This is a genomic window from Achromobacter sp. B7, from assembly GCF_003600685.1.
Taxonomy (GTDB): domain Bacteria; phylum Pseudomonadota; class Gammaproteobacteria; order Burkholderiales; family Burkholderiaceae_B; genus Achromobacter; species Achromobacter spanius_B.
This window is the reverse complement of the sequence record NZ_CP032084.1, coordinates 5358397-5415091: the sequence shown is the minus strand read 5'-3', so window position 1 is coordinate 5415091 and position 56695 is coordinate 5358397. Positions and strand designations below refer to the sequence as shown.

The window sequence follows — 56695 nt, the reverse complement described above, 5'->3', positions numbered from 1 at the left end:
TGGTCCACGGCGTCCAGCACAGCGTCCTGGGACAGCAGCGCCTCGGCCGGCACGATGGCCGATTCGATGCTCAGGTGGCAGGCGGGCGTGCCGTCCGCGCGCGCATGGGGGCGCACGGTAACGCCGGGCGTGCCGGCGGCCAGGTAGAACAGCAGGGTGCCTGGTTCGCTATCGGCCGTTACCAGCCAGCCGTCCACGGCGGCGTCGGCAATGACATGGCGCTTTTCGCCGTTCAAGACATAGGCGCCTTCGCGCGGTGTGGCGCTGACGCCGAACACGCCCGCGGCCTCGCCGGCTTCCAGCTGCCCTTCGGTTTCTTGCCAGGCCAGCGCCATCATCCGCGTCCCATCGCACGCCGCTTGTAGCAGGGTGTCGCGCAAGGGGGAGTCGGGCAGGGGCGTGATTGTCGTGAGCAAGGTTGCGCCCAATACGCCCGCGCCCACCAGCGGCTCGGGCAATTGCGCGCGTCCGGCTTCTTCGATGACGGCGGCCATCGCGTGCCAGCCCAGGCCCAGCCCGCCCATGGCTTCCGGCACGCTCATGCCGAGCCAGCCGGCGTCGGAGATCTGGCGCCAATAGGCGCGATCGGCGCCGCTTGCCGAGCGCTTGCGCTGGCGCTGGTCGCGGCGCGACAGAAGATCACGCGCGCTGTCGCGTATTTCTTCGATCAAGGCAGGGTCCACGCTGCTCATACGATGCCCTCGGCGTGCAGGCGCGCGATCTCGTCGTCGGACAGCCCCAGTTCGGCGCGCAGCACGTCGGCGGTGTGTTCGCCCAGCAGGGGCGGCGGCAGGCCCGGCGCTATCGGCGTCTTGGAAAAATGGATGGGGTTGTTGATGACGGGCATGTCGCCCAGTTCAGGATGCGCGAGGCGGCCCAGCACCTGGCGGTGCCGTACCTGCGGGTCTTCAAACACCTGGTCCATCGTGTAGATCGGGCCGCAGGGCACGTTGGCCGCAGCCAGCGCGTCGTTCCATTCGCCGGCGGTGCGCGCCTGCATGGCCGGCTCGATCAGGCGCGACAACTCGGCTTGCGCGGCGGCGCGTTTGGGGTTGCTGGTAAAACGCGCGTCGTCGGCCAGCGCGGGCAGCCCGATCACCGCGCAGAAGGCGCGAAACTGCGTGTCGTTGCCCACCGCCACCATCAGGTGCCCATCGCGGCAGGCAAACGCGCGAAACGGCGCGGTGATCTGCGAGGCCGACCCCATGCGCGCCGGCACTTGGCCGCTTGCCAGATAGTTCATGCCGATGTGCGACATGGCGGCAATCTGCGCGTCCAGCAAGGCCAGGTCGATATGCTGGCCTGCGCCGGAGATCTGGTCCCGATGGTGCAGCGCCGCCAGTATGGCCGCCACCGCGTAAAAGCCCGCCGTGATGTCCGACACGGAATACCCCGCCTTGACCGGCCCCGCGCCGGGTTCGCCATCGGGCACCCCGGTCACGCTCATCAGCCCGCTCATGGATTGAAAGATCGGGTCGTAGCCGGGCAGATGGCTGTACGGGCCGGACTGCCCGAAGCCGGTGATCGAGCAAATCACCAGCCGGGGGTTGACCTTGGACAGCGCGTCGTGATCCAGCCCGTAGCGGCGCAGGTCGCCCGCCTTGAAGTTCTCGATGACGATGTCGGCGCGCTCGGCAAGCCGGCGAACCAGCGCCTGGCCGTCGGGCTTGGAGATATCGATGGTCAGCGATTTCTTGCCCCGGTTCATCGCCACAAACGACGAGGTCTGCCGACTGGGTTCGCCATGGCGATCCGGCATCGGATAGCCCTGGTGCCGGACGTCGTCGCCCCGGCCCGGGCGTTCGACCTTGATGACCTCGGCGCCAAAGTCGGCCAGCATCTGCGCGGCCCACGGCCCGGAGAACACGCGGCTTAAATCCAGGACTTTGACGCCCTCTAATGCTCGGCTCATCGGTCTTCCCCCTTATCTGCCCTGGAACACAGGTGCCCGCTTTTCCAGAAAGGCGCGGCGCGCTTCCTGGGCGTCTTCGGTCTTGCCGATAGCGGCGGTCATGTCCTGTTCGTAGCGGTAGCCGTCGCGCAGGCTCATGTCTTCGATGGCGTTCAGCGTCTGCTTGGCCAGCACGGTGGCCAAGGGGCTCTTGGACGCCAGCTCGCGCGCCAATTCCAGGGCGCGATCCATCAAGGCGTCGGCGGGCACGGAGGCTTCGACGATGCCCAGGCGATAGAGCTCGTCGCCGTCCACGCGCAAGCCCGTCAGCATCATGCGGCGCAAGCGGGAATGGCCGAACAGCCGCATGCCATGGCGTCCACCGCCCAGCAGGCCGACGTTGATTTCAGGCAGGCCGACCACGGCCGTCGATGCCGCCAGCAAGATGTCGCACGAGGCCACGATGGCCAGCCCCGCGCCCAGCGCAGCGCCGTTGATGGCGCCGATGACGGGCTTGGCGCATTCGCGAATGGCATGAAAGCACTCGCGGGTGCGGCGCGAGTGCTGCGGCAGGTCGCCGGGACCCTTGATGGTGGCGGCGCGGTTCTTCAAGTCCGCGCCCGCGCAAAACGTCTTGCCCTGGCCGGACAACACCACGGCGCGCACCTCGGGCGTTTCCGAGATGCGGTCCAGCACCCAGGACAGCTCGTTCATCATGTCGGTGCTAAGCGCATTCACCGGCGGGTTGGCCAGCAGGATGACGGCCACGCCGTCTTCAAGTGTGACGTGCAGCGCGGTGTAGGGGCCGGTCAAGTTGTCGGGCATGGTCATGTCCGTGTCTCCGTCTTGTTCAAATGATCTTGCGCTGGCGCAGGTCGGCAATCTGCTGCGCGCTCATGCCCAGTTCTTCAAGCACTTCGGCGGTGTGTTGCCCCAGCAGGGGCGGTGCGCGGTCGGCGCGCAGGTCCGCCGTGGCGAAGCGCAAGGGGTTCATCACTTGCGGCACGCTCTTGGCGGTGGGATGCGGCAGGCGGCGCAACATGGCGCGGTGCGCCACCTGCGGGTCGTCGAACACTTCAGGCACGGTGTTGATCGACCCGGCCGGCACGCCGGCGCTTTTTAGCGCTGCCAGCCAGTGCGCGCGCGGCTGCGTAAGAAAGATGGCGTCCAGGATCGGGTCCAGCGTGTCCTGATTCGTCACGCGCTGGCTGTTGGTGATGTAGCGGGGGTCTTGCGCCAGCTCGGGCTTGCCCAGCAGGCGGCACAACGCGGCAAATTGCGCGTCGTTGCCCACGACAATGACGATGTCGCCATCGGCGCAGACAAAGGTGCGTTGCGGTTGGATGTTCGGATGCGCGGTGCCGGTGCGGCGCGGCACGCGGTTGCCCAGCAGGAAGTTCATGGCCTGGTTGGCCAACAGGCCGACCTGCACGTCCAGCATGGCGACGTCGATGTACTCGCCCTGGCCCGTCTGCGAGCGCCGCAGCAGCGCGGCCACGATGCCCAGCGCGGCGTAGACGCCGGTGGTCAGGTCCACGATGGGCACGCCCACCTTTTGCGGGCCGCCGCCGGGCTTGTCGTCGCGTTCGCCCGTGACGCTCATCAGCCCGCCCATGGCCTGGATCAGGAAGTCGTACGCGGGCTCGGCGGCGCGCGGGCCGGTCTGCCCGAAGCCGGTGACCGAGCAATACACCAGGCGCGGATTGATCTTGGCCAGCGAGTCATAGTCCAGACCCATGCGCGCCAGGGTGCCGACCTTGTAGTTTTCCAGCACCACGTCCGCGTCGCGGCACAGGTCCTTGACCAGCGCCTGCCCTTCAGGCGTCTGCAAGTCCAGCGTGATGGACCGCTTGCCCCGGTTGGTGGCGATGAAGTAGGCGCCGTCGGTGGTGTCCTGGCCGTGCTCGTCTTTCAGGAAAGGCGGGCCCCAGGACCGGGTGTCGTCGCCCAGGCCCGGCCGCTCGACCTTGATGACGTCCGCGCCCAGATCGGCCAGGATCTGGCTGGCCCAGGGGCCGGCCAGAATGCGGCTCAGGTCCAGCACTTTCACGTTTGATAACAGCGGCTGCAAAGCCTTCTCCTTGACTCCTGTGATGTGCAGGTAGTCTAGGATTTCCGGCTTGCGGCGGGATGCACCCGAGGCACAAAGCTGTTATGCGTTTGGCGCACCGACCCGCGTGCAATGGCAATGACGCGGCAACAACGCGGGCAAGGAAAAGCCGGGGGCTTGTCAGCGGCCCGTGTCGGGGTAATTCGGGCCGGCGTCGTTAAAGCCGCCGCTGCTGTAGGGATTGACGGCGCCGGGATGCGGCGGGCCGCCGGGGCTGTTGGTGCAAGCGCTTACCAAGACAGAGATGGCAAGCGTGGTCAGCAAGGCAATCAACGTCGATTTCATGGTGGTCTCCTGCGGCTGCCCCGGGGCAAGGCGAGAAGAAATTATAGGGCGGCGACCGGTTGCCGGTGGGTGCGTTTGGTCCGAGGCGCGTCGCAACGTTGGCGATACGCCATGACCGCGTCGGAATCCGCCGGCTGGAAATAGGGGTGCGGGTACTGCGCCTGGCGCATGGCGTCGTGCAGGCGCCGGCCCCAGACGCATTGCGCCTGCGCCTCGTCCCACAGGCGCACCGCCTGCTCAGGGCGGTCGTGTTGCCATAGCGCCAGGCCATAGTCGGCCACCAGCTCTTCATTGCGGGACAGCTCCCGATACGCCACATGCAGCAGGCGCAGCCCTTCTTCGCTGTGGCCTTGCAGGCTCAGGATCCAGCCCAGGGTGCCTTGGTTGAACGCGTTCGGCCCCATCTCGCGGATCGATTGCCGCGCCTGGGCTTCGGCTTGGGGCAGGTAGTCCGGAAAGTCCGCCAGAAAATAAGCGATGTTGTTGGCCCAGTCCGTGTCGCTGGCGCGCCCTGCGCGGGCGAGCTTGGCTTGACGCTGTTGCAGCGTTTGGGCATCGGCCAGCGCCAGGTCGGGCATGCCCAGCAGCCGCTCTACGTCCAGCCGGTCGCTTAGCAAATCGGTGTCGACGGGTTTCAGGGATTGCGGAAACCGCCATTCGCGTGCCCGCATCAGCCAGTGGCGGGCATCGTCCTGCCGACCGACCATCAACAGCAATTGCGCCAGGTTCAACTGTTGTTGCGGCGTGGCGGCGCAGTGCATCGCGCCGATCAGGGCATGTGCGCCGTCAACGTCGCCCTGGCTGAACTTGCGGTTGATGGCGTCCAGTTCGTCGAAGCAGGCGTGGTTGTCGGTGACGGGCGACTCGATGGACAAGGATATGGGCACGGCCGGCGTGTCGTGGCTGAAGTAGGCCGTGGCGCCTTGGCGCGTGGTGTAGCCCAGGTCTACCCATTGCTCGCCCCAGCGCTGGCGCATGGTCAGGATGTAGGGCCACGCGGGTACCGGTTCTTTGGTGCTGCTGCTGGAATGCAGCTGGAAGAAGTGGCCCCACGCGCCGTCGCCGACGCGTCGGATCAGCGTGAAGTCGTCGGGGTCGTGCGGCTTGTCGGTCCAGACCCAGGCGGTACGGCCCTGGTCGTCGGTGACGCCGTGCAGGATGCCGTCCTGGCTGGGCGTGTCTTCAATGAACTCCTTCTTGCCCGTCAGGAACAGGCGATACGGCGTGTGCGGCGCGAGCGCACTGGTGTGGTCGCTGAGCAGTGTCAGGGTCAGGGTCTGGCCATGGGTGCCTCGGCCGTACTGGGGCATGCCGGGCGGAGGCTCGGTAAGGGCGGCAGCGGAAGGCGCGGCGGGTGTGGCAGCTTGAGAATCGCCGGGCAGCACAGGGGGCAGCACGGCGGGCGTCACGGCGGGCGCCATAGGGGGCGCCATAGGGGGCGGCATATCGCCCACCGTCGCGGGTTCGGCGTGAGCGCCCGGCAAGGCCAGCAGGCCGGCGGCGGTCAGGATCAGCGAGGTCAGGCGGTGCAGGGTGAACTGGGGCATGGAGGTGGCGGGCACGAGGGCGGCCCGCCCGTCATTGAGGCGGGCCAGATTGTGTCACGAACGCGCGGCCTGTTGCTTGTCGGTCCCGATTGCTGGCGACCGTTTTTGATCGCCACCGATAGCAGCCGATCGGTTCCACCTGCGTCCTATCGCGCTGACGGCTTCTACCGCTGTAGTCGTGCGGTGATGAAGGCGTTGATTGCGCGGGTGGCCTCGTTGTCGGCACCGACGTCGGCGTTGACCTGCGCGTGGTTGCGGGCAACGCCGAACAGCGCGGCTTGGCCGCCTTGTGCCGTCAACAGGTCGGCGTAGCGCTGCGCCCGTCGGCACGGGTCGGGCCGCAATGTGGAACAGACGAACAGCGCGGGCGGCTGTGGCCCGGTCAGTTGCGCGGCGGGCGAGGCCTGCGCCCATTCGGCGGGGTCCGCGCCGAAGGCCTCGTCGTAAAACGGGGCGTGCGGGCGCGGCATGACGTCCAGCAGATCGAAGCCCGCCCCGTCCAGGATGATGCTGGCCCGCCACAAGGGGGCGCCCGTGCGCTGGCGCATCGCGGCGTCGGCGGCCAGCAAGGTCAACAGGTGGCCGCCTGAGGAATGGCCCATGACGAACAGGTTGTCCGGGTCGGCGTGCCAGCGGGCGGCCTGCTGGCCGATCCACGCGATGGCCCGCCCCAGGTCTTCGGCTTGCGCGGCCGGGCGGGCTTGCGGCATCAGCCGCGTGTTGACCGAGACCACGGCGTAGCCCCGGGGCAGCCAGTAGGCCAGCTTGTCCTGCACGACGTCGGGCGTGGCCTTGTCGCCGCCTTTCCATGAGCCGCCGTGCACCACGACCAGCACGGGGGCGGGTCGGCCGTGCTGTGTCGATGCATCGGGCAGATAGACATCGGCGATCTGGGCGGGGTCGGGGCCGTAGCGCTGATCGGCCAGCACGGCTGCCGGAAACGTCGAGGCGGTGGCTATCGGGGCGGCGTACGAAACGGTCATGCCCGGCCAGGGCAGGGCGGTGGCCAGCAACAAGGTCAACAGCAAGCGGGGCGCGCGCATGGATGGGACGTGGCGAAGGCGGAACGCCGATCAATGTAGCGCAGTTGCAGATGTCGCCGCCGACCGTCCCATCGCGCAGCCGACCCGACCGACGCGACCGACCCGCCACGCCACGTCCTCATCCCAGCGCCGCCGCATCCGCCACCACCTGTGGCATGCTTCGCCCGTTCGCCGTTTTCCCACCGATCCCACCCCAGCCTTCATGCTCAAACTTCTACCCCGACTCTGCGATTACCTGCTGTTGGCCGGCGCCGCCGCGCTCTTTGGCGCTTGCCTGACGTCGCTGTTGACCACGGGCGCCTACGGCTGGGCGGTGCCCGACGCGCCTTACCTCTACGGACCTCGCGATTTCTACGCCGACGCCGTGCTGGCGGGGCTGGCCGGGCTGCTGCTGTTGACCCTTGCCGAGCGCCTGGCCGGTGCCCGCCTGACCGTGGCGGGCCGCGCGGTCGCGACGCTTTCGGCGACGTTTGCGGCGGCGCTGCTGGCGCTTTACCTGGCGCCGCCCGCGCCGATCGTGTTCGGCAACACCTGGGCGTGGGGCGAGGCCACGCGTGAACTGTTTCTGGCGCAATGGCCCTTGGTGCTGCCCATTGCCCTGGCGACGACGGCGGTGCGTTGGGCCTTGCTGCGCGTGTCCAGGCTCGGGGCGCGCTAGCCGCAGGCCCCGCCCCGGCAGGCAGATGCGCCCGCCCCGCCCACCCCGCCCGCCGGTAATTTTCAGGCGGATTTCCACCCGTATGCGCTAGGATTGTCGGCGCAATTCCCCAACCCGATGTCCGCCTCCTCTGGAGAAACCCCGCATGACCTCCCTAGACTCGTTCGCCATCACCAAGAAGTGGCCCGCCCAGCATCCCGACCGCATCCAGCTGTATTCGCTGCCCACGCCCAACGGCGTGAAGGTGTCGATCCTGCTGGAAGAAATCGGCCTGCCCTACGAGCCCCATCGGGTGGCTTTCGACAAGCAAGACCAGTTTTCTCCGGAATTCCTGTCCCTTAGCCCCAACAACAAGATCCCGGCCATCCTTGATCCCAACGGCCCGGGCGGCAAGCCGCTGGCGCTGTTCGAGTCGGGCGCCATCCTGATCTACCTGGCCAGCAAGACCGGCCAGTTCATCCCGACGGACACGGCCGAACGCTACGAGACGCTGCAATGGCTGATGTTCCAGATGGGCGGCATCGGCCCCATGTTCGGCCAGCTGGGGTTCTTTCATAAATTCGCTGGCAAGGACTACGAAGACAAGCGCCCGCGCGACCGCTACGTGGCCGAGGCCAAGCGCCTTCTGGGCGTGCTGGACCAGCGCCTGGAAGGCCGCGACTGGGTCATGGGCGATGAATACACCATTGCCGACATCGCCATCTTCCCGTGGGTACGCAACCTGGTCGGCTTCTACGAAGCGGGCGAGCTGGTCGGCTTCCCGCAGTTTGCGAACGTGGCCCGCGTGCTGGAAACGTTTGTCGCGCGCCCTGCCGTGGTGCGGGGCCTGACCATTCCGAGCTAGGCATGGAACTGCGCCAGCTGCGTTACTTCGTGCGCGTGGTCGAGGCCGGCAGCATCGGCCGCGCGGCGATGTCCATCGGCATGGTCACGTCGGCCCTCAGTCAGCAGATCAGCCGGTTGGAGGGCGAACTGTCGACGCGGCTGTTGCAGCGCAGCGCCAGCGGCGTGGTGCCGACCGATGCCGGGCTGGCGTTTTTTCGGCAGGCGCAGCTGGCCTTGCGCCACGCGGATGACGCCGTGCAGGCCGCGCAACAGGCGCGGCTGGCCGGCCACGTCAGCGTGGGCCTGTCATCAACCACCGCCGCCATTTTGGGCGCGCCGTTCCTGCAAGCCATGAACGAACGCTACCCGGACATCCGGCTGCATCTGGTCGAGGCGCTGTCGGGCCACCTGGCCGACATGCTTAACGGCCGGTTGCTGGACCTGGCCATCGTGTTCCAGGCCGAATCCGCGCGCCGTTGGAGCATCATGCCGCTGCTGGACGAGCCGCTGTTCCTGTGCGCGCGTCGCGACATGCCCGGGGTGCCGGGCGGCGACACGACGCGGCTGGCCGACATTGCGCATCTGCCCTTGGTGCTGCCCAGCGGCCGCCATGGCTTGCGCGCGCTGGTCAACAACGCCTTCCTGCAACTGGGCCAGACGCCGCGCGTGGTGGCCGAGGTGGATGGCTTGTCGCTGTTGATGGACGTGGTGCAGCTGGGCAGCGCCGCCACCATCCAGCCCAGCTCCGCCACGGCGCGTATTGCGCCCGGGCAGTTGCACATGGCCCGCATCGACGACGCCCACTTGTTCCGCCCCAATCTGCTGGTCAGCCTGTCCGACGACGAACTGTCGCCCGCCGCGCTGGCCGCGCGCCTGGTGCTGGCCGACGTCTCGCGCACGCTGGCGCAACAGGGTAAATGGGCCGTCGTGGCCCTTCACGATTCGTGAAGACCCGTTGACGCCCGCCTGATATCGCGGACGCCGCCCCGTCAGTACAGTCAGCCCATTGAATTGGGGGCGATGGCATGGTGGACGTCTTGGTGGTGGGAGGGGGCAACGCGGCGCTGTGCGCGGCCCTGATGGCGCGCGAGGCCGGCGCCAGTGTGTTGCTGCTGGAAGCCGCGCCGCGCGAATGGCGCGGCGGCAATTCGCAGCACACGCGCAATCTGCGCTGCATGCACGATGCGCCGCAAGACGTGTTGATCGACGCCTATCCCGAAGAGGAATACTGGCAAGACCTGCTGAAAGTCACAGGCGGACAGACCAACGAACCTCTGGCGCGCCTGGTCATCCGCGAATCGTCCACGTGCCGCGACTGGATGCGCCGCCATGGCGTGAACTTCCAGCCGCCGCTGTCGGGCGCGCTGCATGTGGCGCGCACCAACGCCTTTTTCATGGGTGGCGGCAAAGCGCTGGTGAACGCGTATTACCGCAGTGCCGAAGCGCTGGGCGTGCAGATCCGCTACAACGCGCCGGTCGATGCGCTGGAGCTGGAAGACGGTCGTTTCAAGGCCGCCCGCATCGGCGACGAACGCATCGAGGCGCGCGCCTGTGTGCTGGCGGCGGGTGGCTTCGAGTCCAACCGCGAATGGCTGCGCGAGGCCTGGGGCCAGAACGAACGCGGCGAATGGCCGGCCGACAATTTCCTGATCCGTGGCACGCGCTTCAACATGGGCGTGCTGCTGAAATTCATGCTGGACGCGGGGGCGGACGGCATCGGCGACCCCTCGCAATCGCACTGCGTGGCAATCGACGCGCGCGCGCCGCTGTACGACGGCGGCATCTGTACGCGCATCGACTGCGTGTCGCTGGGCGTGGTGGTCAACCGCGACGCCGTGCGCTTTTACGACGAAGGCGAAGACTTCTGGCCCAAGCGCTATGCCATCTGGGGCCGGCTGACCGCCATGCAGCCCGGGCAGATCGCCTATTCCATCATCGACGCCAAGGCCATCGGCCGCTTCATGCCGCCCGTGTTTCCGGGCGTGAAGGCGGACACGCTGCCCGAACTGGCCGACAAGCTGGGGCTGGACCCGGCCACCTTTGCACAGACCTTGCGCGACTACAACGCCGCGTGCCGTGTCGGTACCTTTGACCACACCGCGCTGGACGACTGCCACACAGAAGGCATCGCGCCCGCCAAGACGCATTGGGCACGGCCCATCGACACCGCGCCGTTCTACGGCTACGCGCTGCGCCCCGGCATCACCTTTACCTATCTGGGCTTGAAGGTGGACGACACCGCCGCCGTGCGCTTTAACGACGTGCCCAGCGACAACCTGTTCGTGGCCGGCGAGATGATGGCCGGCAACGTGCTGGGCAAGGGCTATACGGCCGGCGTGGGCATGTCCATCGGCACGGCGTTCGGCCGCATTGCCGGCACCCGGGCCGCCGCCGCCGCGCGCGCCCAGACCCTTGCAAAGAGCACGACATGAAGCAGCTTGAAGCCCTGGCCCGCGAGGCCCAGTCGTTTTCCACCCCGCATGCTTCGACGCCCGGCAGCCCCGCCGTGGCCGAGCAACCCGCGATGCCCGCCGCCATGGTCGAACACCCCGTCCAGTGGCGCGGCAAGAACGCCAAGCCGCAAGCGGACGCATTGACCGAAGACGAAACCGAAGTGGCGCGCGTTATGCAGATCTGCAACGCCTGCCGCTATTGCGAAGGCTTTTGCGCGGTGTTTCCCGCCATGACGCGCCGCCTGGAATTCGGCAAGGCCGACCTGAACTACCTGGCCAACCTGTGCCACAACTGCGGCGCCTGTCTGCACGCGTGCCAGTACGCGCCGCCACATGAATTTGCGGTGAACGTGCCTCAGGCCATGGCCAAGGTGCGGGTGCAGACCTACACCGATTACGCCTGGCCGGCCGCGCTGGGCTCGCTGTACAAGCGCAACGGCCTGGCCTTGTCGCTGGCCACCGCCGCGGGTCTGGCGCTGTTCCTGGTGCTGGCCGTGTTGATGGCGGGCGGCTTGTTTCATGAACCCATGGCCGGCAATTTCTACGCCGTGTTCCCGCACAACACGCTGGCGCTGATGTTCGGCGTGGTGTTTGGTTTTTCGATGTTGGCCTTGGGCGTGGGCGTCACGCGCTTCTGGCGCAACGTCAGCCCGGGGGCGGCATCCGGCGCGGCGGTGGCCGAGGCTGCGCACGACGCGCTGCGCCTGCGCTATCTGGACGGCGGCCACGGCAAGGGCTGCAACAACGCCGACGATGCGTTCACCTTGTGGCGCCGGCGTTTTCATCACTTCACCTTTTACGGCTTCATGCTGTGTTTTGCCGCCACCTGCGTGGCCACGCTGTACCACTATCTGCTGAATCAGCAGGCGCCGTATCCGTTGCTGAGCGCGCCGGTGTTGCTGGGCACGGCCGGGGGCATCGGCTTGCTGATCGGGCCGGCCGGTTTGCTGTGGTTGAACATCAAGCGCCATCCGCAACAGGGCGACGCGGCACAGAAGCCGATGGATCGCGGCTTCATCGTGCTGCTGTTCCTGACCAGCGCCACGGGGCTGGCCTTGCTTGCCGGGCGCGATGGCGGCGCGATGGCGCTGTTGTTGGCCATACACCTGGGCGTGGTGATGGCCCTGTTCCTGACGCTGCCCTACGGCAAGTTCGCGCACGGTATCTACCGTTCGGCGGCGCTGCTGAAGTGGTCTATCGAAAAGCGCCAGCCGAACAAGCTGCAACTGGGCTCCGATTGATCTGACCCGACCCCACCCGCGCCACGCGGGCATGACGGCGCCCCGGCGAGGGCGCCGCATCCAATGACAAACGAGGAGACTTCAATGATCCAAACCCGACTGCTGGCGCGCGTTGCGCTGGCCGCCTGTTTGCTGCCGGCGTTGCCGGTGGCGCACGCGCAATCTTTCCCGACCAAGCCCATCACGCTGGTGGTGCCGCATTCCGCCGGGGGCACGTCCGACATCCTGGCGCGCACGGTTGCGGCGCAAGCGGCCAAGACGCTGGGCCAGACCATCGTCATCGACAACAAGGGCGGCGCCAACGGCACCATCGCGGCCAAGCAGGTGGCCTCTTCCGCGCCGGACGGCTACACGCTGCTGCTGGCTACCGCCAGCACGCATGGCATCAACCCGTCGTTGTACTCGCGCATTTCGTATGACGCGGTGAAGGACTTCACGCCCGTCACGCTGTTGGCCACGGTGCCCAACGTGCTGGTCATCGGGCCCAACGTCAAGGCGGCCAGCGTGCAGGAATTGATCGCCTACCTGCGCGGGCAGGGCGACAAGACAAACATGGGATCGGCGGGCGCCGGCACGCCTGGCCATCTGGCAGGCGAGATGTTCAAGAGCGCGGCCAAGCTGCAATTCACGCACGTGCCGTACAAGGGCGGCAGCCCGGCCATCACGGATTTGATCGGCGGTCAGATCGACTTTATGTTCACCACCATTCCGGGCGTGTTGCCGCACGTGAAGGCAGGCACGCTGCGCGCGCTGGCGGTGACCTCGCCCGAGCGTTCGCCGGCCATGCCCGACGTGCCGACGATGGCCGAGTCCGGCCTGCCCGGCTTCCAGGCGGTGTCGTGGCACGGCGTGGTTGCGCCGGCCGGCACGCCGCCCGAGGTGGTCAACAAGCTGAATGCGGCGTTAAGCGGTGCGCTGGCCGCGCCCGCGGTCAAGCAGCGCCTGATGGAAGAAGGCGCGGCCGCGTCCACCCTGAACACCGCCGCGTTCGGCACGTTCATCCAGAGCGAGATCGCGGCCTGGGCGAAAGCGGTGAAGGATTCGGGCGCGACGGCGAACTGACGCACAGGGGGGGATAGCGGCCGCCGGGCCGCCGATCGCACCCGCGCATCACAGCCTTGCCGTCCCGGCGCGCCGTACACCGGGGCTTGCGGGCCCCGGCCAACATGCTAGGATCGCCGCCATGTTGACGACCCTGTTGCTTGCCCTGCTGGCCGCCGCGCCCGCCGCCCCTGCCGCCGACCCCGTTTCGTCCTATCCCCTGCAATGCCTGTACGCCGCCAAGCACGAGGGCGGCTCGCTGGAATCCGAAGACCATTGCGCGCGCGTTGACGGCGACACGCTGACCTTCGCTGCCCAGGCGCTGGGGCGCATGGATTTCAACGCAGACGGCTTGTCGCCGGCATACACGCACGGGTCATGGCGATGGGTACGGCCCGACGGCAAGTCCGTGGCCGTGGTCACGTACGACAATTTCGCCGACGACTTTGAAGACGGGCTGACGCGCGGGCCGTGGTCAGGCGGCATGGCGTATTACGACGCCCAGCTCAATCGCGTCATCACGACGCCTTACGATTGGGTCGACCGTTTTGAAGGCGGGCTGGCCGTGGTGTGCCAGGGCTGCCGCAAGGTGCCTGCCGCCGGGGGCGAGCACTACTACATGGCGGGCGGCCAATGGGGCGCTATCGACCGCCAAGGCCGGGTGGTGATGCCTTTGCGTCACGAAGCAGCCAGCCTGATGCAGGACGTGGAAGCCGCGCGCGCGGGCGCCGACACGCGGCGCTGAGCGCCTGCCGGTCGTTCTCAACCGGCACGCCGTATTACCCTCCAGCCATCAGCTTGCCCAACGTCACCATGCCTTGTTCCATGTCGACGCTCCAGGGGTGCCCGTGGTTAAGACGCATGAAATTTCCGAACGCGCCCGATGACGAAAACAACGGCCCTGGTGCAATGCTGATGCCGTGATCCAATGCCGCCCGATGCACCTTCAGCGTGTCGATATGCTCGGGCAGCTCCACCCACACGAAGTAGCCGCCGGCCGGGCGCGTGGCGCGCGTGCCTTTGGGAAAGTAGCGCGCCACGGCCTGCAATAGTTCGCCCTGCTGCAATGCCAGCGCCTGCCGGAACTGGCGCAGGTGGCGGTCGTAGCCGCCTTTTTCCAGATAGGCGGCGATGGCGGCCTGGGTGGGCGCGGCGGTGGCCAGGCTGGTGGTCAGCTTGTTGCGCATGATCTGCCGGGTGTAGCGTCCCCCCGCCACCCAGCCCACGCGATAACCCGGCGCCAGCGTCTTCGAGAACGACGAGCAATGCATCACGATGCCTTCCTTGTCGAACGCCTTGGCCGGGCGCGGCCGGTGTTCGCCAAAGTACAGCTCGCCGTAAACGTCGTCTTCAATCAGCGCCACGCCGTGGCGCGTCAGCAGCTTGACCAGCGCTTCTTTCTTGCTGTCGGGCATCAGGCTGCCCAGCGGGTTCTGAAACGTGGTCATCAGCCAGCAGGCGCGCGGACGGTGCTGCACGATGGCGCGTTCCAGCGCTTGCAGGTCGATGCCTTCACGCGGATGCGTGGCCACTTCGATGGCGTGCAACTGGTTGCGCTCCAACGATTGCAGCGCGGCATAGAAGGTGGGGGATTCGACGATGACCGCATCGCCCGGCTGGGTCACCGCCGCCAGGCTGAGGTTCAGCGCGTCCAGCGCGCCGTTGGTGATGATGATGTCGTCCACCGGCACCGACAGGCCATCGGCCAGATAGCGCAATGCAATGGCGCGGCGCAGCGCCGCGTCGCCCGGGCTGAGGTCGTCAATGGAACCCCACGGATCCAGCCGCTGCGCCGCCGACGCCATGAACTTGCCCAGCCGCGCGTAGGGCAGCAGCGACGGGCTGGGAAAGGCCGAGCCAAACGGCACCATGTCGCGGCGCAGCGTGGCGTTAAGCACTTGCAGCACGTTGTCGCTGACGTCCACCGGGTGACGCCCGGCGGTGGCGCTGGACAGGGCGTCGGGTTCCGGTAGCGCGGCGTGCGGGGCGCGCAGCACGTAGTAGCCGGACCGATCGCGCGCGCGGATCAGGCCGCGCGCTTCCAGCAGGTAATAGGCCTTGAACACCGTTGACGGGCTGACGCCCCGGCTGGTGCTGGTCTGCCGCACCGAGGGCAGGCGGTCGCCGACTTGCAGCAAGCCGGAACTGATGGAGGCGGTGATGTCTTCGGTCAACCGTTCATAGCGCTTCATGGCGGTGTCGTTTCAAAAAGGGGAAAAAGAGGGCGGTTGCGGTACACGGGTGTGACGGTGCGCCGTCATGTCGACATGCCGATGGCGCGCATCAGAAGCCGCAGCGCGTAGGCCGCCACGCCCAAGGTGGCGACGCTGGCGGCCCACAGCAGCGCCAGCCACAGCAGGCGGCGCGGCCAGGCAGATGTTGTCCAGACACGCATCAATGGAACTCCTCGCCGGTGCGGACCTTGCCGCGAAACACGTAGTACGACCACGCCGTGTAGGCCAGGATAATCGGAATGATCAGCAACGCGCCGACCAGCGCGAAGCCCTGGCTTTGCGGCGGCGCGGAGGCCGTCCAGATGGAGACGTCAGGCGGAATGATGGCGGGCCAGATGCTGATGCCCAGGCCCGTGTAGGCCAGAAACACCAGCGCCAGCGACAGCATGAACGGCCCGGCGGCGGGCGTGGCGCGCACGCGCCGGATCAGCTCGAAGCCGGCGGCGGCCACCAGCACCGGCACCGGGAAAAACCAGAACATATTGGGCAGGCTGAACCAGCGCTGCGCAATCTGCGGCTGCGCCAGCGGCGTCCACACGCTAAGCACCGCGATCACGGCCAGCAGCGTCAACGTCAGCGGCCGGGCGATATCGCACATGTGGCGATGCAGCCGACCTTCGGTTTTCATGATCAGCCAGGTGCAGCCCAGCAAGGCATAGCCCACCACCAGCCCCACGCCGGTGAACAGCGAGAACGGGCTGACCCAGTCCCACGCGCCGCCGTGAAAGGCGCGCCCCACCACCGGAATCCCTTCGATGTAGGCGCCCAGCGTCACGCCCTGGAAGAACGTGGCGGTGACCGAGCCAAAGACAAAGGCCAGGTCCCAATAAGGGCGATGATGTTCGTCGGCCTTGAATCGGAATTCGAACGCCACGCCGCGAAACACCAGGCCCAGCAGCATGAACACCAGCGGCAGGTGCAGCGCGCTGAGGATCACCGCATACGCCAACGGAAACGCCGCCATCAGCCCCGCCCCGCCCAGCACCAGCCAGGTCTCGTTGCCGTCCCAGACGGGGGCCACGGTGTTGACCATGACGTCGCGTTCATCGCGGATGCGGATCAGCGGAAACAGAATGCCGATGCCCAGGTCGAAGCCGTCCATCACCACGTACATCATCACGCCGAACAAAATGATGACGGCCCATATCAATGCAAGGTCGATGCCCATGGCGTCAGACTCCGGAACGGTTGTGCGGCGCGGGTTCCACCCCCGCCAGCGTGGACGCGGCGGACAGCGGGCGTGACGGCTGGCGCGCTTCACCCGGGCCACCCGACAGCGGCGCGTGGCCGGGCGCGGGGCTGGGGCCCATGCGGATCAGGCGCAGCATGTACGACACGCCCGCGCCGAACACCAGCAGGTAGACCGCCACGAACAGGCCCAGCGTCAACGTCAGTTCGCCAACGCCATGCGGCGTGGCCGCGTCGGCCGTACGCATCACGCCGTAGACGATCCAGGGTTGACGGCCGATCTCGGTGACGTACCAGCCGGCCAGCATGGCGACAATGCCGGACGGCCCCATCCACAGCGCAAAGCGTTGCAGCGCGCGCGACTCGTACAGCCGCCCGCGCCAGCGCGTCCACAGCGCCCAGCCGGCCAGCAGAATCATCAGCATGCCCAGCCCGGCCATGATGCGAAACGACCAGAACACCACGGTGGCATTGGGGCGGTCTTCGGGCGGATAGGACTTCAGCCCCGGGAACTGGCCGTCCCAGCTATGCGTCAGGATCAGGCTGCCCAAGCGCGGCACGTTAAGCGCAAAGCGCGTTTCTTCGCGCGCCATGTCGGGAATGCCGAACAGCGTCAGCGGCACGCCCGCGCCCGGTTCGTTGTCCCAATGGCCTTCAATGGCGGCGATCTTCGCGGGTTGGTGCTTCAGGGTATTGAGGCCATGAAAGTCGCCCACCACCGCTTGCAGCGGCGCCACCAGCAGCAGCATGCCCATGGCCATGGCGAACATCTTCTTCACGGCGGGGCTGCGGTCGCCGCGCAGCAAGTGCCACGCGCCGGACGCGCCCACCATCAACGCGGTCGCCAGGAAGGCGGCGATGCCCATGTGCGCCAGGCGATACGGAAACGAGGGGTTGAAGATCACGGCCAGCCAGTCGGTGGGCACGACGCGCCCGTCCAGGATCTCGTAGCCGGCCGGCGTTTGCATCCAGCTGTTTGACGCCAGGATCCACGTGGCCGACACCAGCGTGCCCAGCGCCACCATGATGGTCGAGAAAAAGTGCAGGCCCGGGCCGACGCGCGTCCAGCCGAACAGCATCACGCCCAGGAAGCCGGCTTCCAGGAAAAAGGCGGTCAGCACTTCGTACGCAGCAGCGGCCCCGTCACGCTGCCTGCGAAGTCCGAGAAAAAACTCCAGTTGGTGCCGAACTGGTACGCCATCACCAGGCCGGACACCACGCCCATGCCGAAGTTGACGGCAAAGATCTTGGTCCAGAAGTGATACAGGTCGCGATAGACGGTTTTGCCCGTGCGCAGCCAGAAGCCTTCCAGCACCGCCAGGTAGCTGGCCAGGCCGATCGTGATGGCGGGAAAAACGATGTGAAATGAAATGGTGAACCCAAACTGTATTCGGGCAAGCAATAGCGCGTCGCCATGCATAGCGGTCTTCCTGATAAACGGGTGTCCTACCTGTCGAACGGTAGATCCGCAGCGCGATGCAGTACAGATTCAGAAATTGAATAAAAAAGCGGATCAGATTGGGCGGACGGACGCGTAAAGCCAGGCGGGATGCCGGGTCTGGCGCTGTATCCGGATCAGGCCCGCGTCATGATGGTGTCCCTGAAAAACGGCGCAGACACTCGCCATGCCCTGCGTGGACGGCGGCGGTTCCCGATCCCGGTTCGTTCGGCTACGATGGGAGCCCGCCGTTGGATCCACTTTCATCGACGTTTGCCGCAGGCCGCCGTCCTTCGCCCCATAGATACCCGAGAGTCATGAGCATCACCAAAACGAAGGGCACGTCCAGTAAAGCCCAGGCCTTGCCGCACCGCATCCGCGACCAGTTGCGCTATGAGATCCTGACGGGCGCCTTGCCCGCGGGCACGCCGCTAAAGCAGGATGCGCTGGCCACGCGCTTTCAGGCCAGCCGCATTCCGGTGCGCGAAGCGTTGCGCCAGCTGGAAACCGAAGGGCTGGTGGCGTATCACCTGAACCGGGGCGCGGTCGTCATCCGCATGGACGTGGACCAGATCTGTGAGCTGCTGGACATCCGCATCGCGCTGGAAGGCTACGCGGTGCGCGCGGCCGTGCCCAACATGGCGCGGGCTGACCTGGACACCTTGGAAGCCATCCTGAAGGCCTACGACGAGGCCGATTCGGTGTCGGAGTGGGCCGAGCTGAACCGCCGTTTTCACCTGGCGCTTTGCGCGCCGGCAAACAACACGCGGCTGCGTCGGCTGATCGAGGAATACGGCCTGAACACGGACCGCTACACGCACGAGATGATGTCGCAGGCGACCGGCAAGGAAGGGCCGCAGGCGGATCACTACCGCATCCTGGAAGCCTGTCGTGCGCAGGACGGCGCGTTGGCCGCGCGCCTGGTGGAAGCGCACATCATCGAAACCAAGAAAAACCTGGTCGCCATGCACCGCATGCGGGAAGACGGCTGAACGGGCCTACGCCGCGCGGCCGCCCAGGTACAGTTCGCGCACCTTTGCGTCGTTCATCAACGCCTCGGCCTGCCCGGTGATGGCCACCGTGCCCATCGATAGCACGTACGCGCGGTCGGAAATGCGCAGCGCTTCCATGGCGTTTTGCTCCACCATCAGTATCGTCACGCCTTCCTTGGCGCGGATGCGCTGGATGGCTTCGAACACTTCGCCCAGCGTCTTGGGTGACAGCCCGGCCGATGGCTCGTCCAGCAGCAACAGGCCCGGCGAAGGCATCAGCGCGCGCGCCAGCGCCAGGATTTGCCGTTCGCCGCCCGATAACGACGCGGCGGGCGCATCCAGCTTGCGTTGCAGCACGGGGTAGTGTTCGCACAAGGTGCGCACGCGCGCCAGGCACTGCGCCTTGTCCAGCGCATTGCCGCCCACCAGCAGGTTTTCGCGCACCGACAACGCCGTGAACACGTTCTCGGTTTGCGGTACGAAGCCCAGGCCGTGACGCAGAATTTTCTCGTGCACGGGAAAGCGCGAGATGTCTTTGCCTTTCAGCACGACCTGGCCTTCGCGCGGCTTGAGGTAGCCGGCGATGGTTTTCAGCAAGGTCGATTTGCCGCAACCGTTGGGTCCCAGCAGCGTCACGATTTCAGATTGGCCTGCATGCAGCGACAAGCCGCGCAGAATGTCCACGTCGCGGGTGTAGCCGGCAACAACGTTTTGCACGTCGATCATTTTTTCGCTCATCAGGCAGCTCCCATGCGCAGTACCGGCGTGGCGGTGGCGCCGCCGGCGGGCTTGGCCGCCGCGCCGCCCAGATACGCCTGCAACACCCGTTCATTGGACGCCAGTTCATCCGGCCGGCAATCGGCCACGATGTGGCCACGGTCCAGCACGATGCAGCGATGGCAGACTTCGCGGATGAAATGCATGTCGTGCTCAACAATCACAATCGTCATACCTCCATCATTCAGGCGCTGCAACGCACGGACAATGTCGCTGCGCAGGTTTGGGTGCACGCCGGCCGTGGGCTCGTCCAGCATCAGCATGCGCGGCTGCGCCATCAGCGCGCAGACGATGCCCAGCAATTTCTTTTGCCCGCCCGAGATCGCCGCTGCCGACAAATCGCGCACCGGCGTCAGCAGCAATTGGTCCATCAACGCGCCGGCACGCGCCCGCGCGCGTGTCTCGGCCAGCCCCGCCGCGCGCGAGCCGAACAGGTTTTCCCACACGCCGTGATGCTCGGTCGACGCCGCCATGGCGACCTCGGCCACGGACATCTTGCGTGGCATCGACGGCAGCTGGAAAGTGCGGGCGATGCCGGCCTGCACAATGCGGTGCGCGTTCAAGGAGTCGATGCGCCGGCCTTCGAACCGCACGGTGCCGGCGTCGATGGATTCAAAGCCGGTGATGGTGTTCAGCAAGGTGCTTTTGCCCGATCCGTTCGGGCCGAGCAGCCCGACGATTTCGCCTGGTCGGATCGAAAAGCCGACCTTCTCGAGCACGCGGTTGCCGCCAAACGCCTTGGCCACCGAATCGACTTGCAATGCATAAGGGGTGGTCATGGCATCTTCCTCATCTTTTCCGGCAGCAGCCCTTCGCTGCGCCACAACAGGCATCCCAACAGAATGAAGCCGATCAAGCCCAACCGCAGCGCGCCGGCCACGTCGGAGCCGAAGCCGAACGCGTCCTTGGCGAAGGGCACCAGCGTGTAGGCGGTCTGCACCAGCACCACGCCCAGCAGTACGCCCGATACGTTGCCGATGCCGCCGATCATCAGCATGGTCCACAACAGGAATGTCTCGGAGGCAAGCAGATAATCGGGGCCGACAAAGCTCATGTAGTGCGCGTACAGCGAGCCCGCCAGCGCGGTCACTGCCGCGCCGGCCATTACCGCCCGCGATTTCAGCCGCATCAGGTCATAGCCCATGCAGGCCGCCAGCTTGGGTTCTTCGCGCATCACGCGCAGCGCGCGCCCGAAGCGGCTGTAGGCCAGACGGCGCAACAGCACGGCGGCGGCGGCCGTCAACACCAGCACCAGGCCCAGGAATGCCAGCGCGCCGCTCTTGCCGTCCAGGCCGCCGAACAACGCGGGGATGCCGCTGATGCCTTGCGCGCCATTGGTCAGCCACAGTTCGTTGGTGGCGACGGTGCGGATGATCTCGGCGATGGCCAGGGTGGCTATGCCCCAATAATCGGCGGCCAGCTGCTTGCCCAAGCGTGCAACGCACCAGCCCAGCGCCATGGCCACCGCAACGCCGGCAGCGGCGCCCAGGCCCGGGTGCCAGCCGATATGCACGGCGATGCCGGTGCCGTATGCGCCGATGCCCGCGAACGCGATGTGGCCAAAATTCAGCAAGCCCGCCAAGCCGGCTTGCAGGTTCAGGCCCAGCGCCATCAAGGCAAAGATCGCGCCGAAGGTCAGCGATGAAATCAGGAAATCAAACACGGCGCACCTCGCGATCGAACAGGCCGTAGGGCTTGAACAGCAGCGCCAGCAACAGGATCAGGAACGATGCCGCGCTGATGTACGCCACCGGCAGGAAGGCCACCGGCTTGTTGTAGAGCCAGCCGAAGTTCAGGTTAGTCACCAGCGTTTCGGTGAAGGCGATCAGGAATGCGCCAGCGACCGCGCCCAGTGGGTTGCCCAGGCCGCCCAGGATGGCGGCGGCGAACACCGGCAACAACAGATCCGAACCCAGGTTGATGTGCGCGCCCGTGGACAGGGCCAGCAGCCCACCACCCAGACCTGCCAGCGCGCCGCTGGCGAACGCCACCTGGCAGGTAATGCGCGAGGCGTTCAACCCGCTGGCGTCGGCCAGGGCAGGGTTGCAGGACAGCGCGCGCATGGCGCGACCGGTGCGCGTAGTGAAAAGCAGCAGCGCAAAGGCCGCAAGCAGTACCGCCGTGGTGGATACGGCGGCAATCTGCATGACGGTGACGCTGGCGTCACCCAGGCGTATTGGCGTGGCCAGCGGCAGCTTGAACATCAGCGGGAACGAACCCGCGACGCCCTGGCAAAAAGCGATCAGCAACATGGACAGCGCCAGCGAACCGATCATGGTGATGGCCGGACCCGCGCGCAGCAACCGACGAAACACTAGCAGGTGAAACACCAGCGCCAGCGCCCCGGTCAGCAGGCTTGCGGCCAGTAGCGCCAGGGGCAGGGGCAGGCCGAGCACGCTGCACGCATAGGTCGCGTAGGCGCCCAGCATGGCGTATTGCACGTGCGCGATGTTTGGAAATTTGACCAGCCCATACACCATGCTCAGGCCCAGCGCGATCAGCGCCAGGTCCGAGCAGCGTAGCAGCGTGTCGACGAGAATCTGGATCATCTTGTTGACTCGTAAGACAGCAAAAAAGAAAACGCCTGAAGACAAGGCCGGGGCTGCGTGGCAGCCGCCGGCCCGGGCCCATCAACGTGCGACGATCTTGCCTTGGTCGGATTTGAGCTTGGCGTAGGGCGGGTCCACGCGCTGGCGGTCGCTGTCGAACTTGATGAAGCCGGTGACGCCTTCATAGCCCTTCTGGCCCAGTTGGGTCAGGGCGGCCTGCACGTCGGCGGGGGCGGTGGACTTGGCCAGGTTCATGGCGGCGGCCGTCAACAGCACCGCGTCATAGGCGTAGCCGGTGTAGGACGTCTTGAAGCCGTCCTTGTAGCGGGCCTTGAAGGCTTCGGCGTATTCGCGGCCCTTGGGGCCCAGCACCGATCCCACTTCCATGCCGATCTGGCCTTGCGCGATGTCGGCCGGCGTGTCGCTCAGGCACATGCTCAGCAAGATGCCGTACCACGGCGTCTTGCGCAGGCCCAGTTCAAAGGCCTCGCGGTTGATCACGGCCGATTCCTGGCCGTAGGCGGTGTAGATGTAGGCGTCCGGGTTGCTGCGCGACATCTGCTGCAATTCGCGGCGGTAGGTGGACTGGCCAGCGGTGTACAGCACTTCGGTCACGATCTTGCCGCCCAGCTTTTCGAACTCTTCCTTGTAGCCGTGCGCCACGCCTTGGCCGTAGGCGTTGTTGGGCGCAATGATGGCCACGTTGCGGTAGCCCTGATCCCAGGTGTCCTTGGCGGAAAAGCGGTTGCCTTTGTCTTCCAGGCCGATCAGGTTGAACGACGTGGCGCCCAGGTCGCGGATCTTGACGCTGGTGCTGGCGATGTTGATGTGCGTCACGCCTTCCTTGACAAGGTACTGGCCCAGCGGAATGGAAATGCCCGACGAGTATTCGCCGATGACGACCGGCACCTTGTCGACGCTGACCAGCTTGCGCGCGGCGTTCAACGCAGTGGTGGGGTTGCCGCCCGAATCCTCGACCACCACGGCAAATTTCTTGCCCATCACGCCGCCGTCGGCATTGACCTTTTCCACGGCCAGGTCCACGGCGCGGCGCACGTCCTCGCCCACAGTGGCGTTGGCGCCGGTCAACGACAGCACGGCGCCCATCTTTACGGTTTCCTGTGCGTGGGCGCCGGCGCCGGCCAGCGACAACATCAGGCAGGTGGCGCCCAGCAACGGGCGGACGAACAATTGCATGGTGGTTTCCCCTCGAAGCGTGCCGGGTTCGCGTCTGATGCGCGAAGGGGCCGGCGGTGTGTGGTGGCCCTGGGCATTACCCAAGGCGCGAAACGAGGGCAGATGTGGATACCAAAAGTGGAAATTGCATCCAATCCTGCTCAAGTGGATGCAAATATACGAGGCGGCTCGCGTCTCAACAATATGGGGTTAACCCGTTACCTGATGTTTCAAACACCGTTTTATCCACCGGGTTGCACCGCGTGTCGATATGCCGCAACGCATCGCGCCCGCCGACGGAGCCGTCGGCGGGCGCGATGTTGTTGCGTGAGAAACGAGGGCCGGCCGGTCAGCGTGGCCGCGTTACGGTCAGGACTTCAGTACTACGGTCAGTACTTCAGCACATATGCTGGCCGCCGTTGATGGCGACGTTGGCCCCGGTCATGAATCCTGCGTGCGGGCCGCACAGAAACGCCACCAGCGCCGCCACTTCTTCGGGTTGGCCCAAGCGGCCGACCGGGATCTGCGGCAGGATCTTTTCCTTCAGCACATCTTCGGGCACCGCCTGCACCATGCGCGTGTCCAGATAGCCCGGCGATACGGTGTTGACGGTGACGCCCTTGCCGGCCAGCTCCAGCGCCAGCGCCTTGGTGAAGCCATGGATGCCCGCCTTGGACGCCGCGTAGTTCGTCTGGCCAAACGCGCCCTTGCTGCCGTTGACGGACGAAATGTTCACGATGCGGCCCCATCCGCGGTCCGCCATGCCGCCACATAGCGGCTGGGTCATGTGGAACATGGAATCCAGGTTGCTGTGCATGACCTCGTTCCAAAATTCCAGGCTCATTTTTCGCAAGCGCGCATCGCGCGTGATGCCGGCGTTGTTGACCAGGATGTCGATAATGCGCCCGTCGTGGTCGAGCCGGCGCATCAGCGTCTGGCATGACGCGTAGTCGCCCACGTCCACGGAGTACAGCGCGAAGCGGCGTCCGCGCGAGGCTTCCTCTTCGGCCCAGGCGTGCGCGGCGCCTTCGTTCGAGTGGTAGGTGGCGATGACGTCGTGGCCGGCATCGTGCAGCGCCAGCGCGATGGCGCGGCCCAGGCCGCCCGAGCCACCCGTCACCAGCGCGGTGCGTTTATCCGTCATGGCGATCTCCGGGCTGGTTGGCATCGCGCATGGCGGCGCACGCGGCGGCCATCTGGTCCGACATCGCCGTCCAGATCTGCGTCATGGGGAAGGGCGCGGGCGCGATGCCGCCGCCGGTGGCCAGCTTGAACCAGCCGCTCATGGCTTCGCCCAGCCCGGCCGTCAACGCGGCCTGCTCTTGCAGCGCGGCGTGGGTGATGGCCTGGCTGGCTTCCAATTGCGCCTGCCATTGCTTGCGCGTCATCTCGCCCAGCGCGGGTGCAATGGATTGCCAGTCGCCGGTGTGTTGCAGCGGGCTTAGCGTGGACAGCGTGTTGTTTGTGTGTTGGTCGGCCAGCCGGCGGCCCAGTTCCATCCAGCGCTGCTGGCTTTCCTGGGCAAGTTGGGTCAGTCGTTGGTAATAGGCGGCGTTGGCGCCGGCAATTCCCTGGGGCATGGAGGCAGTAGGTTTCTTCATCATCCGTCCTTGTCGTAGTGGTAAGGGGCAACGAATCAGTCCTGGAAGCCGTCTGGGTCAGGGCGGCTGCGCCTAGCGCACGGCGTGGGTCAACAATAGCCCAGCGTCCCCCCGCAATGCCAGCCCGTGCGCGCCGCGCTTTTGTGCCTGCAAAGTAACTTGACGTTACCTCGGCCATGGTGTGTCATGCGTCGAAGCGGCACTTGGGCTGCACGGACTATTCAGCGAGGCAGTTGTGGCCACATCGGGAATAACGGTTCGCGTGCCGTCCTGGCGGTACCTGCCGGTGGCGCTGGCGTTGGTGCTACCCGCGCTGCTGTGCCTGGCGGGGACTTGGATCCACGCCAAAAAGCAGCAAAGGACCGAAGCCGAAGCCGCCGCGCAGATCGTGCGCGTGCAAATCGAGAACATGCTTGCGCAGGCGTGGCCGGTGCTGGATCAGGTGGCCGAGCTGACGCCGCAGCCCTGTGCCCAGGTGCTGCCGCAACTGCGTCGCTGGGGCACGCTCAACCCGTATTTCCGCGCCTTGGTGCTGGCCAACGATCGCCACATTTATTGTTCTTCGATCGTCGGCGAAGTCGATTCCGAATTGGGCGATTTCCGCAAATGGCCCATCGACGGCACGCCCGACCGCTGGCTGTTTTCGGTGGCGGGCACGCCGCTGGCGCCGGACCGCCCGGCAATTCTGCTAGGCAAGCCGGGCGCCCCGGGCTTTAGCGGCGCCGTCGCGCTGGACGGCCGCTACGTGCTGGACCTGCTGAACGCCGTGGGCACGTTGGGCGACTATCGCATTGAACTGATTGTGGGCAAGGGCGCGCCCATACACAGCGATTCCTGGAGCGACGACGACGCCGGCATCCAGCCTGTGTACGACGAAATCACGCGCAACAACGGGCGGGTCGCGTTGGCAATCAACGTGAGGGCACCCACGGCAAGCATGATGCACGCCTGGAAGCAGCTGTTGCTGAGCTACCTGCCCGCCACCTTGTTGATTGGCGCGGGCCTGGCGTTTGCGGCGTATCGCCTGCAACTGAACCGCCTGTCATTCAAAGAGCAGTTGCGCCGCGCCATGCTGGCCAATGAATTCCAGGTGCATTACCAACCGGTGTATGGACAGCTGACCGGGCAGTGCGAAGGCGTGGAAGCGCTGATGCGATGGAACCGGCCCGGCGTGGGGTTCGTGCGGCCGGACATCTTCATTGCGGCCGCCGAAGCCGAGGGCATGATCATTGCCTTGACCCAGCACCTGCTACGGCTGATCGAACGCGATTTGCAAACGTGGCGCACGCCGCCTGACTTTCACATCGGCGTGAACATCGCGCCCGAGCATCTGTCCAGCAACCTGCTGGTGCCCGACATGCAGGCGTTTCTGGCCAACGTGGCCGCGCGGCGGCCGCTGCTGGTGCTGGAAATTACCGAGCGCAGCCTGATTCAGGACAGCGGCCAGGCGCGCCGCAACATCGAGGCGTTGCGGGCGGCGGGCGTGCGCGTGGCGATCGACGATTTCGGCACGGGGCATTGTTCGCTGTCGTACTTGCAGAAGTTTCCGGTGGACTACCTGAAGATCGACAAGGGCTTTGTGCAGTCCATTTTGCCGACCGGTGAAGAGGCGCCGGTGCTGGACGTGATCATCACGTTGTCGCACCGGCTGAATCTGGCGGTGGTGGCCGAGGGCGTTGAAACGCAGGTCCAGTTTGACTACCTGACGGCGCGCGGCGTGGCGTTCATCCAGGGCTATTTGTTTGCGCGGCCGATGCCGTCGGCCGAATTCATCCCCTGGTACGCAAAGCACTCGCCGCCAGGCGCGGTGCCGCCATCGTCGGGTGGCGCGACGACGGGCGCGCTGGCGCAAGCTACGCCGCCGGGCGCGACGGCGGCGTAGCGATCAGGGCGCCTTGGCCTGCGGTTCGGCCTTGGCGAAGAACAAGTCGGTGATGGCCTGGCCGTCCATCGGTTCGCCGTTGATGGCACGCGCCAGCAACTCGGCGCCCAGCAGTTGCACCGAGAACACCAGGTCCGGATGCACGCGCCGCATCTTTTCCAGATGCTTGCTGGTGTTGACCAGCGCCACGGTCTTGGCGCCGCCCTGCGCCGTGGCCTCTTTGGCGGCCAGCACGATGAACGCGTTTTCGGCGTCGTCGTCGCGCAGCGCCAGCACATAGCGCGCACGCGTCACGCCGGCGTTGTGCAACACGTCTACGCTGGACGGGTCGCCTTCGATCAAATCGGTGGCGGCGGGGTATTCATGCGGCATGCCGGGCGGCACGATTACCGTGACTTCGTCGCCGCGCCGGCGCAATCCGGCGTAGACGCTAAGCGCCAGCGGCGTCGCGCCCGCGATGATGATGTGGTTTTTTCTCATGGCGGTTGAAAACTTGCCTTTGACCAGCCGTTTCAAGTTGCCGCCGATCACCGGGCCGGCGATGGCGCTGATGGACGTGGCGAACACGGTAATGCCCAGGATGATAATCGACGCGGTAAACAGCCTGGCGGTGGTGCTGTGCGGCGTGATGTCGCCATAGCCCACGGTCGACATCGACACGATGGAAAAGTAGAACGCGGTGCCCGCGTCCTTGACCGGCGGGTTGAATTCTTCGCCCAGGTAGAGGGTGCCGAAGACGGCGTAGATCAACAGGGACATCACGCTGACCAGCGCGAACAGCGAACCCGCCGTCACGCTTGCGCGGTCAAAGCGGCGCCAATACACCACCAGCGCAATCACCAGCACCATCGTGTAGATGCCCAGCCCCGCGCGGCCGCTGTCGCCAAGGATCGCGAAGGTGCCGATGCCGATCAGCAGCACCAGCGAGAACGCCCAGGCGATGCGCGCCTTCAAGATCAGGCCGATGGCAATCACCTGTAGCCCCACACCCAGCACCAGGCGCGGGATTTCCAACAGGCCCACCACGCGCATCACTTCATGCCAATTGTCCAGCGCCAGCCAGAACGAATATTCGCGCGCGCGCACTTCGCGCAACACGGGGTGCATGAATGCGTAGCCGTCCAGCGCAACCAGGATGGCCAGGCACCAGTTGGGGGGAAACACCGCCAGCACTTTCTTGTGCAGGCGCATCAGCGACACAGAGGTTAGCGGCATTGGACCTGTCCTTTAGTCCGCATTTTAGGACGATGACTCAAAGGGCTCTGCTATATCAAATAGGTATAGAAGGCTATCAACAAAGAATTACTGGATTCGGGTGCCAAGTCATAAACTTCGTTCATCACGCGGCTATCCAAGTGGAAAACCGCTGATACGGGTGGAAGTCAGCCAGTAGTCGGGGCCGGCCAGCACCCAGGCGTTGATCACGTTGCAGCTTGTGCGCGGACTAGAGACCGCGCAGAAGTTCACGGTCGGACCGTGCGTGAGCAGTATGAGGCACGAATGTTGGAATCGCGTGATCCAGGTAGAAGGCATCAGTGCCGGCTGATGACTCCGGGTTCACGTGTTGTTTTAGCGCGGCGTCTTACCTCTCGGGGGCAGCGCCGCGTTTTTTTCGCCCGTTCAATCTGAACGCGCCATGGGCTTTGCACCCAGATCAGTTTGCCGCGCCGGCGTCTTCGGTTTCGCGGCCCCATTCTTCCAGCCCGTCCTGCCGGCTGTCCTCCCCTGAAGCTCGATAGTCCGGGTCCAGCGCGATATCCGCCGCGAACATATAGCCCCAGCCGTGCACAGCCCGGATCGGCAATGTCATCTGGTTGGCGGTGGCCTTGCGCCGCAAGCGGCTGATCATGACGTCGACGAAGCGCCGGCGCGTGATGCCGCTGTCTGCATCGTCGGCCCCGTCGGCGTAGAACGCGTCACGGCTGATCTTGCGATCGGGCGCCGTCACCAGCCGGGATAGAAAATCGCGTTCGCCAGTGGTCAGCCCCAGTGTGCGGCCGGCGGGGCTGATCAGTGTCCACCCCTTGTTGGCCAGGCGCCAGGTTTCCTGGGCCGGTTCTTCGGCGTGCGTGTCCGCCGAGGCTTCCATGCCGTCAAGCCCCACCGCACGGCGCACCAGCGCCTGCAATGCCGCGGCCAATTCCAGCCCCGTCACATCCGGAGGCAGGCAGGCGTCCGCACCGCACAGCAGCGTGCGGATCCGGCTTTCGGCGTCGGCAAAGGCGGCGATGGCGACAATGCCCAGGCCCCGGTCGACCGCGCGCAAGCGTACGGCGGCGTTGTGGATATCGGAAAGCGGCGCGTCCAGCACGACCAGCGGACTGGGGCGGCGGGAATAGCGGTCGTAGACGTCGATCAGGTCATGGCAACGGCGTACGCAGAAACCCAGATGAGACAAGGCATCCACAAGCCTGGCGTGCTTGGCATCGTCATTGCCAAGGAAAATGACATCCAGCGTGTTATTCATTGATGCTTCCAATGAGCCGGCGCGGCACGGAGCGTCGCGCCATGACGAGACCGTCTGGCGGTGTTTTTTTGAATGTGGGCACGGGCTTCGGCCGGCTTCCTGTCTGATGCTGGCCACCGGCGGCGGGGACTATGCCGCCTTGAAGTCACGCCCGTGTTTCATTTAAACACGGGCGTGTTTTTTTGTGAAGATACGTTTCTGTAGTTTCCGATGGTAACCGTGGCGTGAGGGAACGGTAACGGAAAGCACTGCGCCGCCTCGGACTTTGCACCCTTGCCTCTGCGGGTTATTAAGTATTACCGATACATTATTTTCTATTTTGCATACGGTATTGCTCACAAACTCGGGCGGCTTTAACGTCGGGCTTGCGGGTTGTACCCCGGTGCGACTACCCTTTCCGCGCGCGCCGGATTATTGGGGTAAGTGGCTGGCCGGCTTGGGTTTTCGCAGGTGTGACCGGCTCGATAAAGCCGTGCCGCCGCGGCTCACGCGGCACGCAAGCACGCGAATATTGCGATTTACGGATTAACCCTGAAATTGGGGCGCAATCCGTTTATTTGGCGCCAGTGTTGAGATGTTTTAATCAAATAAATAATTTCATATTAATGTCTCAGGTCGATCGATTGGACACGTTTAGCCATCGTCTGCGCAACGCAAGAATGCTTCAGGGATGGACTCAAAAGGACTTGGCGGTCGCAAGCAACCTGTCGCAAAGCGCTATCGGCAACTACGAAAGCGGGCAGCGCCAGCAGCCCTCCAGCGACGCGCTTATCAAATTGACCCGCGCCCTGCGGGTCAGCCCGATGTGGCTCAGTACCGGAGAAGGGCCGATGCTTAGCTCCGGCTATGCCGAGCCGACCGTGGCCAGCGCCAATCCCGGCGACCTGCCGGCCCCACCGGCCTGGCCCTTCGAATCGGTGTCCTACGCCACCTATTCACGCTTGAGCTCGCAGGAAAAGCGGCAGATCGAACTCGTGCTTGCCGCCTACATCAAGGCACGCGGCGAATAGGCCCCATGGGTTGAGCCGGGCTGGGCGGCACCGCGCTTTGCGGGCGGCGATGCGGGTCCGGCGCGGGCATGAATTCGCCCGGCTGCGGCTTGCGGCGCAGGCGGCTGCGCAAGCGTTCCACGGGGTCCGCCACCAAGCCGTTCAATAGCGCCGAAAACCCGATGCAACCCGCGATCACCAATGCCGCGAACAACATGGGCTGGTGCATTTCAACGTCGTTGAGCAACCAGCTGAAGAACAGGATCACCAGCGAATGACAGATATAGATCGGGTAGCTGAGTTCTCCGATGGCCTTGTCCAGGCGGTGGCGCGACTGGAACAGAAAAGCCAGCGGCAACAGCGCGGCAAACAGCAGCACCGCCAACCCATCACGCACCGTCGGATTGATGCCGATGGAAAAGTGCAGCAGCGTGTAGATGAACAGCGCCACGGTGCCCGCTTCAGGCAGCCGGTGAAACCGGCGCGTCCAGGCCTTGAAGCGCGGCAGCAGTACCTGGTGCGATAGCGAACCGATCAGGAACAACGCCAGTTCGGTGGGAAAGAACCGATAGGTCCAGGGATCCGTCACGCCGACGCCGGTCACGATCAAGACGCCGCGCAGCGCCAACGATGCGGCAAGCAGGGCCAACAATCTGCGCGGCGATCCCAATACAAAAGGCGCGACCAGGTAGAAGCTCATTTCGACACCGAGCGTCCAGGCCTGCGGCACCAGCAGTCCCTGGTAGAGCGGCACTTCGCTATTGGCGAAGCTGCCCGTGAATGCCAGCGCCGAATGTTCAATGCCGAAGAACATCAACCAGTCCTGTCCGAAGATGAACAGGTTGGACAGCACCAGGAAAAGATCGGCCGAGAAGGGCAGGGCTGCATAGAAGCGGAAGAACGCGCCGCCGCTTAAAACATGCGCCAGCAGGGTCAGGCCCGCCACCGTCAGATAGATGGGGAACAGGCGCAGGAAACGATTGGCGTAGAACTTGCCCGTGGCGCCCTGGTAGTTGTCCGTGGCGGTCAGCACATATGAAATCAGAAAGCCCGAAATCACATAGAACAGTTGCACCGCCAGCCGCCCGCCGACAAGGTGATCGGCGTAGCCGCCGCCCAGGTGGTCCAGCACCACTGATAGCGCCAGTAGAGTTCTCAAGAAGCCCATCGCCGTGTCTCCCGGTAATCTTTTATGGCCGGCCAGAAGCGGCCGACGCATGCGTCGTTCGTTACGTTGCGATCGGCTTGTTTGCCCTGTGCTGCCAGGGTGGCCAGATGCGTGGTCTGGAATGATTCTGCGCGTCGGACACAGGCGCCGCCATGCGGCATTCGATGCAGCACCCTGCATCTTCGGCGTGATGGAATCGGGCCATCGTGCTGCTTTTGGATACGGCTGTAGGGTTTAGAGAGCAGGACGTTACAGGCCTGTGCCGGTTACAGTCGGGGCTATGAAACCTTTAGGAGACCTATTCATGCCTACCCCTCTGTCTTCGCGTTGCCGGCTGCTGTGCCTGAGCCTGCTGACCCTGGCATTGGCGGGTTGCGCGGGGTCCACCGGAGGCGCGCGCCCGCAAGGCGCCGCCGCGGCCAATGCCGCCACCAGTGCAGATTCCCTGGCCCAGACAAGTTGGGAACTGGTGCGCTGGACCCAGACGGGCGGCGCCCAGCGCGACATCCCCCACGGTGACAATGGCGAGCCCGTGCAGCTGACCTTTCTGGCGCAAGGCAAGCAGTACCGCGTCAACGGCTTTTCCGGCTGCAACCGCTATATGGGGTCGTACAAGCTGCAAAGCGGCAAGTTGTTTATCGACGCCCCGGCCACCACGCGCATGGCCTGCGTGCCGCCCGAACGCGCCAAGCTTGAAGCCGACTACCTGCGCGGCCTGACCGCCATCGACACCTTCACGTTGGACAGCGGTGGCGCGCCCCGGCACCTGACGTTCAACTTGCGCGGCGGCGACGTGCTGGAATTTGAACGCCGTCAGGACCCGCCCACGCCGTAAGCCCTTGGCAGCGCGATAATGTCGCCTTTCCGCGCCCGGCATCGCGCCGTGGCGCGGCCCGACTTGCTGACCTGCTGACGTGCTCACGTGCGGAGACCGCCCATGCCCTTTACCGCTATCCTGCGCTGGCTGGCGCCATGCGCGCTATCCGTTGCCCTGGCCGCTTGCGCCGGCCCGTCCCATCGCGCCGCCGATGGGCAAGACCGCCGCTTCCAACCCGCTTCCGCCTCCGACATCCTGGCCCAGACCAGCTGGGACCTGGCGCGCTGGACCTTGCCGGGCGGCGGCTTGCGGACGATTCCGCATCCCTCGTCGAATTCGCGTCCCCTGACTGTCAGCTTCGTCCATGTGCAAGGTGCGCCGCGGGTATCGGGCTTTGCGGGTTGCAACCAATACAACGCGCCCTATACCGTGGCTAACGGCCAGCTGATCGTGCAAGCGAATCCGGTCGCCACGATGATGGCGTGCGCGCCGCAGAACATGCAGCTTGAGCAGGACTTCCTGGCCGGCCTGACGCGCATCACCGCGACGTCGCTGGACAACACCAACAACCCGCAGCGCATGACGTGGGTGCTTGCCAGCGGCGATACGCTGGACTTTGGGCGCCGCGTGGACCCGGTGGCGGGCGGGCAAGCCGGGCCGACCAAGCTGGTCTATGTGAATGCCGAGCGCGTGCCCTGCAACGGGGGCGCCGGTCGCGCGCTGTGCTATCAGGTGCGCGACAGCGCCTCGCAGCCGTGGCAGTGCTGGTATGGCGACATCACGGGCTTTCAGTTTCAGCCGGGCATCCGTTACCGGCTGCGCGTGGTTGAAGTGACCGACCCGAACCCGCCGCCGGGCGCTTCAACTGTGCGCTGGGTGTTGGACGCGGTGATCGAGCAGGAAATCGTCAGCCGTTGATACGGATCAAGCCGGGCGCTGGGCGGCGTGGCCTGCCCGGCGCTCGCGCCTGCGGGGCGATCCGCCCAGCGTTTACTATTACGGGCTTCGCCCACCGCTTTGCATTGCTTTGCCATGACTGCCGTCGTCAATATCGCCGCCTACAAATTCGTTTCGCTGGATCTCCTGCCCGACCTGCGCGCCCACCTGCTGACCGTGGCTGGCGACTGCGGGCTCAAGGGCACCATCCTGCTGGCCGAAGAAGGCATCAACCTGTTCCTGGCGGGTTCCTCCCAGGGCATCGACACCTTCCTGCAAACGCTGCGCGCCGATGCGCGCTTTGCAGACCTGGAAGTGAAATTCAGCCATAGCGAAGGCGTGCCGTTTCGCAAGCTGCTGGTCAAGATCAAGCGCGAAATCATTCGCATGGACCACCCCACCATCCGCCCTGAAGCGGGCCGTGCGCCGGGGGTGGACGCCAAGACGCTGGCGCGCTGGCTTGAGCAGGGCGCCGACGATGCCGGCCGCCCTGTCGTCATGCTGGACACGCGCAACGCCTTTGAAGTCGATGAAGGCACGTTCAAGAACGCCATCGATTGGCGCATCGAACGCTTCACGCAGTTTCCGGCCGCCGTACAGGCGCACCGCGCCGAACTGGAAGGCAAGACGGTGGTCAGCTTCTGCACGGGCGGCATCCGCTGCGAAAAAGCCGCCATTTACATGAACGAGGCGGGCATTCCCAACGTGTATCAGCTGGACGGCGGCATCCTGAAGTATTTCGAGGAAACCGGCGGCGTCGGGTATGACGGCAAATGCTTCGTCTTCGACGAACGCCATTCGCTGGACCCGGAGCTGGCGCCCACCCAGCCGTAGCCCTGGCCCGGGCCGTCTGCCAAAGAAAAGCCCGCCATTACCGGCGGGCCTTTTTTGCGTCAGGCGGATGCGCCGATCAACGCACGCGCATGCCGGGCTTGGCGCCGGGGAAGGGCTCCAGCACATAGATGCCGGCGTCCACGGCTTCGTCCGCGTGGCTGGCGGCCAGCACCATGCCTTCGGACACGCCGAACTTCATCTTGCGCGGCGCCAGGTTGGCCACCATGACGGTCAGCTTGCCGATCAGGTCTTCGGGCTTGTAGGCCGACTTGATGCCCGAGAACACGTTGCGGTGGCGGCCTTCGCCCACGTCCAGCGTCAGGCGCAGCAGCTTGGTCGAGCCTTCGACGTGTTCGCAGTTGACGATCTGCGCAATGCGCAGATCCACGCGGGCGAAATCGTCGATGGAAATGGTTTCGGCAACGGGCTCGCCACCGGGCACAACGACGGGGGCGGCGGGCGGTTCGAACAGGTCTTCCAGCATCTGGGGTTCCACGCGTTGCATCAGGTGCTTGAACGGTGCCACGCGCTGCGGCAGCACGGCGGCATCGGCCCAGGTGAACGGCGCTTGGGCGCCAAACAACTCCAGCGCGACGCGCTCGGCCAGCGACGGCAGCACCGGCGCCAGCATCACCGACAACGCCTTGAAGCCGGCCAGCGAACGCGAGCAGATGTCTTGCAACGCGGCCTTTTGCGCGTCGTCGGCGGTGGCCAGGCCCTTGGCCAGCACCCACGGCTGCGCGGTGTCGAACGCCTGGTTGATGCGGTCGGCGTAAGCCATGATCTCGCGAATGGCGCGGTTGTATTCGCGTGCCTCGAAAGCGGCGCGGATCGACTCGGCCTGTTCGGCGTATTCGGCCGACAACGCGGCGGTGTCGCCGGAATAGCCCAGCACGCCGTCAAAGTGCTTGGTGATGAAGCTGGCGGCGCGGCTGGCGATGTTGACGTATTTGCCGACCAGGTCGCTATTGACGCGCGCGATGAAATCCTCGGGGTTGAAGTCCACGTCCTCGACGCGGGCGTTCAACTTGGCGGCGATGTAATAGCGCATCCATTCCGCGTTCATGCCCAGCTCCAGATAGCGCAGCGGCGAAATGCCGGTGCCGCGGCTCTTGGACATTTTTTCACCGCTGACGGTGATGAAACCGTGCACATTGACCGCGTCCGGCGTCTTGCGCCCGGCGAATTTCAGCATGGCGGGCCAGAACAGCGCGTGGAAATACACGATGTCCTTGCCAATAAAGTGCACTTGTTCGGTGGTGCCGTTGGGGTCGAGCAGGGCGTCGAAGTCCAGGCCCTTGACCGCGCAGTACGACTTCAGCGACGCCAGATAGCCCACCGGTGCGTCCAGCCACACGTAGAAGTACTTGCCCGGCGCGTCGGGGATCTCAATGCCGAAGTAGGGGGCATCGCGCGAGATGTCCCAGTCGCCCAGCTTGGCCTCGCCGTCTTCGGCGCCCAGCCATTCCCGCGTCTTGGCCAGCATTTCCGGCTGCAAGTGCTTGCCGCCGTTGGCGTTGGACCCGGTGGTCCATTGCTGCAGGAATTCCACGCAACGGGGATCGGACAACTTGAAGAAAAAGTGGTCGGACGACTTCAGCACCGGCGTCGCGCCGGTCAGCGCCGAATACGGGTTGATGAGTTCGGTGGGCGCGTACACGGCGCCGCACACTTCGCAGGAATCGCCGTATTGGTCCTTGGCGTGGCACTTGGGGCATTCGCCCTTGATGTAGCGGTCGGCCAGGAACATGCCCTTGACCGGGTCGTAGAACTGTTCGATGGAGCGCGTTTCGATCAGGTTCTGCTCGCGCAGCGCGCGGTAGATGTCATGCGACAGCGCGACGTTTTCCGCCGAATCGGTGGAATGCCAGTGGTCGAAACGGATGTGGAAGCCGTTCAGGTACTGCGGGCGTTCAGCGGCATAGCGGGCCACCAGCGCCTGCGGCGTGATGCCCTCTTTTTCGGCCTTCAACATGATCGGCGCGCCGTGCGCGTCGTCGGCACCCACGAAATGCACCGTGTGGCCCGCCATTCGCATCGAACGCACCCAGATATCAGCCTGGATGTATTCCATGATGTGGCCGATGTGGAAGGATCCGTTGGCGTAGGGCAGCGCTGTGGTGACAAATAGGGTGCGAGACATGGTTGTCGACAGAGGGGGAGGGAAAAAGGGTTTGGCGGGCCATTTTAGGACAATGGCGTGGACTTGCCCCGGCGCGGCCCGATAACGACGCAACCCGCCGATCGCGCGGACGCGATTCAGGCGGGTTGGAATGGGTGGCGGCCGGCAGTCGGTGGCGGTACCCGGTGCGGGCAGTCCGGGCGGTCGTACCGGGCGACGGCAAAGGCAACGGCAAAGGCAACGGCAAGCTTGCGCCGCACGCGGCGCAAGCGTTTTACGTCATGCCGACGTTAGCGAACTTCGCGAGCTTCGACGTCGATCACATCGCCGCGCGGTTGCGTGGCGAAGGGGGCGGTGGCGGTCTGGAAGGGTCCCGGTCGGGCGCCTTGGCGCTGGCTCCAGTAGGCGCGGACGCCGAAAGGTTTGCCGCGCACCTTGGCGACCACGTAAAGGATCGCCACGGCAAGCGCCGTGGACAGCATGAAGACCAGCGCCATCGCCATACCGATCAAGGCCAGGGCGGCGAAAAGGACGGCACGGAAGAAGCGGATAAGTGTGTTGGTCATGAAGGTCGGATGCAAAACGCAGCGAAAGGTTCCCGCGTATCCGCTATCCTTTAGGGGATGGCGGCCCGCAGAAGCCGCGCTGCCTACGGAACCATAGTGACATGAGTATAACGATAGAAAACATCCGCGCCGCTTTGCGCGCGGCGCGCGACCCCAACACGGGTTTGGACCTGGGCGTTTCTGTAAAAGATCGTGACATCGACCTGACAGGCGGCCGCGTGGCCGTCACCCTGGAATTGGGGTATCCCGCCGACGGCGTGCGGGAACAGGTGGCCGCCGTGGCGGCTGCGGCGCTGGCCCAGGCCGGCGTTCCCGACGCCCGCATCAACATCACCTGGAAGGTTGCGGCCCACGCGGTGCAGAAGGGCTTGAAGCCGCTGCCCAACGTGCGCAACATCATTGCCGTTGCGTCGGGCAAGGGCGGCGTGGGCAAGAGCACCACCGCCGTGAACCTGGCGCTGGCCTTGTCGGCCGAGGGCGCCAAGGTCGGCGTGCTGGACGCCGACATCTATGGACCCAGCGTGCCCACGATGCTGGGCATTTCGGGCCGCCCGGAAAGCCTGGACAACAAAAGCATGGAACCCCTGACGGGCCACGGCTTGCAGGCCAATTCCATCGGCTTCCTGATCGACGCCGATTCCCCCGCCATCTGGCGCGGCCCGATGGTGACGCAGGCGCTGGAACAGTTGCTGCGCCAGACCAATTGGCGCGACCTGGATTACCTGATCGTCGACATGCCTCCCGGCACGGGCGATGTGGCGTTGACGCTGGCGCAGAAGGTGCCGGTGGTGGGCGCCGTCATCGTGACCACGCCGCAGGACATCGCGCTGCTGGACGCCCGCAAGGGCTTGCGCATGTTCCAGAAGGTTGAAGTGCCGATTCTGGGCGTGGTCGAAAACATGGCCATTCACATCTGCTCGCAGTGCGGTCATGCCGAACACATTTTTGGTGAAGGCGGCGGCCAGCGCATGGCCGAGCAGTATCAAACGCCCTGGCTGGGCAGCCTGCCGCTGACGCTTGCCATCCGCGAACAAACGGACGCCGGCAAGCCCACCGTGGTGTCGGATGCCGGTAGCGAAGCCGCCGGGCTTTATCGTGCCATTGCCCGCAAGCTGGCCGCCGGGGTGGCCGCGCTACCGCGTGATATGGCCGGAAAATTCCCGTCTATTGTCGTCCAGCAGCCGACCTGACACATGCAATGGGCAGCCCGCGCCATTCTGGCAGGACTATGCGTGTTTTCAGCCGAGGCGTTGGCCAAGCGGCCGGAAGTCATCGTGGACCCGGGCGGCGTGCCGCCGGCCGCGCTGACGGCCATTACCGAGGCCGTTGATGCCATTGCTCGGCTGGCTGAAGACCAGGACGGGGGCGAAATCAACCGGCTGCGACGCCGTGCGCGCGACGCCACGCTGGCCGCGCTGGCCACGCAGGGTTACTTTTCACCCACGGTAACGCTGGAATCCGGCACCGATATCGGCGGGGAAACCTGGGATATCGGCATCGTGCCGGGCAAGCGCACGACCGTCTCGTCCGTGGACCTGAAGTTCACCGGCCGCATCACGCGTCCGGAATTCGCCCAGCGTGTGCAAAAGCTGCGCGACGACTGGCAGCTCAAGGCCGGACAGCCATTCATCAATAGTGACTGGAACCGCGCCAAGTCGAACCTGCTGGACGAGATATCGACGCGCGACTTCATGCTGGCGCGCATGACGGCATCGCAGGCGGAAATCATGGCCGACACGGCCACCGCAGCCTTGCAGGTGACCGTGGACAGCGGGCCGCAGGTCCGTATGGGCGAACTGACCACCGAAGGCCTGAAACGCGTACCGGACAAGCTGGTGCAGCGCTACGTGCGCTATTCGGTCGGGGCCGCCTACGATCAGAACCGACTGGATACCTGGCAGCAGGACCTGCAATCAACGGCCTTCTTTCGCGGCGCCTTCGTGTCGTTGGAGCCGCCCGGCAGCACGCCGCCGCAGGCGGCCGACGTGAAATCCGATCGCGCCCGCGCGCCCGGCTCTGCCGATGTGGCCGCCGCCACGCCCGCGGGCGACCCCACCGTGTCGGGCGCGGTGCCGCCGCCGCCGCCCACCTATGACTCGGATGGCGAAGTGACCTTGCCCGTGCAGGTGCGCGTGGTGGAAGCGCCGCCCAAGCGCTTCACGGCCTCGATCGGCGTGGACGACGAGGCGGGCGTGCGCGTGGAATCGCTATACCGCCAGAACGTGGTCTTCGGCCAACCCGTCACCATGGAAACCGGTTTCAGCGTGGACCGCCTGCGTCAGCGCGCCTACGCCGACTTCCTGCTGCCGCCCACCGAGCGCGGCTACAAGGATTCGTTTGGCGTGCTGGCCGACCATTCCGACATCCAGGGCCTGGATGTAACCCGCTATGCCCTGGGCGCCACGCGTCTGCAAGAGCGCAAGGGCGCGGGCGACAGCCGCGTCGAATATGAAACGCGTTGGGGCCTGCTGCTGGCACAGGACCACGTAAAAATCGACGGCGGCGACGAATATACGTTGCCCACGCTGACCGCCACGGCCGAATGGCTGCGCCGCGACGTCGACAACAAATATGACCCGCGCGAAGGCAACCTGATTGCCGTGGGCGGCGGCGTGGGCGTGACGCTGGACACTGGCGAACCCTATACCCGCGCCCGCCTGCGTGCGCAGAAATGGTGGCCCATCGGCAAGCTGGACGTCTTGACGGTGCGCGGCGAGGTCGGCCGCGTGTGGTCCAGCAGCAAGGTGCAGGTGCCGGACGACTTCGGCTTTCGCACGGGCGGCGCGCGGTCCATACGCGGCTACAAATATCAAAGCATCGGCGTGCAACGCGACAACGCCGTGGTGGGCGCGCCGACGCTGGTTGTAGGTAGCGTCGAATACGACCACTATTTCAACGAACGCTGGGGCATGGGCGTGTTCGTGGACGCGGGCGATGCCGCCGAGTCCTTCGGCGACATGTCCCTGGCGGTGGGCTACGGCGTCGGCGCGCGGGTGCGCACCCCCGCCGGCCCCTTGTTCCTGGACGTGGCCTACGGCCAGCGCGAGCGCGACCTGCGTCTGCACTTTTCGTTGGGGATCGCGTTTTGAAGCTGTTGCGCAAATTCCTGCGGCAGGTGCTGGTGTGGTGGCTGCCGGGTTTGGCGATGCTGCTGTTGCTGGCCGCCGGCTTCCTGTTCTGGCTGGTGGGGTCGCAAAGTGGCACGCGGCTGTTGCTGACCACCGCCGCCCAGCAGTTGAACGGCCAGGCGCTGGACGTGAACGGATCGTTGTTGCGCGGCGTGACCGTGGGCAAGCTGGACCTGGACGCGGGCGGCACGCGCGTCGATATCAGCCGGCTACATCTGAATGTGGACTGGCGCGCGCTGGGCCAGCGGCGGCTGCATGTGCGCGACGTGTCGGCGGAATCGGTGCGCGTGGCCTTGGCCCCGTCAGCCGAGGCGCCCGCCACGCCGGACGATAACGAGCCGTTTTCCTTGCCGTCCCTGCCCGTGGATATTGCCGTGGACCGCCTGGCCCTGGGTGATTTTCAACTGGAGCAGGACGGCCAGCCGTTGCCGGTCACGCTGGGCGACCTTAGCGCGACGTTCGCGGCCGGCAAGCAAGGCGCGCAGCTGCGCATCGCGTCGCTGCGGGTTGGCCACGAGGTGGGCGAGGCGCAGGTGTCGGGCGAAGCGCAGCTGCAAGGCATGGCCGACCCCTGGCCGTTCGCCGCGCGCCTGGATGTGACCGCGCGCGGGTCCGGCCCCGAATCTCCCTTGTGTCAGGCGGACCGATTAGGGGGCGTATTCGCGGCGGGTCCGGCCGCGACGGGCAAGCAAGGGGACACGACGTCGCAAGCCAAGCCCGCCGCCGGCGCCGAACGCACGGCGCAACCGGGCGCGCGGACTGCGCCGCAATCGGGAACATCGGCGAAACCGCGCGGCAGCGCACCGAGCAACGCGCAGGCGAACTCCAAAGCCAATGCGCCGGCGTCCGACGCGAACGTGCAGGCGAACTCCAAAGCCGACGCGCAGGCGAACTCCAAAGCCAATCAGGGCCGCAACAAAGCCGATGCGCGGACGACCACAGCAAGCGCACAGGTAAATCCCAAAGCCACGGGGAACGCCAATGTGGCCGCCGGGCCGGGCGCGAGCGCCGGCTCCAAAGCCGCTACTTCCGAGATCGCCGGCCCGCCCGCGCCCGCCTGCCAGGTCGTGCTGCGCGCCGATGCGGCGGGGTCGATGGATGGCATCCAGGCCAAGCTGGACGGTGCCGGGTCGGGGATGCTGCTGGACGTGGTGGCCGACCTGGCCCCGCGCACCGCGCTTATCCTGCGCAGCGCCCGCGCCAACGCGCAGCTGCCGGATAAGTCGACCCTGGCCGCCCAGTTCGACCTGCAATCGGGCGCCGGCCAAGTCGCCGGCCGCGACCGCATCACCGGCACGATCAGCGCGCAGCGTTTGGATCTGGCGCCGTGGTTGGGCAAGGACGTGCCCCCGGCAGTCCTGACGGTGCGCGGCGACGTGCAGGCCGACATTGAAAACCTGAGCCAGTTGCGCCATGCCGCCATTGACCTGCGTTTCGAAGAGGGCACCCGCTGGAACAAGCAGCCGCTGACGGGCGGCGTGAAAGCGCAAGTGGACATCGCCGCAACCGAGCCCGGATCGGCACCGGCCGCGGCACCGGCAACAGCGACGGCGCCGGCACCCGCAACGGCACCCGCAACGGCACCCGCAACGGCACCTGCACCCGCACCCGCACCCGCACCCGCACCCGCACCCGCACCCGCACCCGCACCCGCACCCGCACCCGCACCCGCACCGGCACCGGCACCCGCACCCGCACCCGCACCAGCGGGCTCCACAACGGCGCCAACGACCGCACCCGCCGCCTCCTCCGACCCGCTGTCCGGACTGCGCATTCACGGCCTGGACGTGGACTTGAAGCTGGGTCGTAACCGCATCCGCGCATCGGGCGAGATGGACGCCACCGACGGCGCGCTGACCTTGGACGCGCAGGCGCCGCAGCTGGACGCCTTCTGGCCCGGCATCCCGGGCGGCGCCGAGCTCAAGGGCAAGCTGGCCGGCAATATCGCGGCGCATCGCGGCGAGCTGAACGCCGGTTACACCCCCGCCAAGCCCCGCGCGGGCGTGCTGGGCGAAGCGCCGGCCAAAGCCAATATCGTCTTTGCCGGCGGCTGGGGCAAGGGCCCCGCGGGCCAGCCCGACGCGGCGCTGGTGGGCTGGCGCGGCACCTTTTCCAAGCTGACGGCCGATAGCGCCGGGTTCATCGTGGCGGCAGACCGGCCGGTCTCTTTGGCCTATCTGCCGTCGGCCGTGCACCCGCAATGGCAGTGGCAGGTGGGCCAGACCGTTCTCAGCGTGACGCTGCCGGGCAAGGAACGCCTGACCTTGGCGCACCAAGGCTCGCGCGGCGGTGGCAAGCGCTGGGAAACCGCCGGCCAGGCCGACAACCTGGTCATCACGGCCGCCATGGCCCGCCAGGTGATTGGCGCGCTGGACCCCGAGGCCGCCGCCAAGCTGGGCAAGGGCCCCTCGCGCGTAAACGCCATGGTGCCCGAGGGCCAGCGCCGCATCGCCCTGGACCTGCTTTGGGACTTGAAATTTGACGGCCGCCTGGCGGGCAAGGCGCGCATTGCCCGCCGTGAAGGCGACCTGCTGATCCCGGGCGACCCGCCCGTCCCCCTGGGATTGAAGGCGCTTGTGCTGGACCTGACGGCCACGCCCACGTCGCCCAACGCCAGCCGCCTGGACGCCAGAATCGACCTGGCTACCGCCAAGATGGGCACCGTGAACGGCACCGGCACCGCCGTGCTGCGCGTGGACGCCAAGGGCGGCATGGCGCTGGACGAGCGCCAGCCGCTGCGTGCCAAGCTGGACGCCGACATTGCCGATCTGGCCTGGGTCGGCCTGTTTGTGGGCGATTCGATGGAAGTGGGCGGCGCCGTCAAGGCCAACGTCGAGGTGCAAGGCACCTTGGCCGGAAAATGGTCGGCCACGGGCAACATCCGGGGCGACAAGCTGCGCCTGGTCCGCATTGACGACGGCGTGCGCCTGGTGGACGGCACGCTGTCGGCGCGGCTGGACGGCCAGCGGCTGGTGCTGGACAGCCTGCGCTTTCCGGCATCGCTGCGCGTGATGCCGGCCGAATGGCGCACCAAGGAATGGATCACGACCAACCCCGAGGCCAAGGGCGGCTACGCCGAGGCGCGCGGGCAGTGGAACATCATGGACGGCGGCGGCGACATCAAGCTGACGCTGTACCGCTTTCCGGCCTTGCAGCGCTCGGACCGCTACGCCATGGTTTCCGGCACGGTCACGCTGACGGCCGCCATGCCGCGCATCGACATCGTGGGCGACCTCAAGGCTGACGCCGGGTGGTTCAGCCTGGAAATCCTGCAGGGCGTGCCGTCGCTGGATGACGACGTCAAAGTCATTCATCCGGGCCAGGATCGCGCCACGGTGTCCACGCCGCTGCAAACCAGCATGAACCTGAAGTTCGACATGGGGCCGCGTTTCTACATTACGGGCATGGGGCTGGACGCCGGGCTGCTGGGCTCCATCCAGATTCTGCTTAATGACGGCCGGCTGACCGGCGTGGGCGCGTTGCGCACGCGGGGCGGCGGCATCGAGGCCTATGGCCAGAAGCTGCGTCTCAGCCGGGGCACGCTGACGTTCCAGGGCCGGCTGGACAACCCGCTGCTGGACATCGAAGCCCTGCGCACGGGCGAACAGGTTGAGGCCGGCGTCAAGGTGGTCGGCACCGCGCAGCGCCCGCGTATCGACCTGGTGTCCTACCCGGACGTCAGCGATGTCGAAAAGCTGTCCTGGCTGCTGCTGGGGCGCGGACCCGACGAAAGCGGCAGCGACGCGGCCTTGCTGGTGTCGGTGGGCACCGCGCTGCTGGGCGGCGGCCAGCCGTTCTACAAGCAGTTCGGGCTGGACGATGTCAGCGTGCGCACCGGCAATATCGGCAGTTCGGGCAGCATCCTGCCCGACCGCACGGTGGCCGGCGACGTAAACCGGGACAGTGACAGCCAGCTGGCAACCCAGTTCCTGGTGGCCAGCAAGTCTTTCGCCAACGGCATCACGCTAAGCGTGGAGCAGGCGCTGGCCGGCAGCGACACCGTGGGCCGGGCCAGTTACCGTCTGGCGCGCGGGCTTTCCGTGGACTTGAAAGGTGGGTCGGTCAACGGCATCGCGCTGGTGTACCGGACGTTCTGGGGGAACTGAGTAAAATGACGGCCACTTCACCCCTTTAGCACCATTCCCACCATGAGCATCAAAAGCGACCGCTGGATCCGCCGCCAGGCCGACGCCGGCATGATCGAACCCTTTGAACCGGGCCAGGTCCGCACGGCCAATGGCGGGCGCATCGTCAGCTACGGCACCAGCAGCTACGGCTACGACGTGCGCTGCGCCGATGAATTCAAGATTTTCACGAACATCAATTCCACCATCGTCGACCCGAAAAACTTCGACGAAGGCTCGTTCGTGGACTTCAAGGGTGATGTTTGCATCATCCCGCCGAACTCGTTCGCCCTGGCCCGCACGGTGGAATACTTCCGTATTCCGCGCAGCGTCCTGACCATTTGCCTGGGCAAAAGCACCTACGCGCGCTGCGGCATCATCGTCAACGTGACGCCGCTGGAACCCGAATGGGAAGGCCACGTCACGCTGGAATTCTCGAACACCACGCCGCTGCCCGCCAAGATCTACGCCGGCGAAGGCTGCGCGCAGATGCTGTTCCTGGAAAGCGACGAAGTGTGCGAGACCTCGTACGCGGACCGTGGCGGCAAATACCAGGGCCAACGCGGCGTGACGCTGCCGCGCACCTGATCGGGCGGCGCTGGCGGCTTAGCCCGCGAGCCCCGGCGCCGGGCGCAGGTAGTCGATATCCCATTCCGACTCGGCCGTCTGCACAAACCCGTGCCGGCGATAAAACCGGTTCGAATCGCTGCCCCGCAGCGCGCCCACACTGACCGGCAGCCCCTGGCTGTCGGCGTCACCCAGAATCCGTTGCAGGACGCGGCCGCCCAGGCCCTGTCCCTGCGCGGCGGGCGCGAGGTACAGGTGGTCCAGCCGCAGGCCCTGGCCGTCCGGCCGCAGGGCATAGAACCCCACCCGTTTTCCGGCATGTTCGATCCACCAGGTGCAATCCGGGTGGAAATTGGCGCGCAGCCGTTCCCGGGCACGCGCCGGGTCGAATCTGCCCGCTCGTTCCAGGCTGTCGCGCATGGCCTGCACGCGGATGTCGGCCAGCGCATCGAAGTCGGATGCCGAGACGGGCAGGGTGCGCACCTGATCGCCCGTGATTTCGTCATAGCCGCGTCCCAAGAATTGCAGGATGCAGATGCCGTGGCCATATGGGTCGCTAAGGTGCGCGATGCGGCCCCAGGCGTGAGTGGCAGCGTGGCCTTCCAGGATGGCGCCGGCGGCTACGGCCTGATCGACGGCCCGGTCCACGTCGGGCACGACGACGTCCAGGTGCACGGGCGTCCAATGGCGGGCGTAATCGCGCGATGGCGCCGCCGCGCCTGCCGCACCCGCCGCACCCGTCGCGGTGGTGCCAGCGGCCTTTTCCAGCAGATAGATGGGGGCGTTGGCGCCCAGCATTTCAGCCGCTTTCGGCCCCAGCCGCCGGTGCAGCGTCAGCCCGAAGGCGCGTTCGTAGAAGACGATGGCGTGTTCAAGATCGGGCACATCGATATTCACAAGCAGCTGCATGGCGGCATTCCTTCGGCGGGGATGAAAACATATCACGCGCGCCAGGGGCCGGCGACACAGCGGTAACCGCGCTAAAGAACCCCCGCCGGCGACCGTAAAAAGGATATATATGTTTGCCGATTTGGCGACGTCATCTCTGCAAGCGAGCAAGGCCCCCACCGTGCGTTACCCCCATATCCCCTGGCTGCCCCTGTTGTTCTACCCCGCGTTGCCAGTGGCCGCCGCGGTAGGCCTGATGCTGTGGCGCGAGTGGCCGCCCGCGCTGACCTTGATCGTGCCGTTCGTGCCGTGGGTGATGGCGCTGATCGGCGCGGCCATCTGTTTGATGTATCAGCGTTCGCAAACCATGGCGCTGATGCTGTGCGTGCTGGCGGCCACGGCGGTATGGCCGACGCTGGCGCGCGAGGCGCCATGGGCGTTGGGCCCCGCGCTGGCGTGGTGGGCCATTGCCTACACCATCAACGCGCTGTGGGCCGAACGATCCAGCATGCTGTTGGACCTGGCGCTGCGCATCGGCCTGATTGCCGTCGGCATGGCCGGCATTGCGCTGGTCGGCAAAGAAGGGCTGGTGGAAGTGTTTGGCACGCTTGCCCTGCAAGGCAAGCTGGCGCGGCTTGGCGTGCCGGTCGAGGCGCTGGTGGCGTTGCTGGGCACCGGTCTGACGCTGACCCTGTTGCTGCTGCGTTATGGCCGCCCGCAACAGGCCGGACAATGGTTGGGGTTTGTGTGCATGGCGTGGGCATTGCCGCGCGGCGCGCAGCATCCGATCGAACTGGCCCTGATGTCCGCCGCCGCGCTGACGGCGCTGTGCATTTCACTGGCCCACGAAGGCTTTCACATGGCGTTTCGCGACGAGCTGACCGGCTTGCCGGGCCGGCGCGCGCTGAACGAACGCCTGCAACGCATGGGCCGCGTCTACACGCTGGCGATGGCCGACGTGGACCATTTCAAGGCATTCAACGATACGCACGGGCACGACGTGGGCGACCAGGTGCTGCGCATGGTGGCGTCGCAGCTGCGGCGCGTGCCGGGCGGTGGGCAGGCGTATCGCTACGGCGGCGAAGAATTCACGTTGGTGTTTCCGGGCAAGACGGCGGCGGAAAGCCTGCCGCACCTGGAAGCGGTGCGCCGCGCAATCGAGGCCTACCAGATGCGCCTGCGCGACAAGCCCGCGCGACCCAAGGCAGATCAACTGGGCCAGCGCCGGCGCGGTGCGCGCGGTGCGCGCAACCCGCGTCCGCTGCGGGTAACGGTAAGCATCGGCGTGGCCGAGCGGGGCGACGCGCTGCGTGCGCCGGACGCGGTCATCAAGGCGGCCGACCAGGCGCTGTACAAGGCCAAGGACGGTGGCCGCAATCAGGTGTGCGCCCACGGCACGCGGCGGCGCGGGGCGGCGGCGTAGGGCGCTCCGCCCGCTTTGTCGTTTACTTTTCCGCCAACGGCAGCGCCATCAGCGTTTCGTCGTAAAGCTGGTCATTGACGCATAGCGCCTCGCGTTCGCGCCCGTATTCCACGAAGCCCAGGCCGGCATACAAGGCGGCGGCCGACGTGTTGTTGGACGTGACGCTTAGCTGCACCTGACGTATGCCGCGCATGGTGCGGGCATGCGCGATGGCGGCTTGCAACAAGAGCCGCCCCAGCCCGTGGCCACGCTGTTCGGGCGCGACGTACACGCTCCAGATATGCGCCTTGTGCCGCATCTTCAACTTGCGCTGGCGGCCCACGCCGATGATGCCCACCAGGTCATCACCCACGAACACCCCGAACATCGCGCTGTCGTCCTGCGGCGTGACCCAGCCTTTGATGTCGTCCAGTGTCAGCGTGTGTTCCTCTTCGTAACTCGATCCGAACGATTCCGGCGTTTCAATCAGGGCGTCCAGGCGCAAACGTCGTAGTGACGGGGCGTCACGGGCGGTCAGGCGTCTGACTAGCGGTGCGGTCATGGGCGGCAAGTGTTGGGAATAGGAAACGTTGAGGGGTTTCCCGCCGATTATAGGTAACACGCTTGCCTATAATGGCCCTATTGCCGCTTGCGGTTTTCACAAAGGAGCCAACGATGTTCGGTTTCCTCAAGACAAACCAGGAAGCCACCCTTGATGAAGTGCAGGACGCATTTGTCGAACGGGTGGCAGACGCCGCGCAAGACTTTGTACAAGCCGCCGAATCCACCGGCGCCATATTGGACTACTCCCTGTCCAGCATCCACGCGCTCGATACCGCGCTGGAAGCCGCCCGCCTGGGCACCTTGCCGCTTACCCCCATGCAAACCGTTGGCGCCGCCGCCTACCTCTACGAGGTTGGACGCCGGGCGCATGGCGGGCTGTACGAGGTCTGCGACGACGAAGACCCGGTCGTGCTCGTCTGTGGCGAACCCGGGGCCGAAGTCTGCTTTGGCGCCATCGCCAAGGTAGAACGCCGGATCCGGGACGGGGCCACCGAGTCCATCCCCGCCTACTTCGAGCAGTTCACCTTGGCATTGGAAGCCGGCGAAGCCCGCACCATCCGCTAGGTTTGCTCCGTGCCGCCGTTGCTGTCGCTGTGCTGAAAGCCCGGCTTTTGGCGCGATGACAACGGCTGTTCGGCCTATCTGGGGATTTCCCGTAGGACTGAAAGAAAAACAGCCCTACAATTCCGCCATTCCCGCCTGTTGGGCGGGGGCTCGCGCCGTCTGTCATCAGGCGGATTTTTACTAGCAGTACACTCGCGCCGCGTTATGCGACCGAACCCGCCATGCCCCCAGGAGCGCCTGCATGAAATTTCGCTTCCCCATTTTCATCATCGACGAGGACTACCGTTCCGAGAACGCGTCCGGTTTGGGTATTCGTGCCTTATCTGAAGCGATCGAGGCCGAGGGCGTCGAGGTGATCGGGGTGACCAGCTATGGCGACCTGAGTTCGTTCGCGCAACAGCAAAGCCGGGCCAGCGCCTTCATCCTGTCGATTGACGATGAAGAGTTCGACGTGGACTCGCCCGAAGACGTGGCCAGCGCCATCAAGAACCTGCGCATGTTCATCGGCGAACTGCGCTTTCGCAACGCCGACATCCCCATCTATCTGTATGGCGAGACGCGCACGTCGGAACACATTCCGAACGACATCCTGCGCGAACTGCACGGCTTCATCCACATGTTCGAGGACACCCCCGAATTCGTGGCGCGCCACATCATCCGCGAAGCGCGCAGCTACGTGGATTCGCTGCCGCCGCCGTTCTTTCGCGAGCTGGTCAAGTACGCGCAAGACGGCTCGTATTCCTGGCACTGCCCGGGCCACTCGGGCGGCGTCGCCTTCCTGAAGAGCCCCGTGGGCCGCATGTTCCACCAGTTCTTCGGTGAAAACATGCTGCGCGCCGACGTCTGCAACGCCGTGGACGAACTGGGCCAGTTGCTGGACCACACCGGCCCCGTGGCCGAGTCCGAGCTGAACGCCGCGCGCATCTTCCACGCCGACCACTGCTTTTTCGTGACCAACGGCACGTCCACGTCCAACAAGGTCGTGTGGCACGCCAACGTGGCCGCCGGCGACGTGGTCGTGGTGGACCGCAACTGCCACAAGTCGATCCTGCACGCCATCACGATGACGGGCGCGATCCCGGTGTTCCTGCGCCCCACGCGCAACCACCTGGGCATCATCGGCCCGATTCCGCTGGAAGAATTCCACCCGGACAACATCCGCAAGAAGATCGAGGCCAACCCCTTCGCGCGCGAAGCGGTGAACAAGAATCCGCGCATCCTGACGCTGACGCAAAGCACGTACGACGGCGTCATCTACAACGTGGAAATGATCAAGGAGCAGCTGGGCAGCTATGTCGATACGCTGCACTTTGACGAAGCCTGGCTGCCGCACGCCTCGTTCCACGAGTTCTACCAGGACATGCACGCCATCGGCCAGGACCGCCCGCGCAGCCAGGACGCGATGGTCTTCGCCACGCACTCCACGCACAAGTTGCTGGCCGGCATTTCGCAGGCTTCGCAGATCATCGTGCAGGAATCCGAGACCCGCAAGCTGGACCGCAACGTCTTCAACGAGGCGTACCTGATGCACACGTCGACCTCGCCGCAGTACGCGATCATCGCGTCGTGCGACGTGGCCGCCGCCATGATGGAGCCGCCCGGTGGCACCGCGCTGGTCGAGGAAAGCATCCGCGAAGCGCTGGACTTCCGCCGCGCCATGCGCAAGGTGGAATCCGAATTCGGCAAGAACGACTGGTGGTTCAAGGTCTGGGGCCCGAACCGCCTGGTGTCCGAAGGCATCGGCAACCGCGACGAATGGATCCTGGAAGCCAACGACCACTGGCACGGCTTCGGCGAAATGGCCGAAGGCTTCAACATGCTGGACCCGATCAAGGCCACGGTCATCACGCCGGGGCTGGACATGTCGGGCAGCTTCGGCGAAACGGGTATCCCGGCCGCGCTGGTCTCCAAGTACCTGACCGAGCACGGCGTCGTGGTCGAAAAGACCGGCCTGTATTCGTTCTTCATCCTGTTCACCATCGGCATTACCAAGGGCCGCTGGAACACGCTGTTGACCGCGTTGCAGCAGTTCAAGGACGACTACGATCGCAACCAGCCGCTGTGGCGCATCCTGCCCGACTTCTGCCGCGTGCATCGCCGCTACGAACGCATGGGCCTGCGCGATCTGTGCCAGGAAATCCACGAAGCCTACCGTGCGCGCGACGTCGCCCGCCTGACCACCGAGATGTACCTGAGCGACATGGTGCCGGCGCTGAAGCCGTCGGACGCCTTTGCGCGCATGGCGCACCGCGAGGTCGAGCGTGTCGACATCGACAAGCTGGAAGGCCGCGTCACGGGCGTGCTGTTGACGCCGTATCCCCCGGGCATTCCGCTGTTGATTCCGGGCGAACGCTTTAACCGCACGATCGTGCAGTACCTGCAATTCGCGCGCGAATTCAACGAGCGCTTCCCCGGCTTCGAAACCTATATTCACGGCCTGGCCGACGAACTGGGTCCGGATGGCGAAAAGCGCTACTACGTTGATTGCCTGATCGAAGAATAAGACCCGGCGGGTCTGGAGTCCTGATGTTTGATGTAGCCGTCCTCGGCGCCGGCGCCGCTGGCATGATGTGTGCAGCGGTGGCCGGGCAGCGCGGCTTGCGCGTGGTGCTGGTCGACCATGCCGAGCGCCTGGCCGAAAAAATCCGCATCTCCGGCGGTGGCCGCTGCAACTTCACCAACATCGGGACCGGGCCCGCCAATTTTCTGTCCGAAAACCCGCATTTCTGCCGCTCGGCACTGTCGGCTTACACGCCGCAGGATTTTCTGGCGCTGATGAAGCGCCACCATATCGCCTGGCACGAGAAACACCGTGGCCAGCTGTTCTGCAACGATTCCAGCGAATCCATCATCAACATGCTGCGCGCCGAGTGCGACGCGGGCGATGTGCAATGGCGCATGGGCTGTTCGGTGGCCGATATCGGCCATGGCGAGCAGGGCTTCGAACTGCGCACCAGCCAGGGCGTGATCCGCGCGGCCAAGCTGGTCGTGGCCACGGGCGGCATGGCGATTCCGCAGCTGGGCGCCACCGACTTCGGCCTGAAGATCGCGCGCCAATTCGGCTTGAAAGTCGTCGAGCCGCGACCCGCGTTGGTACCGCTGACCTTTGACTCCGCACAATGGCAGCCGCTGTCCGAGCTGTCGGGCGTGGCGCTGGAAGTGGGCCTGGAGACGGGGCAGGGCAAGGCGCGGGGTGAATTCCTGGAAGACCTGCTGTTTACCCATCGCGGCCTCTCAGGCCCGGGCATCCTGCAAATTTCCAGCTACTGGAAGCCGGGCGAACCCATCGTGATCGACCTGGCACCGGGCCGCGACCTGGCCGAAGAATTGCTGGCGTCCAAGTCGGGCAACCGGCAGCAGCTGCATACCGTGCTGGCGGGCCTGTGGCCCAAGCGCCTGGCCGATCGCTGGCTGCATCTGGCAGAGCAGGGCGGCAAGCCCGGCCTGGCCGCGATGCGCCTGGCCGACGCGCCCGACAAAACGCTGCGCGCGCTGGCTCAAGACATCCACCAATGGACGCTGGTGCCCAGCGGCACCGCCGGCTACAAGAAAGCCGAAGTGATGCGCGGCGGCGTCGACACGCGCGGCCTGGACCAGAAATCCATGCAAGCCAAAACCACGCCCGGGCTGTACTTCATCGGCGAAGCCGTGGATGTGACCGGCTGGCTGGGCGGCTACAACTTCCAATGGGCCTGGGCCTCCGGCGTGGCCTGCGGCAAGGCGCTGTAAGAGCGCAGTTTTCAAGGTCGTGATGACGCGATGATCGCGCAGTAATTGCGCAACGCCACATCATCATTGTTTTATCAAATAAAAATACATATCATTTGTGTTTCCTGTCTTGGCTGTCGCCGGCCGTTCTTTGGCCCTCGGCCCCGACCTTCGATCATCGACTGTCGCCGTTCCCTCGGAACAGGCGAGTCCCACGGAGACGCTCATGCCCTACACCCTTCCGACGCTGCCCTACGCCTACGACGCCCTGGAGCCTCACATCGACGCCATGACGATGGAGATTCACTACAGCAAGCATCATCAAACCTACGTCACCAGCCTGAACGCGGCGCTGGATGGCGCCGGCATCAGCACGGAAGAACCCGTTGAAGCCCTGGTCGCGCGGCTGGACCAATTGCCGCAAGCCATACGCGGCGCGGTGCGCAACCATGGCGGCGGCCACGCCAACCACAGCTTGTTCTGGTCCGTGATGTCGCCCCAGGGCGGTGGTGAACCCGATGGCGCGCTGGCCGCCGCTATCGAATCCGAACTGGGTGGCCTGGCCGCCTTCCGCGAGGCCTTCACCAAAGCGGCCCTGACCCGCTTTGGCAGCGGCTGGGCCTGGCTCTCGGTCACGCCGGCCGGCAAGCTGGTGGTGGAAAGCAGCGCCAATCAGGACAGCCCTCTGATGCACGGCAATACGCCGATCCTGGGCCTGGACGTCTGGGAACACGCCTATTACCTCAAGTACCAAAACCGTCGCCCTGAATACATTGGCGCCTTCTACAATGTCGTGAATTGGCCCGAGGTGGCGCGCCGTTATGCGGCCGCAAAGGGTTAAGCCCGCTTTGTGATGGAGGCATCGGCCCCATGAACACATTCAGCCGTCACCGCGTGCGTCCCGCGGCCACCAGCATCAGCGTCTGGACCCTGGCCGTGCTGGTGTCCTGCCTGGCGATGCACCAGCTGTGGGCGTACCTGGACGTGCGCGCGCCGCACGTGGCCGACGCCCTGCTGGGCGGGCTGGTAGCGGCCGGCGCCACCGCGCTGGGCACCGTGCCCATCCTGTTCGCCCGCACCATCCCGCAAAAGGTCCAGGACAGCATGTTCGGGTTCGGCGCGGGCGTCATGCTGGCGGCCAGCGCGTTTTCCCTGGTGGTGCCGGGCATCGCGGCGGCCGAAAGCCAGGGCATGGGCCGCTGGGGCGCGGGCCTGACGGTGGGGGCGGCCATTCTGCTGGGCGCGGCGGTGCTGCTCATCATGGACCGCACGCTGCCGCACGAACATTTCATCAAGGGCCGCGAAGGCATCGAGGCGCGCCGCATGCGGCGCGCCTGGTTGTTCGTTATCGCCATCACGCTGCACAACCTGCCCGAAGGCCTGGCCATCGGCGTGGGTTACGCGGGGGGCGATCCGGTGGCGGGCACCGCGCTGGCCACGGGCATCGCGATCCAGGACATTCCCGAGGGGATGGTTGTCGCGGTGGCGCTGTTGGCCGCCGGCTATAAGCGGGCCTTCGCCGTGGCGCTAGGCATGTTGTCGGGGCTGGTCGAACCGTTGGGCGCGGTGCTGGGCGCCGCCATCGTCGGCTGGTCCGTCTTGCTGCTGCCCTGGGGGCTGGGCTTTGCGGCGGGCGCCATGCTGTTTGTCATCAGCCACGAGATCATTCCCGAATCGCACCGCAAGGGGCACGAGGTCTACGCCACGTGCGGGCTGATGCTGGGCTTTGTGCTGATGATGTTGCTGGACACGGCGCTGGGCTAGCCCGGGGGTTGGTGTCCGGTTTGGCGTGGTCCACGGCAGCGGTTTGTGGCCGGGCCGCGCCCGGAAATCGCGCTTTTCCAGGGCTGGTTTTCGTTGTATGCTTGGCGCCGCTGTCACGCATGTTTGCGGGAGAGAGCGCCCCTTTCACCAGGGTCGCCGCCGAAGGCGCAATTCGCCCAGAATCGCTCAGGTAACCGATACCGCACATGCTTGCCCCGTCCCGGTTTTTACCGTGTGGATGCGGCAAAACAGTACTCTGGAGAGACCTGGCGCCGCCCCGAATTCGGGACACAGCGAGCAGCCCAGGCGCCGAAGGTGCAAACCCGCCCAGCGCGGGGCAACTCTCAGGCAAAAGGACAGAGGGGCGGAAGATTCAGCCGATGCCGTGCGGGCGCAATCCGCTTGTCACGACCGGCATTCCGTAACCCTGGCAAGCCATTGCCGTCCCGGAGTTTCCGCGCATGTCCGCAACCCTCAAACGCACCCCGCTGGCCGACGAACACATCGCCTCCGGCGCCCGAATGGTCGATTTCGGCGGCTGGGACATGCCCTTGGCCTACGGCTCGCAGCTTGAGGAGCACCACGCGGTGCGCCAGGACGCCGGCATGTTCGACGTGTCGCACATGCTGAACGTGGATGTGGCCGGCCCCGATGCCTACGCCTTCCTGCAACGCCTGGTCGCCAACGACGTCGCCAAGCTGACCGTGCCCGGCAAGGCGCTGTATTCGTGCATGCTGAACCCGCAGGGCGGCGTCATCGACGACCTGATCATCTATTTCTTTGCCGCTGACGAATGGCGCGTGGTCGTCAACGCCGGCACCGCCGACAAAGACGTGGCCTGGATGCAGCGCGTGAAGCAGGCCGGCAGTTTCGACGTTGCCATCACCCCGCGCCGCGATCTGGCCATGGTGGCCGTGCAGGGCCCGAACGCCCGCGCCAAGGTCTGGGCCGCGCGCCCGGCCTGGCAAGCCGCCTCCGAAGCACTGACCCCCTTCGTTGCCGCCCGCGTGGGCGACGACACGCTCGTCGCCCGCACCGGCTACACCGGCGAAGACGGCTTTGAAATCGTTCTGCCTGCGTCCGACGTCGTGCAGTTGTGGCGCGACCTTGCCGCCCAGGGCGTGCGCCCGGCGGGCCTGGGCGCGCGCGACACGCTGCGCCTGGAAGCCGGCATGAACCTGTATGGCCAGGACATGGACGAGCTGACCCAGCCCGACCAAGCCGGCCTGACCTGGACCGTGTCGCTCAAGAATGCCGAGCGCCGCTTCATCGGCCGCGACGCGCTGGAACAATTCGCCACCCCCGCCGCCTTTGTCGGCCTGAAGCTGCAAGAGCGCGGCGTGATGCGCGCCCACATGGCCGTGCGCTGCGCGCAAGGCACGGGCGAACTCACCAGCGGCACCATGTCGCCCACGCTGGGCGTGTCGATCGGCTTTGCCCGCCTGCCGCAAGGCGTGCGTCCGGGCGACACCGTCCAAGTCGACATCCGCGGCAAATGGGTGCCCGCGCTGGTCTGCAAGCTGCCCTTCGTGCGTAACGGCAAAGCCGTCGAACACTCGTAAACTCGAAGCTTCGCGCGAACGGCCGCTGCCAGTTGACGCACACGCCGCTCGCACGAGGCGCGCAACACCATTCATCTACCCGTATTCCCTAGAGGATTTCCCATGAGCCTGCCCACCGATCGCAAGTACACCCAGTCCCACGAATGGGTCAAAGCTGAAGGCGACGTGTTCGTCGTCGGCATCACCGATACCGCCCAGGACCAATTGGGCGACCTGGTTTTCGTTGGCGACGTCAAGGTTGGCGCCAAGCTGAACGCGGGCGAAACCGCCGGCGTGGTCGAGTCGGTCAAGGCCGCCTCGGATATCTACGCACCCGTCAACGGTGAAATCGTTGCCTTCAACGACGAGCTGGAAAACAACCCCAGCCTGATCAACGAATCGGCCTTCACCACCTGGATCTTCAAGATCAAGCCGGTCAACGCGGCAGATGCCGACAAGCTGCTGGACGCCGCCGGCTACGAAGCCGTCGCCAACGGCTAAGAAGCCGGTTCGAGCCGGGCGCGCCGACCTCTTGGCGCGCCGGCCTGATGCACCACCACCCGAGAGTTCCCATGTCGCGCGCCCTAGACACCCATACCGACTTCATCCCCCGCCACATCGGCCCGTCCGACGCCGACCAGGCCGCCATGCTCCAAGTGATTGGCAGCGCCAGCCTGGACGCCCTGATCGACGAAGTCGTTCCCGCCAAGATCCGCAGCCAGGCCCCGCTGGCGCTGCCGCCCTCGCGCAGCGAAACCGACGTGCTGGCCGAACTGAAGCAGATCGCGGGCCGCAACAAGGTCTTTCGCAATTACATCGGCCAGGGTTACTACGGCACGCAGACCCCCAACGTCGTGCTGCGCAACATTCTTGAGAACCCCGCCTGGTACACGGCCTACACGCCGTATCAGCCGGAGATCTCGCAAGGGCGTCTTGAAGCCCTGCTGAACTACCAGACCATGGTCGCCGACCTGACCGGGCTGGACATCTCCAACGCCTCGCTGCTGGACGAAAGCACGGCCGCCGCCGAAGCCATGACGCTGGCGCGCCGTGGCGCCAAGTCGCAAAGCCCGGTGTTCTTCATTTCGCGCCACGTGCATCCGCAGACCATCGAAGTCGTGCGCACGCGCGCCGAAGGCCTGGGGCTGGAAATCACCGTGGGCGACGAAGCGCAGGGCCTGCCGGAATGCTTCGGCGTGCTGCTGCAATACCCGCACAGCACCGGCTCGGTGTCCGACTACCGCAAGCTGGCAGAAGCCGCCCACGCGCAAGGCGCCGTGGTTGCCTGCGCCACCGACCTGCTGGCGCTGGCCCTGTTGGCCGCCCCGGGCGAGTGGGGCGCGGACATCGCCATCGGATCGGCGCAACGCTTTGGCGTGCCGTTCGGTTTTGGCGGCCCGCACGCCGGCTTCATGGCCTGCAAGGATTCCTTCAAGCGCAACATGGCCGGCCGTTTGGTCGGCGTGTCGAAAGACGCACAAGGCAATCCGGCAATGCGCCTGGCGCTGCAAACGCGCGAACAGCACATCCGCCGCGAGAAGGCCACGTCCAACATTTGCACCGCGCAGGTGCTGCTGGCCGTGATGGCCGGCATGTACGCCGTGTGGCATGGCCC

50 protein-coding genes, 1 pseudogene and 2 riboswitches (2 of these 53 running past the window's edge) are annotated in these 56695 nt (G+C 65.8%); of the genes and pseudogenes, 26 read left to right on the top strand and 25 right to left on the bottom strand.

Going from position 1 to position 56695, the window contains the following annotated elements; all coding sequences use genetic code 11:
- The 7 genes from DVB37_RS24455 to DVB37_RS24430 form a co-directional block, all read right to left on the bottom strand.
- Positions 1 to 692: the beginning of an acyl-CoA dehydrogenase gene (locus tag DVB37_RS24455; protein WP_120157016.1), read on the bottom strand. The gene continues 1672 nt to the left of window position 1, outside the view; the window shows 692 of its 2364 coding nt (coding positions 1–692); the start codon lies at positions 690 to 692; its stop codon lies off the left edge, out of view.
- Positions 689 to 1912, bottom strand: a complete 1224-nt coding sequence (locus DVB37_RS24450) for a CaiB/BaiF CoA-transferase family protein (RefSeq protein WP_120157015.1) — start codon at positions 1910 to 1912, stop codon at positions 689 to 691. Before DVB37_RS24450 ends, DVB37_RS24455 begins: the two co-directional genes overlap by 4 nt.
- Before the next feature lie 12 nt (positions 1913 to 1924).
- Positions 1925 to 2722 carry an enoyl-CoA hydratase/isomerase family protein gene (locus DVB37_RS24445; RefSeq protein ID WP_371683092.1) on the bottom strand — a complete coding sequence of 266 codons (798 nt, stop codon included), beginning with the start codon at positions 2720 to 2722 and terminating at the stop codon, positions 1925 to 1927.
- A gap of 19 nt (positions 2723 to 2741) precedes the next feature.
- Positions 2742 to 3962, bottom strand: coding sequence for a CaiB/BaiF CoA-transferase family protein (locus tag DVB37_RS24440; RefSeq protein WP_046807679.1), 1221 nt, complete (start codon positions 3960 to 3962; stop codon positions 2742 to 2744).
- Positions 3963 to 4121: 159 nt separating this feature from the next.
- The gene (locus DVB37_RS28470) at positions 4122 to 4286 is read right to left on the bottom strand and encodes a hypothetical protein (protein WP_162941279.1); all 165 of its coding nucleotides are present in this window, start codon (positions 4284 to 4286) and stop codon (positions 4122 to 4124) included.
- 41 nt (positions 4287 to 4327) lie between these two features.
- Positions 4328 to 5833, bottom strand: a complete 1506-nt coding sequence (locus DVB37_RS24435; RefSeq protein WP_240433989.1) for a tetratricopeptide repeat protein — start codon at positions 5831 to 5833, stop codon at positions 4328 to 4330.
- Between the two features lie 164 nt (positions 5834 to 5997).
- Positions 5998 to 6876: an alpha/beta hydrolase gene (locus tag DVB37_RS24430; protein WP_120157014.1), complete on the bottom strand. Its 879-nt coding sequence runs from the start codon at positions 6874 to 6876 to the stop codon at positions 5998 to 6000.
- A 202-nt stretch (positions 6877 to 7078) separates the two neighbouring features.
- Here DVB37_RS24430 and DVB37_RS24425 point away from each other — a divergent pair, with 202 nt between their 5' ends.
- The 7 genes from DVB37_RS24425 (at position 7079) to DVB37_RS24395 (ending at position 13839) form a co-directional block, all read left to right on the top strand.
- Complete coding sequence (locus tag DVB37_RS24425) at positions 7079 to 7534, top strand: hypothetical protein (RefSeq protein ID WP_120157013.1); 456 nt, start codon at positions 7079 to 7081, stop codon at positions 7532 to 7534.
- A gap of 145 nt (positions 7535 to 7679) precedes the next feature.
- Entirely contained in the window at positions 7680 to 8378 is a 699-nt protein-coding gene (locus DVB37_RS24420; RefSeq protein ID WP_104141892.1) for a glutathione binding-like protein, read from the top strand.
- 2 nt (positions 8379 to 8380) lie between these two features.
- Entirely contained in the window at positions 8381 to 9307 is a 927-nt protein-coding gene (locus DVB37_RS24415; RefSeq protein WP_046805130.1) for a LysR family transcriptional regulator, read from the top strand.
- A 77-nt stretch (positions 9308 to 9384) separates the two neighbouring features.
- Positions 9385 to 10791 (top strand): FAD-dependent tricarballylate dehydrogenase TcuA, encoded by a 1407-nt coding sequence (gene tcuA / locus DVB37_RS24410; protein WP_120157012.1) that lies wholly within the window; start codon positions 9385 to 9387, stop codon positions 10789 to 10791.
- Positions 10788 to 12053 carry a tricarballylate utilization 4Fe-4S protein TcuB gene (gene tcuB / locus DVB37_RS24405; protein ID WP_046805128.1) on the top strand — a complete coding sequence of 422 codons (1266 nt, stop codon included), beginning with the start codon at positions 10788 to 10790 and terminating at the stop codon, positions 12051 to 12053. The genes tcuA and tcuB overlap by 4 nt, the downstream gene beginning before the upstream one ends.
- An 84-nt stretch (positions 12054 to 12137) precedes the next feature.
- Positions 12138 to 13115, top strand: a complete 978-nt coding sequence (locus DVB37_RS24400; protein ID WP_104141897.1) for a tripartite tricarboxylate transporter substrate binding protein — start codon at positions 12138 to 12140, stop codon at positions 13113 to 13115.
- A 121-nt stretch (positions 13116 to 13236) separates the two neighbouring features.
- A complete protein-coding gene (locus DVB37_RS24395) occupies positions 13237 to 13839 on the top strand; it encodes a WG repeat-containing protein (protein WP_120157011.1) in 603 nt (200 codons plus the stop codon).
- Positions 13840 to 13873: 34 nt separating this feature from the next.
- Here the strand turns inward: DVB37_RS24395 and DVB37_RS24390 are convergent, their stop codons facing one another.
- From DVB37_RS24390 to DVB37_RS24375, 4 genes and pseudogenes are all read right to left on the bottom strand, one after another.
- Positions 13874 to 15286 carry a PLP-dependent aminotransferase family protein gene (locus DVB37_RS24390; RefSeq protein WP_120157010.1) on the bottom strand — a complete coding sequence of 471 codons (1413 nt, stop codon included), beginning with the start codon at positions 15284 to 15286 and terminating at the stop codon, positions 13874 to 13876.
- 65 nt (positions 15287 to 15351) lie between these two features.
- The gene (locus DVB37_RS24385; protein ID WP_082134497.1) at positions 15352 to 15489 is read right to left on the bottom strand and encodes a DUF2474 family protein; all 138 of its coding nucleotides are present in this window, start codon (positions 15487 to 15489) and stop codon (positions 15352 to 15354) included.
- Positions 15489 to 16496, bottom strand: a complete 1008-nt coding sequence (gene cydB, locus DVB37_RS24380; protein WP_120157009.1) for a cytochrome d ubiquinol oxidase subunit II — start codon at positions 16494 to 16496, stop codon at positions 15489 to 15491. Before cydB ends, DVB37_RS24385 begins: the two co-directional genes overlap by 1 nt.
- A 4-nt stretch (positions 16497 to 16500) precedes the next feature.
- Positions 16501 to 17936 (bottom strand): annotated as a pseudogene (locus tag DVB37_RS24375) (cytochrome ubiquinol oxidase subunit I).
- A 335-nt stretch (positions 17937 to 18271) separates the two neighbouring features.
- Between DVB37_RS24375 and DVB37_RS24370 the strand changes: the two are divergent.
- The gene (locus DVB37_RS24370) at positions 18272 to 18946 is read left to right on the top strand and encodes a GntR family transcriptional regulator (RefSeq protein ID WP_046805123.1); all 675 of its coding nucleotides are present in this window, start codon (positions 18272 to 18274) and stop codon (positions 18944 to 18946) included.
- Between the two features lie 6 nt (positions 18947 to 18952).
- On the opposite strand, the gene DVB37_RS24365 is transcribed toward DVB37_RS24370, so the two are convergent.
- The 7 genes from DVB37_RS24365 to DVB37_RS24335 all read right to left on the bottom strand — a co-directional run bounded on the left by DVB37_RS24365 (position 18953) and on the right by DVB37_RS24335 (position 25049).
- On the bottom strand, positions 18953 to 19672 hold the full coding sequence (locus DVB37_RS24365) for an ABC transporter ATP-binding protein (protein ID WP_120157631.1): 720 nt from the start codon (positions 19670 to 19672) through the stop codon (positions 18953 to 18955).
- Positions 19673 to 19683: 11 nt separating this feature from the next.
- Complete coding sequence (locus tag DVB37_RS24360; protein ID WP_104141904.1) at positions 19684 to 20502, bottom strand: ABC transporter ATP-binding protein; 819 nt, start codon at positions 20500 to 20502, stop codon at positions 19684 to 19686.
- On the bottom strand, positions 20499 to 21386 hold the full coding sequence (locus DVB37_RS24355) for a branched-chain amino acid ABC transporter permease (RefSeq protein WP_046805121.1): 888 nt from the start codon (positions 21384 to 21386) through the stop codon (positions 20499 to 20501). Before DVB37_RS24355 ends, DVB37_RS24360 begins: the two co-directional genes overlap by 4 nt.
- On the bottom strand, positions 21379 to 22272 hold the full coding sequence (locus tag DVB37_RS24350; RefSeq protein WP_046805120.1) for a branched-chain amino acid ABC transporter permease: 894 nt from the start codon (positions 22270 to 22272) through the stop codon (positions 21379 to 21381). Before DVB37_RS24350 ends, DVB37_RS24355 begins: the two co-directional genes overlap by 8 nt.
- Before the next feature lie 81 nt (positions 22273 to 22353).
- The gene (locus DVB37_RS24345) at positions 22354 to 23469 is read right to left on the bottom strand and encodes an ABC transporter substrate-binding protein (protein WP_046805119.1); all 1116 of its coding nucleotides are present in this window, start codon (positions 23467 to 23469) and stop codon (positions 22354 to 22356) included.
- Between the two features lie 376 nt (positions 23470 to 23845).
- Positions 23846 to 24592, bottom strand: a complete 747-nt coding sequence (phbB, locus tag DVB37_RS24340) for an acetoacetyl-CoA reductase (RefSeq protein WP_120157008.1) — start codon at positions 24590 to 24592, stop codon at positions 23846 to 23848.
- Positions 24582 to 25049, bottom strand: coding sequence for a hypothetical protein (locus DVB37_RS24335; RefSeq protein WP_314355539.1), 468 nt, complete (start codon positions 25047 to 25049; stop codon positions 24582 to 24584). The genes phbB and DVB37_RS24335 overlap by 11 nt, the downstream gene beginning before the upstream one ends.
- A 262-nt stretch (positions 25050 to 25311) precedes the next feature.
- On the opposite strand from DVB37_RS24335, the gene DVB37_RS24330 reads away from it, so the two are divergent.
- On the top strand, positions 25312 to 26931 hold the full coding sequence (locus tag DVB37_RS24330) for a cyclic diguanylate phosphodiesterase (protein ID WP_319308419.1): 1620 nt from the start codon (positions 25312 to 25314) through the stop codon (positions 26929 to 26931).
- Between the two features lie 3 nt (positions 26932 to 26934).
- Here DVB37_RS24330 and kch read toward each other — a convergent pair whose 3' ends face one another.
- Entirely contained in the window at positions 26935 to 28146 is a 1212-nt protein-coding gene (kch, locus tag DVB37_RS24325; protein WP_120157007.1) for a voltage-gated potassium channel protein, read from the bottom strand.
- Positions 28147 to 28585: 439 nt separating this feature from the next.
- The gene (locus DVB37_RS24320; protein ID WP_120157006.1) at positions 28586 to 29398 is read right to left on the bottom strand and encodes a winged helix-turn-helix domain-containing protein; all 813 of its coding nucleotides are present in this window, start codon (positions 29396 to 29398) and stop codon (positions 28586 to 28588) included.
- 659 nt (positions 29399 to 30057) lie between these two features.
- Between DVB37_RS24320 and DVB37_RS24315 the strand changes: the two genes are divergently transcribed.
- Positions 30058 to 30408, top strand: a complete 351-nt coding sequence (locus DVB37_RS24315; RefSeq protein WP_052946027.1) for a helix-turn-helix domain-containing protein — start codon at positions 30058 to 30060, stop codon at positions 30406 to 30408.
- On the opposite strand, the gene DVB37_RS24310 is transcribed toward DVB37_RS24315, so the two are convergent.
- On the bottom strand, positions 30389 to 31555 hold the full coding sequence (locus DVB37_RS24310; RefSeq protein WP_046805115.1) for an acyltransferase: 1167 nt from the start codon (positions 31553 to 31555) through the stop codon (positions 30389 to 30391). The genes DVB37_RS24315 and DVB37_RS24310 overlap by 20 nt on opposite strands.
- A 304-nt stretch (positions 31556 to 31859) precedes the next feature.
- On the opposite strand from DVB37_RS24310, the gene DVB37_RS24305 reads away from it, so the two are divergent.
- From DVB37_RS24305 to DVB37_RS24295, 3 genes are all read left to right on the top strand, one after another.
- Positions 31860 to 32390, top strand: coding sequence for an META domain-containing protein (locus DVB37_RS24305; protein WP_046805114.1), 531 nt, complete (start codon positions 31860 to 31862; stop codon positions 32388 to 32390).
- Between the two features lie 102 nt (positions 32391 to 32492).
- Entirely contained in the window at positions 32493 to 33290 is a 798-nt protein-coding gene (locus DVB37_RS24300) for an META and DUF4377 domain-containing protein (RefSeq protein ID WP_120157005.1), read from the top strand.
- A 114-nt stretch (positions 33291 to 33404) separates the two neighbouring features.
- On the top strand, positions 33405 to 34142 hold the full coding sequence (locus DVB37_RS24295; protein WP_120157004.1) for a sulfurtransferase: 738 nt from the start codon (positions 33405 to 33407) through the stop codon (positions 34140 to 34142).
- A 76-nt stretch (positions 34143 to 34218) separates the two neighbouring features.
- Here the strand turns inward: DVB37_RS24295 and metG are convergent, their stop codons facing one another.
- Entirely contained in the window at positions 34219 to 36285 is a 2067-nt protein-coding gene (metG, locus tag DVB37_RS24290; protein ID WP_104141912.1) for a methionine--tRNA ligase, read from the bottom strand.
- Positions 36286 to 36554: 269 nt separating this feature from the next.
- The gene (locus DVB37_RS24285) at positions 36555 to 36830 is read right to left on the bottom strand and encodes a hypothetical protein (RefSeq protein ID WP_006221752.1); all 276 of its coding nucleotides are present in this window, start codon (positions 36828 to 36830) and stop codon (positions 36555 to 36557) included.
- Between the two features lie 101 nt (positions 36831 to 36931).
- On the opposite strand from DVB37_RS24285, the gene apbC reads away from it, so the two are divergent.
- From apbC to dcd, 4 genes are read left to right on the top strand one after another with little or no spacing between them, the layout of a single operon-like run.
- Entirely contained in the window at positions 36932 to 38020 is a 1089-nt protein-coding gene (gene apbC / locus DVB37_RS24280) for an iron-sulfur cluster carrier protein ApbC (protein ID WP_120157003.1), read from the top strand.
- Positions 38021 to 38023: 3 nt separating this feature from the next.
- Positions 38024 to 39919, top strand: a complete 1896-nt coding sequence (locus DVB37_RS24275; protein ID WP_120157002.1) for an autotransporter assembly complex family protein — start codon at positions 38024 to 38026, stop codon at positions 39917 to 39919.
- On the top strand, positions 39916 to 44064 hold the full coding sequence (locus tag DVB37_RS24270) for a translocation/assembly module TamB domain-containing protein (RefSeq protein ID WP_240433988.1): 4149 nt from the start codon (positions 39916 to 39918) through the stop codon (positions 44062 to 44064). The genes DVB37_RS24275 and DVB37_RS24270 overlap by 4 nt, the downstream gene beginning before the upstream one ends.
- A 42-nt stretch (positions 44065 to 44106) precedes the next feature.
- Positions 44107 to 44670, top strand: a complete 564-nt coding sequence (gene dcd, locus DVB37_RS24265; RefSeq protein ID WP_006221748.1) for a dCTP deaminase — start codon at positions 44107 to 44109, stop codon at positions 44668 to 44670.
- An 18-nt stretch (positions 44671 to 44688) separates the two neighbouring features.
- Here dcd and DVB37_RS24260 read toward each other — a convergent pair whose 3' ends face one another.
- Positions 44689 to 45558 (bottom strand): GNAT family N-acetyltransferase, encoded by an 870-nt coding sequence (locus DVB37_RS24260; protein WP_120157001.1) that lies wholly within the window; start codon positions 45556 to 45558, stop codon positions 44689 to 44691.
- A gap of 160 nt (positions 45559 to 45718) precedes the next feature.
- Here DVB37_RS24260 and DVB37_RS24255 point away from each other — a divergent pair, with 160 nt between their 5' ends.
- Positions 45719 to 46960 (top strand): diguanylate cyclase, encoded by a 1242-nt coding sequence (locus DVB37_RS24255; protein WP_120157629.1) that lies wholly within the window; start codon positions 45719 to 45721, stop codon positions 46958 to 46960.
- Positions 46961 to 46982: 22 nt separating this feature from the next.
- On the opposite strand, the gene DVB37_RS24250 is transcribed toward DVB37_RS24255, so the two are convergent.
- Positions 46983 to 47501, bottom strand: a complete 519-nt coding sequence (locus tag DVB37_RS24250; protein ID WP_120157000.1) for a GNAT family N-acetyltransferase — start codon at positions 47499 to 47501, stop codon at positions 46983 to 46985.
- A 113-nt stretch (positions 47502 to 47614) separates the two neighbouring features.
- Between DVB37_RS24250 and DVB37_RS24245 the strand changes: the two genes are divergently transcribed.
- The 8 genes from DVB37_RS24245 to gcvP form a co-directional block, all read left to right on the top strand.
- Positions 47615 to 48067 (top strand): hypothetical protein, encoded by a 453-nt coding sequence (locus tag DVB37_RS24245; RefSeq protein ID WP_120156999.1) that lies wholly within the window; start codon positions 47615 to 47617, stop codon positions 48065 to 48067.
- Positions 48068 to 48308: 241 nt separating this feature from the next.
- Positions 48309 to 50570 carry an arginine/lysine/ornithine decarboxylase gene (locus DVB37_RS24240; protein WP_046805107.1) on the top strand — a complete coding sequence of 754 codons (2262 nt, stop codon included), beginning with the start codon at positions 48309 to 48311 and terminating at the stop codon, positions 50568 to 50570.
- A 23-nt stretch (positions 50571 to 50593) separates the two neighbouring features.
- Entirely contained in the window at positions 50594 to 51796 is a 1203-nt protein-coding gene (locus DVB37_RS24235; RefSeq protein WP_120156998.1) for an NAD(P)/FAD-dependent oxidoreductase, read from the top strand.
- Positions 51797 to 52001: 205 nt separating this feature from the next.
- Positions 52002 to 52616, top strand: coding sequence for a superoxide dismutase (locus DVB37_RS24230; RefSeq protein WP_120156997.1), 615 nt, complete (start codon positions 52002 to 52004; stop codon positions 52614 to 52616).
- Positions 52617 to 52645: 29 nt separating this feature from the next.
- The gene (locus DVB37_RS24225; protein WP_046805104.1) at positions 52646 to 53539 is read left to right on the top strand and encodes a ZIP family metal transporter; all 894 of its coding nucleotides are present in this window, start codon (positions 52646 to 52648) and stop codon (positions 53537 to 53539) included.
- Between the two features lie 116 nt (positions 53540 to 53655).
- Positions 53656 to 53752, top strand: a riboswitch (glycine riboswitch).
- Between the two features lie 33 nt (positions 53753 to 53785).
- Positions 53786 to 53909, top strand: a riboswitch (glycine riboswitch).
- A gap of 91 nt (positions 53910 to 54000) precedes the next feature.
- A complete protein-coding gene (gene gcvT / locus DVB37_RS24220) occupies positions 54001 to 55101 on the top strand; it encodes a glycine cleavage system aminomethyltransferase GcvT (RefSeq protein ID WP_120156996.1) in 1101 nt (366 codons plus the stop codon).
- Between the two features lie 102 nt (positions 55102 to 55203).
- Positions 55204 to 55581, top strand: a complete 378-nt coding sequence (gcvH, locus tag DVB37_RS24215) for a glycine cleavage system protein GcvH (protein ID WP_046805102.1) — start codon at positions 55204 to 55206, stop codon at positions 55579 to 55581.
- Between the two features lie 71 nt (positions 55582 to 55652).
- A protein-coding gene (gene gcvP / locus DVB37_RS24210; protein WP_046805101.1) for an aminomethyl-transferring glycine dehydrogenase crosses the window boundary here: on the top strand, positions 55653 to 56695 show its start. Its footprint extends 1831 nt past the window's final position; the window shows 1043 of its 2874 coding nt (coding positions 1–1043); the start codon lies at positions 55653 to 55655; its stop codon lies beyond the right edge, outside the window.

What these genes read in the sequence shown, in the direction of transcription:
- DVB37_RS24450 (WP_120157015.1), bottom strand. Translation starts at nt 1,912, where the DNA reads ATGAGCCGAGCATTAGAGGGCGTCAAAGTCCTGGATTTAAGCCGCGTG.
- DVB37_RS24445 (WP_371683092.1), bottom strand. Translation starts at nt 2,722, where the DNA reads ATGACCATGCCCGACAACTTGACCGGCCCCTACACCGCGCTGCACGTC.
- DVB37_RS28470 (WP_162941279.1), bottom strand. Translation starts at nt 4,286, where the DNA reads ATGAAATCGACGTTGATTGCCTTGCTGACCACGCTTGCCATCTCTGTC.
- DVB37_RS24435 (WP_240433989.1), bottom strand. Translation starts at nt 5,833, where the DNA reads ATGCCCCAGTTCACCCTGCACCGCCTGACCTCGCTGATCCTGACCGCC.
- DVB37_RS24430 (WP_120157014.1), bottom strand. Translation starts at nt 6,876, where the DNA reads ATGCGCGCGCCCCGCTTGCTGTTGACCTTGTTGCTGGCCACCGCCCTG.
- DVB37_RS24425 (WP_120157013.1), top strand. Translation starts at nt 7,079, where the DNA reads ATGCTCAAACTTCTACCCCGACTCTGCGATTACCTGCTGTTGGCCGGC.
- DVB37_RS24420 (WP_104141892.1), top strand. Translation starts at nt 7,680, where the DNA reads ATGACCTCCCTAGACTCGTTCGCCATCACCAAGAAGTGGCCCGCCCAG.
- DVB37_RS24415 (WP_046805130.1), top strand. Translation starts at nt 8,381, where the DNA reads ATGGAACTGCGCCAGCTGCGTTACTTCGTGCGCGTGGTCGAGGCCGGC.
- tcuA (WP_120157012.1), top strand. Translation starts at nt 9,385, where the DNA reads ATGGTGGACGTCTTGGTGGTGGGAGGGGGCAACGCGGCGCTGTGCGCG.
- tcuB (WP_046805128.1), top strand. Translation starts at nt 10,788, where the DNA reads ATGAAGCAGCTTGAAGCCCTGGCCCGCGAGGCCCAGTCGTTTTCCACC.
- DVB37_RS24400 (WP_104141897.1), top strand. Translation starts at nt 12,138, where the DNA reads ATGATCCAAACCCGACTGCTGGCGCGCGTTGCGCTGGCCGCCTGTTTG.
- DVB37_RS24395 (WP_120157011.1), top strand. Translation starts at nt 13,237, where the DNA reads ATGTTGACGACCCTGTTGCTTGCCCTGCTGGCCGCCGCGCCCGCCGCC.
- DVB37_RS24390 (WP_120157010.1), bottom strand. Translation starts at nt 15,286, where the DNA reads ATGAAGCGCTATGAACGGTTGACCGAAGACATCACCGCCTCCATCAGT.
- DVB37_RS24385 (WP_082134497.1), bottom strand. Translation starts at nt 15,489, where the DNA reads ATGCGTGTCTGGACAACATCTGCCTGGCCGCGCCGCCTGCTGTGGCTG.
- cydB (WP_120157009.1), bottom strand. Translation starts at nt 16,496, where the DNA reads ATGGGCATCGACCTTGCATTGATATGGGCCGTCATCATTTTGTTCGGC.
- DVB37_RS24370 (WP_046805123.1), top strand. Translation starts at nt 18,272, where the DNA reads ATGAGCATCACCAAAACGAAGGGCACGTCCAGTAAAGCCCAGGCCTTG.
- DVB37_RS24365 (WP_120157631.1), bottom strand. Translation starts at nt 19,672, where the DNA reads ATGATCGACGTGCAAAACGTTGTTGCCGGCTACACCCGCGACGTGGAC.
- DVB37_RS24360 (WP_104141904.1), bottom strand. Translation starts at nt 20,502, where the DNA reads ATGACCACCCCTTATGCATTGCAAGTCGATTCGGTGGCCAAGGCGTTT.
- DVB37_RS24350 (WP_046805120.1), bottom strand. Translation starts at nt 22,272, where the DNA reads ATGATCCAGATTCTCGTCGACACGCTGCTACGCTGCTCGGACCTGGCG.
- DVB37_RS24345 (WP_046805119.1), bottom strand. Translation starts at nt 23,469, where the DNA reads ATGCAATTGTTCGTCCGCCCGTTGCTGGGCGCCACCTGCCTGATGTTG.
- phbB (WP_120157008.1), bottom strand. Translation starts at nt 24,592, where the DNA reads ATGACGGATAAACGCACCGCGCTGGTGACGGGTGGCTCGGGCGGCCTG.
- DVB37_RS24335 (WP_314355539.1), bottom strand. Translation starts at nt 25,049, where the DNA reads ATGAAGAAACCTACTGCCTCCATGCCCCAGGGAATTGCCGGCGCCAAC.
- kch (WP_120157007.1), bottom strand. Translation starts at nt 28,146, where the DNA reads ATGCCGCTAACCTCTGTGTCGCTGATGCGCCTGCACAAGAAAGTGCTG.
- DVB37_RS24320 (WP_120157006.1), bottom strand. Translation starts at nt 29,398, where the DNA reads ATGAATAACACGCTGGATGTCATTTTCCTTGGCAATGACGATGCCAAG.
- DVB37_RS24315 (WP_052946027.1), top strand. Translation starts at nt 30,058, where the DNA reads ATGCTTCAGGGATGGACTCAAAAGGACTTGGCGGTCGCAAGCAACCTG.
- DVB37_RS24310 (WP_046805115.1), bottom strand. Translation starts at nt 31,555, where the DNA reads ATGGGCTTCTTGAGAACTCTACTGGCGCTATCAGTGGTGCTGGACCAC.
- DVB37_RS24305 (WP_046805114.1), top strand. Translation starts at nt 31,860, where the DNA reads ATGCCTACCCCTCTGTCTTCGCGTTGCCGGCTGCTGTGCCTGAGCCTG.
- DVB37_RS24300 (WP_120157005.1), top strand. Translation starts at nt 32,493, where the DNA reads ATGCCCTTTACCGCTATCCTGCGCTGGCTGGCGCCATGCGCGCTATCC.
- DVB37_RS24295 (WP_120157004.1), top strand. Translation starts at nt 33,405, where the DNA reads ATGACTGCCGTCGTCAATATCGCCGCCTACAAATTCGTTTCGCTGGAT.
- metG (WP_104141912.1), bottom strand. Translation starts at nt 36,285, where the DNA reads ATGTCTCGCACCCTATTTGTCACCACAGCGCTGCCCTACGCCAACGGA.
- DVB37_RS24285 (WP_006221752.1), bottom strand. Translation starts at nt 36,830, where the DNA reads ATGACCAACACACTTATCCGCTTCTTCCGTGCCGTCCTTTTCGCCGCC.
- apbC (WP_120157003.1), top strand. Translation starts at nt 36,932, where the DNA reads ATGAGTATAACGATAGAAAACATCCGCGCCGCTTTGCGCGCGGCGCGC.
- DVB37_RS24275 (WP_120157002.1), top strand. Translation starts at nt 38,024, where the DNA reads ATGCAATGGGCAGCCCGCGCCATTCTGGCAGGACTATGCGTGTTTTCA.
- dcd (WP_006221748.1), top strand. Translation starts at nt 44,107, where the DNA reads ATGAGCATCAAAAGCGACCGCTGGATCCGCCGCCAGGCCGACGCCGGC.
- DVB37_RS24260 (WP_120157001.1), bottom strand. Translation starts at nt 45,558, where the DNA reads ATGCAGCTGCTTGTGAATATCGATGTGCCCGATCTTGAACACGCCATC.
- DVB37_RS24250 (WP_120157000.1), bottom strand. Translation starts at nt 47,501, where the DNA reads ATGACCGCACCGCTAGTCAGACGCCTGACCGCCCGTGACGCCCCGTCA.
- DVB37_RS24245 (WP_120156999.1), top strand. Translation starts at nt 47,615, where the DNA reads ATGTTCGGTTTCCTCAAGACAAACCAGGAAGCCACCCTTGATGAAGTG.
- DVB37_RS24240 (WP_046805107.1), top strand. Translation starts at nt 48,309, where the DNA reads ATGAAATTTCGCTTCCCCATTTTCATCATCGACGAGGACTACCGTTCC.
- DVB37_RS24235 (WP_120156998.1), top strand. Translation starts at nt 50,594, where the DNA reads ATGTTTGATGTAGCCGTCCTCGGCGCCGGCGCCGCTGGCATGATGTGT.
- DVB37_RS24230 (WP_120156997.1), top strand. Translation starts at nt 52,002, where the DNA reads ATGCCCTACACCCTTCCGACGCTGCCCTACGCCTACGACGCCCTGGAG.
- DVB37_RS24225 (WP_046805104.1), top strand. Translation starts at nt 52,646, where the DNA reads ATGAACACATTCAGCCGTCACCGCGTGCGTCCCGCGGCCACCAGCATC.
- gcvT (WP_120156996.1), top strand. Translation starts at nt 54,001, where the DNA reads ATGTCCGCAACCCTCAAACGCACCCCGCTGGCCGACGAACACATCGCC.
- gcvH (WP_046805102.1), top strand. Translation starts at nt 55,204, where the DNA reads ATGAGCCTGCCCACCGATCGCAAGTACACCCAGTCCCACGAATGGGTC.